Annotated in this window: 51 protein-coding genes and 3 tRNA genes; 28 read left to right on the top strand and 26 right to left on the bottom strand. The window is 69.3% G+C overall.

Going from position 1 to position 56869, the window contains the following annotated elements:
- Window positions 1-304: 304 nt before the first annotated feature.
- The 5 genes from KBX63_RS16675 to KBX63_RS16655 form a co-directional block, all read right to left on the bottom strand.
- On the bottom strand, window positions 305-1027 hold the full coding sequence (locus tag KBX63_RS16675; RefSeq protein WP_210912158.1) for a CDP-alcohol phosphatidyltransferase family protein: 723 nt from the start codon (window positions 1025-1027) through the stop codon (window positions 305-307).
- Complete coding sequence (locus KBX63_RS16670) at window positions 1002-2069, bottom strand: iron-containing alcohol dehydrogenase family protein (RefSeq protein WP_210912157.1); 1068 nt, start codon at window positions 2067-2069, stop codon at window positions 1002-1004. Before KBX63_RS16670 ends, KBX63_RS16675 begins: the two co-directional genes overlap by 26 nt.
- A complete protein-coding gene (locus tag KBX63_RS16665; RefSeq protein WP_210912156.1) occupies window positions 2057-2788 on the bottom strand; it encodes a sugar phosphate nucleotidyltransferase in 732 nt (243 codons plus the stop codon). The genes KBX63_RS16670 and KBX63_RS16665 overlap by 13 nt, the downstream gene beginning before the upstream one ends.
- Window positions 2789-2867: 79 nt before the next feature.
- Complete coding sequence (locus tag KBX63_RS16660; RefSeq protein WP_210912155.1) at window positions 2868-3635, bottom strand: hypothetical protein; 768 nt, start codon at window positions 3633-3635, stop codon at window positions 2868-2870.
- On the bottom strand, window positions 3632-4081 hold the full coding sequence (locus tag KBX63_RS16655; protein ID WP_307871734.1) for an NUDIX domain-containing protein: 450 nt from the start codon (window positions 4079-4081) through the stop codon (window positions 3632-3634). The genes KBX63_RS16660 and KBX63_RS16655 overlap by 4 nt, the downstream gene beginning before the upstream one ends.
- Before the next feature lie 114 nt (window positions 4082-4195).
- Here KBX63_RS16655 and KBX63_RS16650 point away from each other — a divergent pair, with 114 nt between their 5' ends.
- The 4 genes from KBX63_RS16650 (at window position 4196) to corA (ending at window position 7818) form a co-directional block, all read left to right on the top strand.
- Window positions 4196-4588, top strand: a complete 393-nt coding sequence (locus tag KBX63_RS16650; RefSeq protein WP_210912153.1) for a cyclic nucleotide-binding/CBS domain-containing protein — start codon at window positions 4196-4198, stop codon at window positions 4586-4588.
- Between the two features lie 101 nt (window positions 4589-4689).
- Entirely contained in the window at window positions 4690-5148 is a 459-nt protein-coding gene (locus KBX63_RS16645) for an ester cyclase (RefSeq protein ID WP_210912152.1), read from the top strand.
- A 106-nt stretch (window positions 5149-5254) separates the two neighbouring features.
- Complete coding sequence (locus tag KBX63_RS16640) at window positions 5255-6349, top strand: PLP-dependent aminotransferase family protein (protein ID WP_210912151.1); 1095 nt, start codon at window positions 5255-5257, stop codon at window positions 6347-6349.
- A gap of 320 nt (window positions 6350-6669) precedes the next feature.
- Entirely contained in the window at window positions 6670-7818 is a 1149-nt protein-coding gene (gene corA / locus KBX63_RS16635) for a magnesium/cobalt transporter CorA (protein WP_210912150.1), read from the top strand.
- A 69-nt stretch (window positions 7819-7887) separates the two neighbouring features.
- Here the strand turns inward: corA and KBX63_RS16630 are convergent, their stop codons facing one another.
- The gene (locus KBX63_RS16630) at window positions 7888-8655 is read right to left on the bottom strand and encodes a hypothetical protein (RefSeq protein ID WP_210912149.1); all 768 of its coding nucleotides are present in this window, start codon (window positions 8653-8655) and stop codon (window positions 7888-7890) included.
- 84 nt (window positions 8656-8739) lie between these two features.
- On the opposite strand from KBX63_RS16630, the gene KBX63_RS16625 reads away from it, so the two are divergent.
- Window positions 8740-9270 (top strand): peptidylprolyl isomerase, encoded by a 531-nt coding sequence (locus KBX63_RS16625; protein WP_210912148.1) that lies wholly within the window; start codon window positions 8740-8742, stop codon window positions 9268-9270.
- 100 nt (window positions 9271-9370) lie between these two features.
- On the top strand, window positions 9371-10285 hold the full coding sequence (locus tag KBX63_RS16620; RefSeq protein ID WP_210912147.1) for a rhomboid family intramembrane serine protease: 915 nt from the start codon (window positions 9371-9373) through the stop codon (window positions 10283-10285).
- Window positions 10286-10326: 41 nt separating this feature from the next.
- Here the strand turns inward: KBX63_RS16620 and KBX63_RS16615 are convergent, their stop codons facing one another.
- Window positions 10327-10755, bottom strand: coding sequence for a PH domain-containing protein (locus tag KBX63_RS16615; RefSeq protein WP_210912146.1), 429 nt, complete (start codon window positions 10753-10755; stop codon window positions 10327-10329).
- A 130-nt stretch (window positions 10756-10885) separates the two neighbouring features.
- Between KBX63_RS16615 and KBX63_RS16610 the strand changes: the two genes are divergently transcribed.
- From KBX63_RS16610 to KBX63_RS16580, 7 genes are all read left to right on the top strand, one after another.
- A complete protein-coding gene (locus KBX63_RS16610; RefSeq protein ID WP_210912145.1) occupies window positions 10886-12058 on the top strand; it encodes an acetyl-CoA C-acyltransferase in 1173 nt (390 codons plus the stop codon).
- A gap of 68 nt (window positions 12059-12126) precedes the next feature.
- The gene (locus tag KBX63_RS16605; RefSeq protein ID WP_210912144.1) at window positions 12127-13128 is read left to right on the top strand and encodes a phosphotransferase; all 1002 of its coding nucleotides are present in this window, start codon (window positions 12127-12129) and stop codon (window positions 13126-13128) included.
- A gap of 124 nt (window positions 13129-13252) precedes the next feature.
- Window positions 13253-14278 carry a DUF1906 domain-containing protein gene (locus KBX63_RS16600; protein ID WP_307871733.1) on the top strand — a complete coding sequence of 342 codons (1026 nt, stop codon included), beginning with the start codon at window positions 13253-13255 and terminating at the stop codon, window positions 14276-14278.
- A gap of 38 nt (window positions 14279-14316) precedes the next feature.
- Entirely contained in the window at window positions 14317-14829 is a 513-nt protein-coding gene (locus tag KBX63_RS16595) for a hypothetical protein (protein ID WP_210912275.1), read from the top strand.
- A gap of 103 nt (window positions 14830-14932) precedes the next feature.
- The gene (locus tag KBX63_RS16590) at window positions 14933-15625 is read left to right on the top strand and encodes a response regulator transcription factor (RefSeq protein ID WP_210912142.1); all 693 of its coding nucleotides are present in this window, start codon (window positions 14933-14935) and stop codon (window positions 15623-15625) included.
- Window positions 15626-15671: 46 nt separating this feature from the next.
- Window positions 15672-17102 (top strand): HAMP domain-containing sensor histidine kinase, encoded by a 1431-nt coding sequence (locus KBX63_RS16585; protein ID WP_247662534.1) that lies wholly within the window; start codon window positions 15672-15674, stop codon window positions 17100-17102.
- A gap of 56 nt (window positions 17103-17158) precedes the next feature.
- Window positions 17159-17776: a hypothetical protein gene (locus tag KBX63_RS16580; protein WP_210912140.1), complete on the top strand. Its 618-nt coding sequence runs from the start codon at window positions 17159-17161 to the stop codon at window positions 17774-17776.
- 67 nt (window positions 17777-17843) lie between these two features.
- On the opposite strand, the gene KBX63_RS16575 is transcribed toward KBX63_RS16580, so the two are convergent.
- Both KBX63_RS16575 and KBX63_RS16570 read right to left on the bottom strand, forming a co-directional pair.
- Entirely contained in the window at window positions 17844-19445 is a 1602-nt protein-coding gene (locus KBX63_RS16575; protein WP_210912139.1) for a ricin-type beta-trefoil lectin domain protein, read from the bottom strand.
- Between the two features lie 209 nt (window positions 19446-19654).
- The gene (locus KBX63_RS16570; protein WP_247662517.1) at window positions 19655-21877 is read right to left on the bottom strand and encodes a phospholipid carrier-dependent glycosyltransferase; all 2223 of its coding nucleotides are present in this window, start codon (window positions 21875-21877) and stop codon (window positions 19655-19657) included.
- Window positions 21878-22000: 123 nt separating this feature from the next.
- On the opposite strand from KBX63_RS16570, the gene KBX63_RS16565 reads away from it, so the two are divergent.
- Window positions 22001-22705, top strand: coding sequence for a glycosyltransferase family 2 protein (locus tag KBX63_RS16565; protein ID WP_210912273.1), 705 nt, complete (start codon window positions 22001-22003; stop codon window positions 22703-22705).
- Between the two features lie 4 nt (window positions 22706-22709).
- Here the strand turns inward: KBX63_RS16565 and KBX63_RS16560 are convergent, their stop codons facing one another.
- Complete coding sequence (locus KBX63_RS16560; protein WP_210912138.1) at window positions 22710-23612, bottom strand: transketolase family protein; 903 nt, start codon at window positions 23610-23612, stop codon at window positions 22710-22712.
- A 2-nt stretch (window positions 23613-23614) separates the two neighbouring features.
- Window positions 23615-24316 carry a transketolase gene (locus tag KBX63_RS16555; RefSeq protein WP_210912137.1) on the bottom strand — a complete coding sequence of 234 codons (702 nt, stop codon included), beginning with the start codon at window positions 24314-24316 and terminating at the stop codon, window positions 23615-23617.
- Between the two features lie 47 nt (window positions 24317-24363).
- Between KBX63_RS16555 and soxR the strand changes: the two genes are divergently transcribed.
- Entirely contained in the window at window positions 24364-24822 is a 459-nt protein-coding gene (soxR, locus tag KBX63_RS16550; RefSeq protein ID WP_210912136.1) for a redox-sensitive transcriptional activator SoxR, read from the top strand.
- A 30-nt stretch (window positions 24823-24852) separates the two neighbouring features.
- Here soxR and KBX63_RS16545 read toward each other — a convergent pair whose 3' ends face one another.
- Window positions 24853-25830, bottom strand: a complete 978-nt coding sequence (locus KBX63_RS16545) for an NAD(P)H-quinone oxidoreductase (protein WP_210912135.1) — start codon at window positions 25828-25830, stop codon at window positions 24853-24855.
- A 179-nt stretch (window positions 25831-26009) separates the two neighbouring features.
- Here KBX63_RS16545 and KBX63_RS16540 point away from each other — a divergent pair.
- A tRNA-Ser gene (locus KBX63_RS16540) sits at window positions 26010-26096 on the top strand.
- 192 nt (window positions 26097-26288) lie between these two features.
- Here the strand turns inward: KBX63_RS16540 and KBX63_RS16535 are convergent.
- The 4 genes from KBX63_RS16535 to KBX63_RS16520 form a co-directional block, all read right to left on the bottom strand.
- Window positions 26289-26564, bottom strand: a complete 276-nt coding sequence (locus tag KBX63_RS16535; protein ID WP_374102230.1) for a hypothetical protein — start codon at window positions 26562-26564, stop codon at window positions 26289-26291.
- Window positions 26565-27322: 758 nt separating this feature from the next.
- A complete protein-coding gene (locus tag KBX63_RS16530; RefSeq protein ID WP_307871731.1) occupies window positions 27323-28150 on the bottom strand; it encodes a DMT family transporter in 828 nt (275 codons plus the stop codon).
- A 300-nt stretch (window positions 28151-28450) separates the two neighbouring features.
- Entirely contained in the window at window positions 28451-29410 is a 960-nt protein-coding gene (locus KBX63_RS35240) for an IniB N-terminal domain-containing protein (protein WP_210912133.1), read from the bottom strand.
- Between the two features lie 63 nt (window positions 29411-29473).
- The gene (locus tag KBX63_RS16520; protein ID WP_307871741.1) at window positions 29474-30544 is read right to left on the bottom strand and encodes an IS110 family transposase; all 1071 of its coding nucleotides are present in this window, start codon (window positions 30542-30544) and stop codon (window positions 29474-29476) included.
- A 536-nt stretch (window positions 30545-31080) separates the two neighbouring features.
- On the opposite strand from KBX63_RS16520, the gene KBX63_RS16515 reads away from it, so the two are divergent.
- The gene (locus tag KBX63_RS16515) at window positions 31081-31989 is read left to right on the top strand and encodes a 2-hydroxyacid dehydrogenase (protein WP_247662530.1); all 909 of its coding nucleotides are present in this window, start codon (window positions 31081-31083) and stop codon (window positions 31987-31989) included.
- Here the strand turns inward: KBX63_RS16515 and KBX63_RS16510 are convergent.
- Window positions 31976-33223, bottom strand: coding sequence for a low temperature requirement protein A (locus KBX63_RS16510; protein ID WP_210912130.1), 1248 nt, complete (start codon window positions 33221-33223; stop codon window positions 31976-31978). The genes KBX63_RS16515 and KBX63_RS16510 overlap by 14 nt on opposite strands.
- Window positions 33224-33332: 109 nt before the next feature.
- Window positions 33333-33488, bottom strand: coding sequence for a hypothetical protein (locus tag KBX63_RS16505; RefSeq protein WP_210912129.1), 156 nt, complete (start codon window positions 33486-33488; stop codon window positions 33333-33335).
- A gap of 138 nt (window positions 33489-33626) precedes the next feature.
- Here KBX63_RS16505 and KBX63_RS16500 point away from each other — a divergent pair, with 138 nt between their 5' ends.
- The gene (locus tag KBX63_RS16500) at window positions 33627-34169 is read left to right on the top strand and encodes a YbhB/YbcL family Raf kinase inhibitor-like protein (RefSeq protein ID WP_210912128.1); all 543 of its coding nucleotides are present in this window, start codon (window positions 33627-33629) and stop codon (window positions 34167-34169) included.
- A 61-nt stretch (window positions 34170-34230) separates the two neighbouring features.
- On the opposite strand, the gene KBX63_RS16495 is transcribed toward KBX63_RS16500, so the two are convergent.
- Window positions 34231-34941 carry a class I SAM-dependent methyltransferase gene (locus KBX63_RS16495; RefSeq protein ID WP_210912127.1) on the bottom strand — a complete coding sequence of 237 codons (711 nt, stop codon included), beginning with the start codon at window positions 34939-34941 and terminating at the stop codon, window positions 34231-34233.
- Window positions 34942-35152: 211 nt separating this feature from the next.
- Between KBX63_RS16495 and KBX63_RS16490 the strand changes: the two genes are divergently transcribed.
- Window positions 35153-36982 (top strand): hypothetical protein, encoded by a 1830-nt coding sequence (locus tag KBX63_RS16490; protein ID WP_210912126.1) that lies wholly within the window; start codon window positions 35153-35155, stop codon window positions 36980-36982.
- Between the two features lie 7 nt (window positions 36983-36989).
- On the opposite strand, the gene KBX63_RS16485 is transcribed toward KBX63_RS16490, so the two are convergent.
- On the bottom strand, window positions 36990-37772 hold the full coding sequence (locus KBX63_RS16485) for an IucA/IucC family C-terminal-domain containing protein (protein WP_210912272.1): 783 nt from the start codon (window positions 37770-37772) through the stop codon (window positions 36990-36992).
- 330 nt (window positions 37773-38102) lie between these two features.
- On the opposite strand from KBX63_RS16485, the gene KBX63_RS16480 reads away from it, so the two are divergent.
- Entirely contained in the window at window positions 38103-39632 is a 1530-nt protein-coding gene (locus KBX63_RS16480; protein ID WP_210912125.1) for a peptide deformylase, read from the top strand.
- Between the two features lie 68 nt (window positions 39633-39700).
- Here the strand turns inward: KBX63_RS16480 and KBX63_RS16475 are convergent, their stop codons facing one another.
- Window positions 39701-40816 (bottom strand): globin domain-containing protein, encoded by a 1116-nt coding sequence (locus KBX63_RS16475; RefSeq protein WP_210912124.1) that lies wholly within the window; start codon window positions 40814-40816, stop codon window positions 39701-39703.
- Between the two features lie 146 nt (window positions 40817-40962).
- On the opposite strand from KBX63_RS16475, the gene KBX63_RS16470 reads away from it, so the two are divergent.
- Window positions 40963-41733, top strand: coding sequence for a CPBP family intramembrane glutamic endopeptidase (locus tag KBX63_RS16470; protein ID WP_210912123.1), 771 nt, complete (start codon window positions 40963-40965; stop codon window positions 41731-41733).
- Here KBX63_RS16470 and KBX63_RS35235 read toward each other — a convergent pair.
- Window positions 41720-43162: a hypothetical protein gene (locus KBX63_RS35235; RefSeq protein WP_247662514.1), complete on the bottom strand. Its 1443-nt coding sequence runs from the start codon at window positions 43160-43162 to the stop codon at window positions 41720-41722. The genes KBX63_RS16470 and KBX63_RS35235 overlap by 14 nt on opposite strands.
- Window positions 43163-43414: 252 nt before the next feature.
- Here KBX63_RS35235 and KBX63_RS16460 point away from each other — a divergent pair.
- Window positions 43415-43505 (top strand) — tRNA-Ser (locus KBX63_RS16460).
- 35 nt (window positions 43506-43540) lie between these two features.
- Window positions 43541-43613: transfer RNA gene (locus KBX63_RS16455), tRNA-Arg, on the top strand.
- Between the two features lie 1053 nt (window positions 43614-44666).
- Here KBX63_RS16455 and KBX63_RS16450 read toward each other — a convergent pair.
- The 3 genes from KBX63_RS16450 to KBX63_RS16440 form a co-directional block, all read right to left on the bottom strand.
- Window positions 44667-45617, bottom strand: coding sequence for a hypothetical protein (locus tag KBX63_RS16450; protein WP_210912122.1), 951 nt, complete (start codon window positions 45615-45617; stop codon window positions 44667-44669).
- Between the two features lie 252 nt (window positions 45618-45869).
- A complete protein-coding gene (locus KBX63_RS16445; RefSeq protein ID WP_210912121.1) occupies window positions 45870-46433 on the bottom strand; it encodes a hypothetical protein in 564 nt (187 codons plus the stop codon).
- Window positions 46434-46849: 416 nt separating this feature from the next.
- Window positions 46850-47092 (bottom strand): hypothetical protein, encoded by a 243-nt coding sequence (locus tag KBX63_RS16440; RefSeq protein WP_210912120.1) that lies wholly within the window; start codon window positions 47090-47092, stop codon window positions 46850-46852.
- A gap of 392 nt (window positions 47093-47484) precedes the next feature.
- On the opposite strand from KBX63_RS16440, the gene KBX63_RS16435 reads away from it, so the two are divergent.
- Window positions 47485-48228 carry a HEPN domain-containing protein gene (locus KBX63_RS16435; protein ID WP_210912119.1) on the top strand — a complete coding sequence of 248 codons (744 nt, stop codon included), beginning with the start codon at window positions 47485-47487 and terminating at the stop codon, window positions 48226-48228.
- A 1637-nt stretch (window positions 48229-49865) separates the two neighbouring features.
- On the opposite strand, the gene KBX63_RS16430 is transcribed toward KBX63_RS16435, so the two are convergent.
- Window positions 49866-50204: a hypothetical protein gene (locus KBX63_RS16430; protein WP_210912118.1), complete on the bottom strand. Its 339-nt coding sequence runs from the start codon at window positions 50202-50204 to the stop codon at window positions 49866-49868.
- A gap of 413 nt (window positions 50205-50617) precedes the next feature.
- Between KBX63_RS16430 and KBX63_RS16425 the strand changes: the two genes are divergently transcribed.
- From KBX63_RS16425 to KBX63_RS16410, 4 genes are all read left to right on the top strand, one after another.
- The gene (locus tag KBX63_RS16425) at window positions 50618-51316 is read left to right on the top strand and encodes a hypothetical protein (RefSeq protein WP_210912117.1); all 699 of its coding nucleotides are present in this window, start codon (window positions 50618-50620) and stop codon (window positions 51314-51316) included.
- A 416-nt stretch (window positions 51317-51732) separates the two neighbouring features.
- Complete coding sequence (locus tag KBX63_RS16420) at window positions 51733-52998, top strand: hypothetical protein (protein ID WP_210912116.1); 1266 nt, start codon at window positions 51733-51735, stop codon at window positions 52996-52998.
- A 162-nt stretch (window positions 52999-53160) separates the two neighbouring features.
- Window positions 53161-56061: a class I SAM-dependent DNA methyltransferase gene (locus KBX63_RS16415; protein ID WP_210912115.1), complete on the top strand. Its 2901-nt coding sequence runs from the start codon at window positions 53161-53163 to the stop codon at window positions 56059-56061.
- A gap of 73 nt (window positions 56062-56134) precedes the next feature.
- Window positions 56135-56716: a hypothetical protein gene (locus tag KBX63_RS16410; protein WP_210912114.1), complete on the top strand. Its 582-nt coding sequence runs from the start codon at window positions 56135-56137 to the stop codon at window positions 56714-56716.
- Window positions 56717-56869: the final 153 nt, after the last annotated feature.

Below are 56869 nucleotides of genomic sequence, written 5' to 3'. Positions count from 1 at the left end.
CGCCGCCCTGCACCGCGCCGCAAGCCGGGGCAAGATCGTGCTTGATCCTCCGGCGCGCGCGTTACGCCCGTCGGAGCGGCGCCGCCCCGGTAAGCGATATACCTCAGAGGCATAGATATGACTCCCTGGTATATCGCTGACCAGCGACACTGCCGGCGAGAGGGCTCCGAGGCCGCCACCCGCAGTTAATCCAGCAAGGCGCGCGCCCACCGCGCCGATCTTGCGGTTTCGGTTGCTGATATTAGTGGGATGCCCCATGTGTCCGGACGACAAGTGCGAGATCGCGGAGCAGGGACTGCCGGGGTCAGCGCAGGGAGGCGCGGGCCGAGAACGCGATGCTCGCCAGCAGGAAGCCGCCGTTGACGATGGTGAAGGCGACCATCACCCAGAGGACCAGCGCGGGGGCCACGGCGAGCACCAGGGCGGCCACGAAGACCACCGCGCCGTAGTCGCGGACCAGCTTCACCAGGCGCACCGGCAGCGAGGTCGAGGTGACCATGCTGGCCGCGTTCGGGCCGGCCTGCATCACCGAGGTGACCAGGTTGACCATCCAGGTGCCGGCGAAGGTCGCCACCAGCCAGGTCGGGGTCGACGGCTCCTGCGCCACCGCCGTGGCGGCGAGGGCTGCCACCAGGGCGATCTGCGCGGCCACGTCGCAGAGCACGTCGACGCGGGCGCCGGCCGCGCTGCCCTGGCCGGTCACCCGCGCCAGTTGCCCGTCCGCGCAGTCCAGGGAGTACGCCACCTGCCAGCCGACCAGGGCGAGCACGCCGACCACCCAGGCCGGCACGTCACCGGCCGCGACCGGGCCGGCGAGCGCCACCACGGTGACCGAGGTGGCCAACCCGAGCACCAGGTTGGTGATGGTCAACGCGGTCGGGCGCAGCCCCAGCCGCTGGGCGACCAGCGCGAAGGCGGCGCCCAGCCACTGGCTGATCGACTCGCTGAACAGGCCGCCGCCCCGGTTCACCCGGTGGAAGTCGGCGATGGTGGGACGGGGGTCAGCCAAGCTGGTCGCGGATTGCACCGGCGTAGTCTGCCAGCCGTCCCCGCGTCTCGGTAGGCGACAAGGCCAGGTGCTCGAGGATCGTGTACCGGTCCGGCCGGGTGCGCGGCGCGAACTGCACCGCCTCGACGAACTGGTCGTCGGTCAGCCTCAGATCGCCCGGAACGGTCGCGAGGCCGTGCCGGTGCAGGCAGCGGGCGAGCTGACCGAACCGCTCCGGGTCTCCCCGGAGGAAGGTGCAGAAGAGTGCGCCGAGCCCCACCTGCTCACCGTGTGAGCCGGTGCCGGGATAGAGCCGGTCGATGGCGTGGGAGACCTCGTGGTCTCCGCCGCTGGCCGGGCGGGTCGACCCGGCCACCGAACTCGCGATCCCGCCGAGGATCAGCGCCTCGGCGAGCGTGGTGAGGAACGCGTCGTCCGTGATCTTGCCGGGGTGATTGATGAGTGCCTCGGCGCCGGTTCGCGCCAGCGTCACGGCAAGGCCGTCGATGGGCTCACCGCGGACCTCGTGGGCCAGTTCCCAGTCCGCGCAGGCGCTCACGTTGCTGACCGCGTCGCCGATCCCGGCCTGGGTCTGACTGTCCGGCCCGTTCTCCACGAAGTCCAGGTCCACGATGACCGCGATCGGGATGTGCACCCCGTAGGAACCCTTGCCGCCCTCGTGATCGAGTGAGGCGGTGGGCGAGGCGATGCCGTCGTTGGCGAGGCTGGTCGCCACGGTCACCATCGGGATGCCGTACCGAGTGGCGGCGTACTTGGCGGTGTCGATGGTCTTCCCGCCGCCGATGCCGATCACCGCGTCGTACGAACGGGACCGGAGTCGGTCACCAAGCTCATTCGCGGCGTCGATGGTGCCGCCGGCGACGGTGAAGACGTCGGCCGACCCCAGACTGGGCCGGCACAGCTCGACGATCTTCTCGCCCTGGCCGGGGCCGACCACGACCGCGACGTCACCGCCAGCGGAGATCCGCCGGTCGGCCAGCAGCAGCCCCAGGTCGGCCACCGCGCCCCGCCGGACCTCGATCAGCAGCGGCGTGTTGACCGTACGGGCTAGTAGCGGCACGCGATCTCCCGCGCGCGGGCCAGGTCGGCGTGGTTGTCGACCTCGACCCACGGGACGTCACCGATCGGCGCCGCCCGCACCTCCCCGCCCCGGTCGGAGAACTCCTGGTAGCCGTCCTCGTAGTAGAGGTTCGGGTCGCGCCGCCAGGTCGCCTCCAGCGCGTCGGCGAGGGCGTCGGCGACCTGCGGCTCGATCAGCGTCGCGCCGATGTACTCCCCGTACGCCTCGCCCGCGTCCATCACCTTGGTGATCCGGGTGAGCTGACCGGCGGCGTCGAAGGTGGTCTTCATCTCCTCCTCGGCCAGCGGCTTGAGCGTGTCCACGGCGAGCAGGATGCCCGGCCCACGCTCGGCGAGCAGGGTCTTCTCCACGCTCACCGGGTGCACGGTGTCCCCGTTGACCAGCAGCACCCCGCGCGCGAAGTACTCCCGGGCCAGCCAGAGCGAGTAGGCGTTGTTCCACTCCTCGGCCTTGTCGTTGTGCACCAGGGTGAGCGTGACCCCGTACTGCTTCTCCAGGTCGGCCTGCCGCTCGCGGACCGCGTCCGCCGCGTAGCCGACCACGATCACGACCTCGGTGAGCCCGACCTCGGCCAGGTTGCCCAACGCGATGTCCAGGATCGTGGTGTCCCCGTCCACCGGCACCAACGCCTTGGGCAGAGTGTCGGTGTACGGGCGCAGCCGGCGCCCTGCCCCGGCCGCGAGCACCATCCCGATCATCCCGACATCCTTTCTCGTCCTGCTCCCCGTCACCGGTGGAGGATAGCCCCGGGCGGACGGGCCGCTCCGGCCAACCGGGTCAGCCGGGCAGCGCCGCCAGGTCGGCGAGCATGGTCAACCGCTCCTCCGCGCTGAGCACGGCGTACGGGCCGGCCGCCCGACGGTCGGTCTCCAGCTCGATGGCGAGCCGCTCCGGGCCGGCCGGGAGGGCGGCGATGCTCGTGGCGGTGTGCCCGGCGGCGGTCCAGGCGGCTGCGTGCGCGTCGGCCCGGTGGTAGCGCATCGTGCCGAGTCGGTTGAGCAGCAGCACGCCCGGCGGGGTGCCGTCCGGCTCGTACGGGGGCGCCATCGCGGCGAGTGCCGACCCGTCCCGGTCGTCCTCCTCCTCGGCGAGCACCAGGGCGTACGCCAGCAGCCGGCCGAGTGCCGCCACCAGCCGCGGCACCCGCTCGTCCTGCCCGGCCCACAGCTCCTCGGTGACCTCGGCGTGCACCTGGTACAGCTCGGTGAGGAAGGCGGCACCACGGTCAGTGGCGGAGAGCCCGCCGTCCGGGCGGCGATGGAGCATGCCGTGCGCCACGTGCTTGTCCACGCTCCGGTGGCAGACCACCGGGTCGCGGTACCGGGTGATCGCCGCGAACCCCGGCCCGTCGACCGTGCCGCCGGGCGCGGCCAGCCGGGTGCGCAGCTCCACCAGGAACCCGGTCGCGGCCGGCCCGCCGTACCGCTGGCTCAGCTCGGCGCCTCCACCGTTCCGGCCGGCCAGCATGCCGGCGATGAAGGCCCGGTCGACGGCCGGGGCGAGCAGACCGGCGATCCGGTGCGGCGCCAGCTCGACGGTGTTCACAGACCGATCGACCGCAGGACGGCGAAGCCCTCCTCCGCGATCCGCCGGATGAGCCCGTCGTTGACGTCGCGGTGCTCGTCCAGCAGGGTCACCTCGTGCTCGGCCAGCCAGCGGTACTCGGTGTGCTTGCCGGCCTCCAGCGTCGGGTGGTCCAGGTCGCCGTCCACCCGGACCAGGAAGTCGTACTCGATCCGGGCGAGACCGTCGTCGCCGATGTAGTGGTACTCACCGACCTGACCGAGGACGTGCGAGAGGGTCCAGCCGGTCTCCTCGGTGACCTCGCGGCGGAGCGCCTCGTCGACCCCCTCGCCCGGCTCCAGGTGGCCGCCGACGATGTCCCAGCAGTTGGGAAAGAGGCGTCGGTGCGGCGAGCGGCGCTGAAAGAAGATGCGGCCGTCGTGGTCGACGACCAGCGCGCCGGCGCAGCGCAGGGGCTCGGTGGACACGTTCCGACAGTAGCGAGCGTGCCGGTGCAACTGCGATGCCCGGTCTTGTCCAGGAAACATTCACGGACCACCATGTCGGTACCGGATGCCACCGTCCCAAAGGGGTGATGCGTGATGCAGGTACGGGAAGCGATGTCCAGCCAGGTCCTCGTCGTCGGTCCGGAGCACACGCTCCGCCAGGCGGCCCGGATGATGTCGGCCCGCGGTGTCGGGTCGGCGGTCGTGATCGATCCGGACTCCGAGGGGATCGGGATCATGACCGAACGTGACGTGTTGAAGGCCGTCGGCGCCGGCCTGGACTGCGACGTGGAACGCACCGGCGCTCACCTGACCTGGGACGTGGTCTACGCCGGCCCGGACTGGACGGTGGCCGAGGCGGCCGCCGCGATGGCCCGGGGCGGGTTCCGGCACCTGGTAGTGCTGGACGGCCGTGAGGTGGCCGGGGTGATCTCCGTTCGGGACATCATGCGGGTCTGGGCGGAGAGCCAGGTGGTCGCCGCGAGCTGACCGGACGCACCGGGTTTCCGCCGGGCAGGTGTGCCGGCCGGATCGACGGGTAGGGATTCCCTGCGGGCGCGGAGACGCCGCGGTCCGTGGGGGAGGGTCCGATGCGCGAGGCGGAGCGTCTGGTCGAGCAGCAGTACGCCATGCTCCTGCGTCGGGACGTGGCCCGGCAGCCGGATCTCTACGCCCCGGAGGCGTTCTACGCCATGCCGGGCGTCACGGTCCGCCCGATCGAGCTGCCCGCGCTGCTACGTACCTGGACCGGCGCCTTCCCGGACCTGCGGGTCGACCCGCTGGGCGCGGTGCGCACGGCCGGGGGCGCGGCGGTGGAGCTGCGCCTGAGCGGCACCCACGCCGGCACGCTGCACTCGCCCTTCGGCACCGTCTCGCCCACCGGCCGCACGGTGAGCTGGGAGGTGGCCGACGTGGTTCGGGCCCGCCGGGGACGGATCGTCGCCTGGCGGTCCTACTTCGACTGGAGCCAGCTCCTCGACGCCCTCGGCGTGCACCTGGAGGGACTTTCCCGGGCAGCGCAGCACGACTCGCTCGCCCTTCCGGTCTGATCTGACGCCGACCGGTGGAGTGGGGTCACCCGACCCGGTGGCTCAGGATGCGGACATCGCCGTGCCGTCCGCGCGTCCCCCGCCGCCGCCCGTACGCTCAACATCCATGACCGCCGAGCAGCTGATCTCCTTCGCCCGTGGGGCTCCCTCGCTGGACATCGTCGATGTCGAGGGGCTCAAGGCCGCCGCCGTCCGCGCCTTCGACGCCGACCCAGCCGGGGTCACGGCCTACGGCACCTCCGTCGGCTACGTTCCGCTGCGAAAGTGGATCGCCGAGAAGCACGGGGTCGAGGCCGATCAGGTGCTGGTCACCAACGGGTCGCTGCAGGCCGACGCGTTCCTCTTCGACCACCTGGTCCGCCCCGGCGACGCGGTGGTGGTGGAGCGGCCGACGTATGACCGGACGCTGCTCAACCTCCAGCGGATGGGCAGCGAGCTGCACGGCGTGTCGGTCCAGCCGGACGGCCTGGACACCGCCGAGCTGCGCAAGCTGCTGGAGTCCGGGGTTCGGCCCCGGCTGGCGCACGTCATTCCGAACTACCAGAACCCGGCCGGCATGACGCTCTCCCTGGAGAAGCGCCGGGAGCTGCTCGACCTGGCCGCCGAGTACGAGTTCACGATCTTCGAGGACGACCCGTACGCGGACATCCGGTTCCGCGGCGAGGCGCTGCCGTCGATGCTCTCGCTGGACACCCGCAACGTGGTGGTGCACGCGTCGAGCTTCACCAAGACGGTCTGCCCGGGCGTGCGGGTCGGCTACCTGGTCGGCCCGGCGGATCTGATCGCCGACATCGCGAGGAACGCGACCAGCCTCTACATCTCGCCCGGCATGGTGTCCCAGGCGATCGTGCACCAGTTCTGTATCTCGGGCGAGATCGACCGCTCGATCGAGACCGTCCGGGCGGCGCTGGGCGAGCGGGCCCGGGTGCTCGCCGAGTCGCTGCGCCGGCACCTGCCGCAGGCCCGGTTCGTGGAGCCCGACGGCGGTTACTTCCTCTGGGTGGACTTCCCGGACGACGTGCTGGTCGACCGGCTCGCCCCCGCGGCGGCCGAGCGTGGGGTCGCGGTGGTCAAGGGCAGCGACTTCATGCTGGACGGCGGGCAGCACGCCCTGCGCCTGGCCTTCTCGGCGGTCACCGCCGATCGGATCGACGAGGGTGTCCGCCGGCTCGCGGCGGCCGTCGAGGCCGTCCGCGGCTGAGCCTTCTGTCAGATTCCCGACAGAAGGACGATGCCGGCCGTCCCGGGACTCCCGCCCGGGCGGCCGGCGGCTCACAATGCTGCGAGCGTCACTCATCAGGTGTAGTGGAGATCACCGCCCGGTTCCCGGGCCGCCGCCACCACCGGTGACGCGTGCAGCACAACCCCCGCCCCCACGGGCGCCGGGTGGGCCGTGTCGTCCCCGCACCCCCCGATGCGGCCCGGCCCGCCCGGCGCCGCCCCACGCGACCGCCGTCACACCTGCCCTTCGTCGCCTCCGGCGTAGCCTCAAGCCGCAGCCGAGCGCGGGGAGGTGGCGCGATGACGGATCGGGCAGATCAGGGCGGGATGGCACCGTCGCACACCGGTCGTGTGCTGCGACCCCGGGCGTGGCCGTCCCCGGTCCGGGCGATGACCCGGATCCTCCACGCCGACGGCTCGCCGCCCGCGCCGACCCCGGCCGGCGCCGGGCGCAGCGGCGTCGTCGACTGCGCGCTCTACGTCGACGGCAAGCGGCAACCCGGCGACTGGACGTACGCGGACGCGCTGGCCGCGGCCCGCCGGGAGGAGCACGGCTTCGTCTGGCTGGGGCTGCACCAGCCCGAACTGATCGAGATGACCGCCATCGCGGAGACCTACGGGCTGCACGAGCTGGCCGTCGAGGACGCGGTGAAGGCCGAGCAGCGCCCCAAGTTGGAGCGGTTCAACGACGTCAGCTTCCTGGTGCTGCGTACCGCCCGGTACTGCGAGCACGCCGAGCTGACCGAGAACTCCGAGGTCGTCGAGACCGGCCAGGTGATGCTCTTCATCGGCCCGAACTTCCTGATCAGCGTCCGGCACGGCGACGCGAGCCGGCTCTCTCCGGTCCGTGCCGACCTGGAGACCAAGCAGGAGCTGCTGCTCCAGGGCCCGTGGTCCGTCGCGTACGCGATCACCGACCGGGTGGTCGACCTCTACCTGGAGGTCGCCGAGCAGCTCGAGGACGACCTCGACGTGCTGGAGGCCGAGGTCTTCGACCGCAACGGTCACGGGCGGATCCAGCGGATCTACCAGATGAAGCGGGAGCTGGTGGAGTTCAAGCGGGCCGTGGTGCCGTTGCAGCGGCCGCTGATGACGCTGACCTCGCAGGTCAATCGGGAGGTGCCGAAGGAGATCCGGCGCTACTTCCGGGACGTGCAGGACCACCTCAGCCGCACCGTCGAGCAGGTGAACTCCTACGACGACCTGCTGAACTCGATCCTCCAGGCGCGGCTGGCCCAGGTCACCGTCGACCAGAACAACGACATGCGCAAGATTGCGGCGTGGGCGGCCATCGCCGCGGTCTGGACCGCCATCGCGGGCATCTACGGGATGAACTTCGACAACATGCCCGAGTTGAAGATGACCTACGGCTATCCGGTCGTGCTCGCCCTGATGCTGGGCATCTCGCTCGGCCTCTACCGCTGGTTCCGCCGTAACGGCTGGCTCTGACCGGCCGCGCAGAAGCGCCGGCGGGCGCGGGGAACCCGCGTCGCCGGCGCTCAGTGCGCTGCCGCTGTGTCAGCGGCGGCCGTTGGTGCGGGCGGTGTTCTTGCCCAGCGCCTTGGTGAGGTCGTCGGCCGGGCGCCCGGAAGCGTCCTTGGCGCCCTCGGCGACCGAGGGGACCTTGTCGGTCGGGCGCACGCCGGTCGGCTTGGCCGCACCGGTGGTGCTGGCGCTGTCGCCGCCGGCCACCGCCGAACTGCCGGCGCCGGTCATCCCGGCCATGGTGGACCCGTCGCTCCCCTTGGGGGCGGAGGCGGTGCGCACCTCGATCGAATCCACCTCGTCGCGCATCGGCTCCAGGGTGCGGGTCGGGTCGTACTCGGCCCACTCCTGCTGCTCCCGGCGGCGGCGCAGGGCGACCGCGCCGGCCAGCCCGGCGATCGCACCCGCCGCGAGCAGGCCGGTCATCATCGAGCCGCGACGGCGCGGCTGCTTCTTCTTGCCGGTGATCCGCATGTTCTTCGACCTGGCCTTCCTGGTCAGCGGCTCTGCCTGCGCGGCGCCGTCACGGGCCGCCGCGGCCAGCGGTGCCAGCGTGGTGAGTGTCGTCCCCCAGCCGGTCGAGGCGCGGTCGCGCACGATCGCCGCGGCCGGCCCGACGTAGCCGCGGGCCATCTGGACCCGTGGACCGACCGTCGCACCCGCGCCCTTGGCGGCGTGGTTGGCTGCCTGCACCAGGTGGCTGATGCTCTGGTTCAGCTCGGCCTTGGCCAGCTGCCCCTCGGACTTACGCCGCCCGATTCCAAACACGGTCCCACCTCCTGGGAGTTGTTCCTTCGTCATCCTCCACCTTCGGATGCCTCCGCGATGCCAGATCGGGCACATGGGAGGATCCGCATGGAACTGACCAACGAGTGAGGAGTACCCGTGGCCGAGGCTGTCTACGCCACCTTGCACACCAACGCTGGCCCGATCCGGCTGGAGCTCTTCCCCAACCACGCGCCGAAGACGGTTCGCAACTTCGTCGACCTGGCCGAGGGCAACCGGGAGTACACCGACCCGCGCACCGGTCAGCCGGGCAGCGGTCCGTACTACGACGGCACCATCTCGCACCGGGTGATCAGCGGCTTCATGGTCCAGATGGGCGACCCGACCGGCACCGGTCGGGGCGGGCCGGGCTACAAGTTCGCCGACGAGTTCCACCCGGAGCTGCGCTTCGACCGGCCGTACCTGCTGGCGATGGCGAACGCCGGGCCGGGCACCAACGGTTCGCAGTTCTTCATCACCGTGTCCCCGACGCCGCACCTCAACAACCGGCACACCATTTTCGGCCAGGTGGCCGACGAGCAGTCGGTGAAGGTCGTGGACTCGATCGCGAGCACCCCGACCGGCCCGAGCGACCGTCCGCTGCAGGACGTCGTCATCGAGCGGGTCGAGATCGAGCGGTCCGCTGCCTGATCGACGGGCGAGGTACCTTTGCTCGCATGATTGAGCGCTCCGGAGCACCGCACCGGCTGGCGCCGGTGGACCGCGCGGTGGCGGACGGAGGGTCGGCCCGGTGAGCGAGTCTCCGCCGACCACCCCGGTCTGCTACCGGCACCCCGGCCGGGAGACCTACGTCCGGTGCTCCCGCTGCGACCGGCCGATCTGCCCGGACTGCATGCGGGAGGCGTCCGTCGGGCACCAGTGCCCGGAGTGCGTCAACGAGGGACGTCGCAGCGTCCGGCCGGCGCGTACCGCCTTCGGTGGCGGTACCGCCGGCCGGCACGGCTACGTCACCAAGGCGCTGATCGCGCTGAACGTGCTGCTCATGCTGCTCTCCATCGCCTCCGACCGTGGTGGGGACGCGGCGGTGGGCGGCTCCGGCTTCGGCGGCCTGATGGGCGGCAGCACGCCGCTGACCAACTGGGGTTCGGTGCTCGGCCTGGCCGTCTTCCCCGATGGCACGCTCGGTGGGGTCGCCGACGGCGAGTGGTACCGGCTGGTCACCGCGATGTTCCTGCACTACGGCGTGATCCACCTGCTGCTCAACATGTGGGCGCTGTGGGTGCTCGGCCGGTCGCTGGAGGCCAACCTCGGGCCGCTGCGCTTCGGCGCGCTCTACCTGATCGCCGGTCTCGGCGGCAACGTCGCCGCCTACCTGTTCAGCGCCCAGAACTCGGCCACCGCCGGTGCGTCCACCGCCGTCTTCGGCCTCTTCGCCGCACTGATCATCATCGAACGCAAACTGGGGCGGGACATCTCCCAGGTGATCCCGATCCTGGTGATCAACCTGGTGTTCACGCTGACCGTGCCCGGCATCTCGATCCCGGGGCACCTGGGTGGCCTGGTGGTCGGTGGGGCGATGGCCCTGGTGCTCGCGTACGCGCCACGCGGTCGGCGCACGATGGTGCAGGTCGCTGGCGGGTCGATCATCCTGCTGATACTGCTCGGCCTGGTCCTGTTCCGCACCGCGCAACTGCTCGCCGGCTGACCGGTCGGATCACTGGTGCCGCCGCCGCTGACGCCGGGCGATCAGGCAGGGCGGGCGGTCCGCAGCGCCTCGGCGACCTCGTCCGGGGAGGCCCCCAGGTCGTACCGACCGAACAGGTGCAGCGACTCCCCGGCGTCGATCTCCAGCAGTTCGGTGGTCAGACCGAGCCGGGGCCGACGGTCCACGGTGATCCGCTCGACCGTGGCCCACGGGAGCAGCCGGCGGCCGGCGAAACCCTGGGCGACGAGCACGCCGGCCGGGTCGAGGGCGAGTCGGACCGGCGCCAGCAGGTCGCGCAGCGCCCAGCCGACCAGACCGGCGACGACCAGCCCGATCAGTGTCAGCTGCACCGGGTCGCCTTCGGCGAGGAGCAGGCCGAGCGCCACCAGGACGACCGCGCCGGCCAGCTTCGCCAGCGGTACGCCCGCCGGCACCCGCCACTGCCGGACCGGGAAAGCTTCGGCATCCATCCGGCCAGCATGCCAGCGTTCACCGGGCGACCGCGCCCGGCACCCGTCAGGAGGCGGACCGGACCGGGGGCGGACGGCCGGTTCATGGACGACGTAGGATCGGGACATCCCAAGTTACCGGGGAGTAAACATGAGTGACGCGGTCATCGTCGGCGCGGTACGCACTCCGGTCGGGCGGCGCAAGGGCAGTCTCGCCGGCGTCCACCCGGTCGATCTTTCAGCGCACGTGCTGCGCGCTCTCGCCGAGCGCACCGGGCTCGACCCGGCGCAGGTCGACGACGTCTTCTGGGGCTGCGTGTCCCAGGTCGGCGAGCAGTCCTGGAACATCGCCCGCAACGGGGTGCTCGCCGCCGGGTGGCCCGAGACCGTGCCCGGCACCACGCTGGACCGGCAGTGCGGCTCGAGCCAACAGGCGCTGCACTTCGCCGCCGCGACGGTCCTCTCCGGCCAGGCCGATCTGGTGGTCGCCGGCGGGGTGGAGTCGATGACCCGCGTGCCGATGGGCTCCAGTGTGGCCGGCGGCATGCCGTTCAGCGACCAGCTGCGGGCCCGCTACCGGGGCGTGGAGGGCTTCGCCGACGACGCGGCGCTGCCGTTCAACCAGGGGGTCGGGGCCGAGCTGATCGCCCAGCGGTGGCGTTTCTCGCGTACCCAGCTCGACGAGTTCGCGCTGGCCAGCCACGAGAAGGCGGCCGCCGCGCAGGACGCTGGCGCGTTCGACCCGGAGCTGGCACCGGTGCCGCTTGCCGACGGCGGCAAGTTCGCCGCCGATGAGGGCATCCGCCGGGACACCTCGCTGGAGAAGCTCGGCGAGCTGGCCACCCCGTTCCGCGCCGACGGGGTGGTGACCGCGGGTTCCGCGTCCCAGATCTCCGACGGCGCGGCGGCCCTCGCGGTCACCACCGGCGAGTGGGCCAGCCGGCACGGGCTGCGCCCGCTGGCCCGGATCCACACCGCCGTGGTCGCCGCCGACGACCCGGTCACCATGCTCACCGCGCCCATCCCGGCTACCGCGAAGGCGCTGCGCCGCGCGGGGCTGGGCATCGAGGAGATCGGGGTGTACGAGGTGAACGAGGCGTTCGCCCCGGTGCCGCTGGCCTGGCTGGCGGAGACCGAGGCGGACCCGGAGCGGCTCAACCCGCGCGGCGGGGCGATCGCCCTCGGCCATCCGCTCGGTGGCTCCGGTGCCCGGATCATGACCACGATGCTCCAGCACATGCGGGACAACGGCATCCGCTACGGCCTGCAGACCATGTGCGAGGGCGGTGGCATGGCCAACGCCACCATCGTCGAGCTGCTCTGACTCCCGCCCCGGTCGTTCCGGGGAAAAGGCCTCGCCCCGCCCCGGCTGGGCCGCCTAGGGTGCGCACTGTGACGACGATCGCCGGTGAGCGCGCCCCCGACTGGTCCCGGGAGCAGTGGCAGGTGCGGGCCCGTTCCTGGGTGGACGCGCAGCTGAGCCAGGCCGGCCTGCGGGTGACCGGGCCTGTGCAGCCGCGGGAGCGCCCGTGGTCGCTGGTGTGGCGGGTGCCCGCCGACGGCGGGCCGGTCTGGTTCAAGGCCAACAACCCGGGCACGGTGCACGAGGCCGTCCTGATCGCGGCGCTGGCCGGGCTGGCGCCCGAGCGGGTGCTCACACCGATCGCGGTGGACCCGGCTCGCGGCTGGTCGCTGCTGCCTGACGGCGGAGAGTCGCTGCGGGACGTGCTGGGCCGCGACCCGGACCTGGCGCACTGGGAGCGGGCGCTGCCCGGGTATGCCACGCTCCAGCTGGCCAGCGCGCCCCGGGCCGACGAACTGATCGCCCTCGGCGTGCCGGACCACCGTCCCGAGGCGCTAGCCGGGCTGCTCGCGGAACTGCTCGACGATCGCGAGTCGCTGCGGATCGGCGACGAGGACGGGCTCAGCCCGGAGACGTACGAGCGGCTGCGGGCCGAGTTGCCGGCGTACGCCGAGCGGTGCCGCCGGCTCACCGACATCGGCATCCCGGCCACCGTGCAGCACGACGACCTGCACGACGGCAACGTCTTCGCCGGCCCGGACGGGTACCGCTACTTCGACTGGGGCGACGCCTCGGTGGCGCATCCGTTCGGCACGCTGCTGGTGACCCTGCGCTCGGTCCAGTACGCCACCGAGCTGTCGGCCGACGACGCCCGGCTGGCCCGGGTGCGCGACGCCTACCTGGAGGCGTGGACCGACCGGTACGACCGCCGTACCCTGGTCGAGGCCGCTGACCTGGCGGTGAGCCTGGGCGCGGTGAGCCGGTCGCTCTCCTGGCGGCGGGCCCTGGACACCGCCGACCCGGCCCGCGCCGAGTACGCCGAGGCGGTCCCCGGCTGGTTGGCGGAGCTGGTGAAATCCGACGCGGCCTGAGGCCGTGCCGGCCATCCCTGGCGGCCGTCCACGGGTCGCCGGCACCGGTCTGGACAGGCGGCGGGCCGAGCGGGCAGGATTTGGTGCTGGCCCCGCCCACCGTCCACATCAGATCGGGATGCACGTGACGATCAGCCCTCGTCGGTTCGACCCGCCTCGTGGCAGCTACCGGGTTCTCGCCGCGTTGGCGGTTGTGGTGTTCGCGGTGGGCGTCGGGCTGACCGGCACCGCTCGGCCGGCGCGGGCCGCTGCCGCGTACGACGGGCCACAGCCCGGGACGTTCACCGGGCTGGGGTTCGACACCTGCGCCGCTCCGTCGAACGCGGCCATGAAGGCGTGGCTGCAGTCGCCGTACCGGGCGGTCGGCATCTATATCGGTGGCGTCAACCGGGGCTGTGCCCAGCCCAACCTGACCCCGAGTTGGGTGGCGACCCAGCAAGCGGCCGGCTGGCGGCTCTTCCCGCTCTACGTCGGCCTCCAGGCGCCCTGCTCGACGTACCAGCGGAAGATCGACCCGGCTCGGGCCGCGGCTCAGGGCCGTGAGGCAGCCGACGACGCGGTCCGCAATGCCCGCGGCCTCGGTCTGTCCCCTGCCAGCATGATCACGCTCGACATGGAGAGCTACCCGGCCGGGAACCCTGCCTGCACCGCGGCGGTCAACTCCTTCGTGAGCGCGTGGACCACGCGCCTGCACCAGCTGCGGTTCCTCTCCGGCTTCTACACCAAGGTCACCTCGGCGGGCTTGGCGGACCAGGTGGCGGTCTACCAGCGGCCGGGGCATGCCCGCCCTGACATGATCGACTTCGCCCGCTGGGACGGCGTCCAGACGGTGTCGGACAGCGCCCTGCCGGCGTCGTACTGGATGCCCGGCCGTCGGATGAAGCAGTACCGAGGCGACCACCACGAGACCTGGGGCGGGGTGCGGATCAACATCGACAGCAACTACCTCGATCTTCGGCAGCCGCGGCTCCAGCCGAGTTGGTTGCTGCGTAGGGTCTTCCGGGACCTGCCCCGGATCCTCAACCGGCTCGGCGCGCTGCCGCCGGCCCGCTGCCGCCGGCCCGCTGACGCCGGTCGGCCGCCCGTCAGGGGCTCGATGTCGGACAGCCGGTGCGACACCGCGCGTGGAAGTTCCAAAAAACGGTCGTGACCCACGTCACTCCCCCGCCGGATGTCGTTGGGCAGGTCATGGACGTCTTCTCCCGAACGTTCCTTCCGGCCGCCGCCGAGGCTGGCCTGGCCGTGCAGACCCTGAGCCGGCACATGCCGGTCTTCCGGCGCTGTGTCGGCTCCGGTGACGCCACCATCCTGGTCACCCGCTGCAGCCGCCCGGACCTCCCGGTCGCCGGCGACTACCTGCTGCTGCTCACGCACCGTCGGTTGGTGGTGACCCAGCAGACCCGGCTGCTGCACCGGCTGCGTCTGCACCTCAACACCGAGCTGCGTGAGCTGAGCAATGTCACCTGGAGCCCCGACCCGCGGCTGCACTCGGTCGAGCTGGCCGCCACCGCCATCGACGGGATCCGCGAGCGGTTCCTGATCCGCACCACCCACCCGAAGCGGGTGTGGCAGCTCGACGCCCTGCTCAACCACGCCTTCCGGACCCGTCTGCGGACGCCCCGCGAGCGGATCGTCGCCACTATCGGCGAGGTGCCGGCCGCCGCGCGGCCCAGCGTGTTCCGCCCCGCCGTGGCGCGCTGACGCTCCACCGCCCCACCGCTCGCGGCGGCCTTCCGCCCCGCCTTTACCGAACTCGAACACGCGCCGAGCGCGCCGGGCGCACCGGGTCGGCGATCATTGGTCCGTGACCGTCGAACCGCCGCACCGCGGGCTCGTCCTCGTGGTCGAGGACGAGCCGGCCATCGCCGACCTGGTCCGGCTCTACCTCACCCGCGACGGGTTCGGCGTCCACCTGGAACGGGACGGCGAGGCCGGCCTGGCCGCCGCCCACCGGCTGCGTCCGGTGGCCTGCGTCCTGGACATCGCCCTGCCCGGGCTGCCCGGCACCGAGATCTGCCGCCGGCTGCGCGAGGGCGGCGACTGGACCCCGGTCATCTTCCTCACCGCCCGGGACGACGAGGTGGACCGGATCGTCGGCCTGGAGTTGGGCGCCGACGACTACGTCACCAAGCCGTTCAGCCCTCGGGAACTGGTCGCCCGGGTGCGCGCGGTGCTGCGCCGCTCCGCCGGCGGCCCGGAGGGTGCGGACCGGCCGCGCGTCGTCGGTCCGGTGACGCTCGACCCGGCCCGTCGGACGGTCACCGCCGCCGGCGCCCAGGTGCAGCTCACCTCCACCGAGTTCGACCTGCTGGCCCACCTGATGGCCCGGCCCGGGCGGGTCTTCACCCGGGAGGAGTTGTTGGCCGGCGTGTGGGGCTACGCCGCACACGCGGGCACCCGCACCGTCGACGTGCACGTCGCTCAGGTGCGGGCGAAGCTCGGCCCGGCCAGCGTGATCCGGACCCACCGGGGCGTGGGGTACGCGGCCGATGCCTGACCATCCCGGCCGGCAGCAGCCCACGGCGCGACCCGAGTCGCCGACCATGGCGCTGCCGGTGATCGGCGCCCAGCCCCCGACCGCACCCCGGCACAGCCGGTTCGGTCGGACGCTGACCACCCGGGCGGTGCTGGTCACCTGTGCCGTGGCGCTGGTGTCGGTGCTGGTCACCGCGATCGTCGCGGTGCCGCTGGCGATCCGGGGCGTGGAGCGACGCGATCAGGAGGCGCTCGCCGCGCAGGCCCGACTCGCCGCCGAGGTACTGCGGACCCGGCTGGACCGGGGTCGTACCGCCGACGAGGAGCGGCTCATCCAGCAACTGCGCGCCCAGGGCATCGACGCGTACCTGATCCGGCGGGGGGCGGTCGACCGGCCGGGCCTGCCACCCCGGGTGGTGCAGCGGATCGAGCAGGGCCGCAACGTGTCGGTCCGCCGCCCGGTCAACGGCCGGCGCGCACTGGTCGAGGGCCGGGCGCTGCCCGGCGGCAACGGGGTGGTGCTCTCGCGCGCCTCGACGACCGGGCTGTGGCGGCAGGTGCTGCTCAGCCTCTGGCTACCGCTGGTGGCCGGGCTCGCCGCCGGGGTTGTGGCCGGGCTGCTGCTGGCCCGCTGGCTGGCCCGGCCGATTCGCGTCGCGGCCACCGCCGCCGCCCGTCTGCGCGCCGGGGACCGCGCGGTCCGGGTGCCGGTCGAGCCGCCGGACGAGGTCGCCGACCTGGCCGAGGCGTTGAACGGGTTGGCCGCCGCACTGGCCACCAGCGAGGGCCGCCAGCGGGAGTTCCTGCTCTCCGTCTCGCACGAGCTGAGGACCCCGTTGACGGCGATCCGTGGGTACGCCGAGGCGCTGGCCGACGGCGTGATCGACGCGGACGGCACGGCTGGCACCGGCCGGACGGTGCTGGCCCAGGCCCAGCACCTGGACCGGTTGATCGGCGACCTGCTGGCGTTGGCCCGGCTGGAGGCCGCCGACTTCCCGCTGGAACCGGTGCCGGTGGACCTGGCCCGGCTGGCCGTCGACGCCGAGGCGACCTGGTCGGGCCGTTGCGCGGCGGTCGGAGTGCTGTTCCGGCTGGAGACGCCCAGCGGGCCGGTGTCGGTGTACACCGATCCGGGGCGGATCCGGCAGGTGGTGGACGGGCTGCTGGAGAACGCGCTGCGGGTCGTACCCCCGGGGGCGCCGGTGGTGCTCGCGGTCCGGGCGGCCGGCGCGGACCCGGCCGCCGGCGGCGTGCTGGAGGTCCGCGACGGCGGGCCCGGCTTCACCGACGACGACCTGGCGGTGGCGTTCGAGCGGGGTGCGCTGCACCAGCGTTACCGGGGGGTGCGCAAGGTGGGCAGCGGGCTGGGACTGGCACTGGCCGCCGGGCTGGTCCGCCGGCTGGGCGGGGAGATCGCCGCCGGTCACGCGCCGGAGGGCGGTGCCGCATTCACGGTCCGGCTGCCCGGTGATCCTTACCAGACCCGAACATCGGCCTGACGCTCCGCTCGTCGTCGGCGGGCAGGCTGGGGGCTCCACGGACGAGAGGGAAAGTCATGCCACGTTGGGGATTCGCCGCCGCCACCACGTCACTGCTCGCGGCGGTCGCGCTCGGCGTCAGCGGCTGCGGCGCGGCCGAGGTGGCCAGCCAACCCGCCCGGGAGGCCGCGGTCGAGGTCGCCGCGGCGATGGGTGTGGAGGGCCAGGCACTGGCCGCCATGGGCTTCGACGCCAACGACCTGGACGTGCAGACCGTTGCCGCGCCGGCCGCCCCGGCACCCGGCGGGTCGGCCACGCCCGGTGCGTCCCCCAGCGTCGAGGAGAAGGCCCGGCAGAAGCGCGGCGAGGAGTGGCGCACGCGCCGCCAGGCCCGGGTGCTGCTGCGTAAGAACACCCTGCACGGTGAGGCGGTGGTGCAGACCAAGGACGGCGGTACGAAGACCGTTGCCGTGCAGCGCGGCGAGGTGACCGCGATCGACGGTGACTCGATGACCGTGAAGTCCACCGACGGCTTCACCATGACGTGGACCTTCGGCGACGACCTGCGGGTCGTCGAGCGGCGCGCAACCGTGCAGTCGAGCGAGGTCAAGGTCGGCACGACGTTCGGCGTCGCCGGTGCGAAGGACGGCGACAAGGGCGTGGCCCGCCTCATCCTCATCCCCCACACCAAGTAGGCGCCCAGTGCAAGGAAGGGCCCCTTGTTAACGCCAGGCGTTAACAAGGGGCCCTTCCTTGCACTGGTCAGTAGACGCGGGAGCCGATGAAGTCGTCGTGACCGTAGCCGACCGGGTTGGCGGCGGTCCGGGGCTCGTACGACCACTGCTGCCGGCTGCTGGTGGAGCAGCCGGCCAACCGCAGCCGAGGGCTGCCCAGCCACGGGTTGTCGAACGCCACGCAGAGGTTGCTGGCGCCGGCCGGCTTGATCTGGTTGCCGGCGAAGACGAACTGCTGGGCGGGGGTGCCGTTGCAGTCGTAGATGTTGACCGCGGTCCCGGAGGTCAGCGACCCGTTGGCGATGTCGAGGCAACGGTCGTGGGAGAGCTCGGAGTGCAGCGACCGCCGGCCTGCGTCGTACCAGAAGCCCTGGTTACGCCCACCGTGGCAGGCGTACGGCTGCTGGATGGTGCCGTTGCGGGAGTCGTACCCCTTGCCGTCGACACAGGTGCGGGTGGCCAGGTTGCGCAGTTGCTTGAACTCCAGCAACCCCGGGTGGAGCACTCCGCTGCCGGTGCTGGCCGGGTCGACGCAGCTGGCCCGCTCCTGCCCGGAGTTCCAGAACTGGGTGATGCACTGGGCGAACATGCCGTGCCCGCGGGCGTTGGGGTGGAACGACTGCCGGGCGGCGTTCTCGTCCCAGATCCCCACCTCGATGTAGAGGCCGCGGACCGAGGTGTTGTCGGTGCATACCTCGTGGCCGTGGAAGAGCCGGCTGGCATCCAGGTAGCGGGTGCCGGTCTGGGTGGCCGCGGCGCGCAGCGCCGACTCGAACATCGGCACGGCCTTGTTCCGGGCGAACGCCGCGTCGGCCAGGTAGAGCAGGCAACCACCGGAGTACCAGCCGGGGAAGTTCGGGTTGTCCTCCACGTCCGGGCTGCCGGGGCTCGGGTACGACATGAGCACCAGTTCGTAGTCCGAGCGCAGGTAGCCGGCGCTGGTCATGGTCTGCCGGATGTCGGTGAGCGCGTCGACCACGGCCTGACGACTGCCGTCGGTGCGGATCGTCCACTGGTCGGTGTAGCGCGGGTAGCAGGGACCCTGGAAGAAGACCCGGCTGATCGCGCAGTCGGTGGCGACCGGGCCGAACTGGATCGTGCCGTCGCCGTTCGCGCCGACGACCACCCAGATCAGCTTCACGTGCGTGTTACGCGCCTTGATCCCCAGGTAGTCGCCCTGGTTCAGCTCGTTGTGCTGGGTCGGGCCGCCGGCGATCAGGTTCCACGGGGTGGCACCGGAGCAGGCCAGGTTGTACTGCGCGTCCGAGGAGATGCCGGTGCGGAACAGCGCCTGGTCGTACGAGCGGTCGCACCAGTTGCCGGGCTGGTGGGTGCCGGGGACGTAGTTGCCGACCCCCTCACCGGAGATCTCGCTGTCACCCATGGTGATCAGCGCGGTGCGGCGCTGGTCGATCGGGCGGATCGCCGGGCTGCCGTAGAGGGCGGTCGCCTCGGCGGCCCGGATGGCTTCCAGGTTGGCGGGGAGTGGTTGGACGGTCGGCCGGTCGGCTGCGGTGGCGGGGGCGGCCGGTCCGGCGAGCATCGGCAGGACGAGAGCGGCGACGGCGACGGCGACGGTGAGGGCCCGTCGTCGGGTCGCGCGTTCGGGCCTGGCGGGGGTAGCAGGCATCGACGCACTCCTTTCGGCTCAATCGCGGGACGTCGATTGAGTTACCAGACGGTAACGTGCCGATCAACGGATGTGAATGCGCTTCGGATCCTTGCGCGCGGGATGCAGAACCGCCCGGATCGGACGATCCGGGCGGCGTGCTCAGCGGTCGGGCTTCTGTCGGCGCGTCCGATGCCGTTCTCGCCCGGCGATCGGTGCGTTCCGTCGGGTCAGCGGCCGGGCGGCAGCGCGTAACCGACGTAGCCGCGGAACTCCAGTCGCCAGCCGGCCGGGACGAGCTTGGCGCACGCCGGCTGGCTGCCGGTGCAGACGATCGCGTTCACCGAGGTGGGGTCGGCCGGCGGGCGCTCCGGCAGCACCGACTGCAACGCCACCAGGTCCGGCGAGCGTCCGTCCGGCTGCCGGAGCAGCAGCCACCACGGGTACTCCCAGTCGTCGTTCTGCTGCACCAGCCCGATCCGGCGCGCACCGCTGTCGCGGACCGCCGCCGCGGCCCAGCGGAACTCGTCGGCCCACTGTGGGCGACGCAGGAACCGGGTGTCCCAGTCCGAGGTGGTGAAGACCGATCCGGTGCCGACGAGCCGGCGTGGGAAGCCGTACGACAGCGCGAGCACCCCGGCCAGCGCCGAGGTGGCCAGCACGGTGACCGCCGCCACCGTTGCCACCGACCGCCGCCCCCGGCCGGTCGTCCCGGCCCGGGCCGTGCCCGGCGTGCCGGCTGCCGGGTTGGAGTGGCGGCGGAGGACTGCGTCCAGCCAGAGCCCGGCCAGTGGTACGGCGAGCACCAGGGCGTAGAGCAGCAGCCGGTTGCCCCACGGTTGCCACTTGATCATCGAGGTGTGCAGCAGCACGGTGGCCAGCACCACCACCGCGTACCCGCGCAACGGCCCCGCCTGCTCCGGGCCGATCCGGCGCGGCCGGACGAGCGCGACCGCCATGCCGATCAGCGCCAGCGCCCCGGCGAGTGGAAACGCCACCCGGTCCTCGTCCGGGTACCAGGCGGGCTCCGGAAAGACCTCCCGGCCGAAGGTGATCGCCCGGTCCTGCGGGTCGACTCCCATCGCCTCCGCCCCGCCGATGATCATCTCGGCGCCCAGCCGGCGCAGTGGCGCCAGCGGCGTGTCGAACGCGGTGTGCCCGATTCGCAGCGCGTTGACCAGGATCGACGGCGGATCGTGTCGTTCCATCGGGATCGACTCGCGCAGCCGGGGTGGTCCCAGCGGATGCCCGAACTCGGCGGTCACCCGGGCCAGGAACGGTCCGACCACCACGGCCGCGACCAGCAGGATCAGCACCGAACCGCCGACAGTGCGGGGCACCCGGCCGGCCACCCGCGGCCGACGCACCCCACCGACCGCCGTCGCGCCGGCCGGTGTCCTGTCGGCGGTCAGGGCCAGCCGGAGCTGGGCCAACCCCCAGAGCACCAGCAGCGGGCCGACCGCGATCAGGCCGCTGGTCTTGGTCACCGCAGTCAGGCCGGTGGCCGCGCCGAGCGCGAGCAGGGTGCCCCAGCCGGTACGGCGGCGCAGCCCGTCCAGCACCAGGGTGGCCGCGCAGGCCACCCACGCCGCGCAGACCAGGTCGGTCTGCGTGCTCGTCGCCTGAAGCACCACCATCGGTGTGCTGGCCAGTACGAACGCAGTGATCAACTGGGCCCGCCGTCCGCCACCGAGCTGCGCGGTGATCCGCGCGGCCACCAGCAGGCAGCCCACCCCGGCCGCCCACTGCACCAGGTTGTGCAGCTGGTCCCCACCGGTGAGCAGGCGCAGGTGCAGCAGCAGATATTCGGCGCCGGGCGGGATGGTCACCTGCCGGTGGATGGCGGTGGCCCAGAAGTCGAGGTCGCCCTGGGCCACCCAGTGCTCGACCTTGGGCAGGTGGTACGTCTGCGAGTCGAAGTTGTTTGGCTCGGCCAGGATCGCGACCAGCAACTCCAGGAGGACCAGCCCGCCGACCGTGGCGGCGAGCAGCCGCTCGCCCCGACCCGCCGTACGCCAGGTGTCGACCGCCACGGCGAGCGTCTGACCAGCCCGTCGGGGCGCAGGGGCGCGCCCGGCTCGGCCGTCGGCGAGCGGGGCGGGCGTCTCCAGGCCGGCGCCGGCGGGCAGGGTGGCGCCGACCGGGACCGGCCGGGGTACCGCGGCGGGTGGCTGCGGGAGCCGGGTCACCTGGCGCCACCGCAGCCCTGCGGCCGTCGCGGCGGCGGTCAGGAAGAGCAGCCAGGCGGCGACGAACGCCGGTCGGGTGAGCGCGTGCAGCACGCCGAGCAACTCGACGACGAGCACCGCGTACGCGCCGGTGAGCACGGCAGCGCGTACCACCGCGAGCCGCAGCGGTGCCACCGCGTCGACCCCGCGCGGCCTCGTCGCGACGGTGAGCAGAAGCACCGCGGCGGCAGGAACCGCCGCGAGCAGGGAGCCGGCAGCCGACATGGCGGGAAGTAAACACCATCCGGCTGAAGCCGCCACGCTGACTGCCCGGCGGTGGCGCCCGGCGTTCGCCGATCAGCCAGGATAGGCTATGCCCGACGTATCGTCGCCACCGTGGAGATTTCCGTGAAGCTCTCGATCCTCATGCCGGTCTACAACGAGGAAGAACGCATCGCGGATGCCCTCAAACAGGCATTGGCAGTGGACTATCCCTGCGAGATCGAGCTTGTCGTGGTTGACGACGGCAGCCGGGACGGCACCGGCGAGGTCCTCGGTCGCGCCGACGACGCCCGCCTGCGGGTCATCACCCACCCGCGCAACGCCGGCAAGGGCGCGGCCATCAAGACGGCGGTGGACAGCGCCGAGGGCGACTACATGGTCATCCTCGACGCTGACCTCGAGTACGACCCACAGGACATCCCCAAGCTGCTCGACCCGGTGCTCGACGGGCGGGCCACGGTGGTCTACGGCAATCGCACCTTCGGCAGCCACAGCGCCTACAGCTTCTGGTACGTGATGGGCAACAAGGGCGTCACGATGGCGGCGAACGTGCTGTTCAACTCGTACATCGGCGACCTGGAGACCTGCTTCAAGCTGATGCCGGTGGCGCTCTACCGGTCGCTTGACGTGCGCTCGCGCGGCTTCGGCATGGAAGCCGAGGTGACCGGCAAGCTGCTGCGGCGGCGGATCCGTCCGTACGAGGTGCCGATCAGCTACCGGGCGCGTGGCCGGGAAGAGGGCAAGAAGATCACCTGGAAGGACGGCGTCGAGGCGATCTGGATCCTCGGCCGGGAACGCGCCCGCCGCCGCCCCACCACGCCGGCCCGCTGACCGCTCAGCGGCCGGCGGACAGCAGCGCCCCCGCCAGGAAGGCGTCGACCGAACGGCGCAGGCCGGCGCTGTCCAGCCCGTGCCACCGGTTGTGGTCCTCGGGCGAGCCGTAGCGGCGCAGATCCTTCCTCCCCACACCGAGGGCCAGCAGCCGATGTGGCCGGTCCACCAGCGCCGCCGACACCACGCGGCTGGACGTGCCGGCCAGGTACGGCTCCACCAGGATCACCTCGGTTCCCGCCAGTGCCCGCAGCCCCGCGGTGTCGAACGGTCGCGGCCGGTGGGTGTAGGCCACGGTGACCGGCAGGTCGGCGACCGCGTCCAGCGCCGCGTCCAGCACCGGTCCGACCGCCACCAGCAGCGGGGCCGCAGGCCCGGCATCACGCACCACCGCGAGCGAGCCGTCGCCGCCGTGTGGCCGGTCGTTCTGCAGTACCGAGAGCCGCAGGTACGCCGAGCCGTCGCCGGCCACCGCGTCCCGCAGCAGCGCGGGCACCTCGGCCGGGTGGCCGGGGACGTGCACCGTCCAGCCGTGCAGGGTGTCGATCAGTGACACGTCTGCCGGGGACAGGTGCGTCCGGCCGGCTGCCGCGCGGTCGTACGAGCCTCCGACGCCGACCAGCACCGCGGCCGCGTCCTGGTGGTCCAGGTCCAACTTGAGCTGCTCGTACGCCCGCTCGACCAGGAACGGCGCGTAGCTGTGCACGATCGGCCGCAGGCCGGTGAGGGCGAGCCCGCCGGCCACCCCGACCATCAGTTGTTCCCGGATGCCGACATTGAGCACCCGCTCCGGATGCCGCGCGGCGGCCGGGGCGAACGCGGCGGCGGAGATGTCGGCGAGCACCAGCGCCGTACGCGGATCCTCGGTCAGCAACTCGGTGGTGGTGTCGGTGAAGATGTCCCGCATTGTCACTCCTCCGTCTTGACGACCGCGACGACGACGTGCGGCCGGTCCTGGGGCTGGCCGGTGAGGGCGGTGTGCAGCGCGTCGTGGTCGTGCCCGTCGACGGTGGCGGCGGTCCAGCCGTTCACCGTGAACCGGGCCGCCGCGCCGCCCGGCCAGCCGTGGGTGGCCGAGTGGTTGTCGACGACCACGGCGGTCAGGCTGCCGAGGCCGGTGGCACCGGCGTACGCGATCGCCTCGTGGTTCGATCCCTCGTCCAGTTCGGCGTCGCCGAGCAGCACGTACACCCGGGGGGTGAGCAGGCCCTGGGCACGCAGCCCGAGCGCGGTGCCCACGCCCAGGCCGAGGCCGTGCCCGAGCGAGCCGGAGCCGATCTCCACCCCCGGCACCAGGGTGCGGTCCGGGTGGTCGCCGAGGCGGCTCGCCGGGCCGCCCTGGTCGTCGAGCCAGCCGGCGGGGAGGAAGCCCTTGGCGGCGAGCACCGCGTAGTAGCCGGCCACGGCGTGCCCCTTGGAGAGCAGGAACCGGTCCCGCTCGGGATCGTCGACGGTCTCCGGGGTGATCCGCAGGACGCGGTGGTAGAGCACCCAGAGCACATCGATGGTCGAGTACACGTTGGCCCCGAACTCCCGGCCGGCGCGTAGCCGCTCCAGTGGGCCGGCCACCGGCCCCGGCACCGGCGGCAGGGCCGCGTTGGCAGTCGTCATCTGGATAGCGTGTAAGTTGAAGGGCACTTCAACTCAAGGACCGGGTGATGCAGGACTCACTGACCATCGGCGAGCTGTCCGTCCGCTCGGGCGTGGCGCCGTCGGCGCTGCGCTACTACGAGCGGCTCGGTCTGATCCGCGCCGACCGCACCGGCGGCAACCAGCGCCGGTACGCCCGCGCCGAGCTGCGCCGCGTCGCCTTCATCCGGATCTCCCAGCAGGTCGGCGTCTCGCTGGACGAGATCCGCGCGGCGCTGGACTCGCTGCCCGAGGCGCGTACGCCCAGCCCACAGGAGTGGGCGCGGCTCTCCGCCAGCTGGCGGGGCCGGCTGGACGAGAGGATCCGGCTGCTCGCCAAGCTCCGCGACGACCTGGACGGCTGTATCGGCTGCGGCTGCCTGTCCCTCCAGCGCTGCGCGCTCTACAACCCCGGTGACGCCCTCGGCGGCGAGGGGCCCGGCGCCCGCCTGATGCTGCCCCGGCCGGCGGCCGACGCGTCCGCCTGACGCGCACACCACCCCGCCCGGTGACCGACGTCACCCGACGGTGAGCAGCACCTTGCCAATGTGATCGTTCGACTCGACCAGCCGGTGCGCCTCGGCCGCCTCGGTCATCGGCAGCCGCCGGTCCACCACCGGCCGGATCCTGCCAGCCTCGATCAACGGCCACACCTCGTCCCGTACGCCCCGGACGATCTCCGCCTTCTCGGTGAGCGGCCGGGCGCGCAGGGTCGTCGCCGAGATGCTGGCTCGCTTGGTCAGCAGGGCGCCGAGATCCAGTTCGGCCTTGCGGCCACCTTGCAGCCCGATCACCACCAGTCGGCCACCGGTGGCCAACGCGGCGACGTTGCGGCCCAGGTAGGACGCGCCCATGATGTCGAGGATGACGTCGACGCCGTGGCCGTCGGTGGCGCGCCGGACCTCCTCGACGAAGTCCTGCTCCCGGTAGTCGATCGTGTGCGCCGCGCCCAGTTCGCGCAGCCTGGAATGCTTGGCCGCACGAGCGGTCGCCAGGATCTCGGCGCCGAGGGCCACCCCGAACTGGATCGCGAAGGTGCCGATCCCGCTGCCGCCGCCGTGCACCAGCAGCGTGTCGCCCGGGCGGAGGCGGCCCACCGGGACCAGGTTCGACCAGACGGTGCAGGCCACCTCGGGCAGCGCTGCGGCGTCGACCACGTCGACGCCGGCCGGCACCGGCAGCAACTGCCCGGCGGGGACCGCGACCCGCTCGGCGTACCCACCGCCGGTCAGCAGCGCGCAGACCTGCTGGCCGACCGCCCACCCGGTCACCTCCGGACCGATCGCGCTGATCACCCCGGAGCACTCCAGCCCGGGGTGTTCGGGTGCGCCCGGCGGCGGAGGGTAGTGCCCCTGCCGTTGCAGCAGGTCCGCGCGGTTGACCCCGGCGGCCCGCACATCAACGATCACCTCGCCCGGGCCGGGCTCGGGATCGGGGACCTCAGCCCAGATCAGCGCGTCGGGTCCACCGGGCTGCGGAATGGTGATGGCTCGCATGGGCTCAGTCTTACCCGATGACACTGCGGGCCGCAGGCGCACCCGACGCGTCCCGGCAACCACTGTGGACGTTCGTGCGGATTTCGGCGTTGTGCCGCCCGGTCAGGGAGGGACGCCGGGCCGCGCGACCGGTGCCATGGCAGACTAGGCACGGCCGCGCACCCTCGGGTGGCGGCCCGGGAGGGTTCGCCTAGTGGCCGATGGCGCTGGTCTTGAAAACCGGTAAGGGGGCAACCTCTTCGTGGGTTCGAATCCCACACCCTCCGCTCCCCTGGACAGCGAAAGGGCCTCTGACCAGCGCGAACGCTGGTCAGAGGGCGTGTTTATGAATAGCGAACCGGTTTCACTTCGTCTCGCTCGGGGCCGCCGTGTCTCACTGGTCGTGTCGTTTACGTGTCGGCGCCCTCCGGCCCTTCGGCCGGCTTGGTGCCGTCCTCGGTGCCTAGCGCTCCCTCGATTCACCTGCGGGCGGCCTCGTCCTGTCCGTCGATGCACGAGGCGTAGACCTTGAGCAGCACGTGCACGCTGTGTCCGGCCCATTGGGCGACCTGGGTAGCCGGCACTCCGGCGTTGAGCCAGAGCGACATGGCGGCGTGCCGCAGGTCGTATGGCCGGTGTGCCAGCGGTGAGCGCTGCTGAGCCGGTGTCAGCGTGGCCCCGCGTGCCTGCCGCCAGGCTCGGAGATAGGTGCTTTTGGAAACCGGGGCCGGTCGCGCACCAGTGGCGTTGAACATCCGCCCGTTGGTGTCTTGGCAGTGCTCTCGGAGGTGACGCCGCAGGATGCGGACCAACTCGGGGCAGGCCGGCACGTCGCGGGTCCGCCTTCTGCGCCCGGTGCTTCAACTCTCGGTCTTCCAGCGATTGGCCACTGTCGCTCCAATCCTCGCCGACCTGTTGTGTGGAGCCGCTGAGGTGGAGCCAACCCCACCCGTTCTGGGGTAGCTCGCATTCGTCGACGCGTAGGTGGATTACCTCGGAGGGGCGGAGAGCGGCGAAGTACATGCAGGCGAAGAAGCCTTCCAAGTGGGGGTCGCGTTCCCGCACTGCCGGTAGGAGAGAACGGGCCTGTTCGGGATTCACAACCATTTTCCGGTCGGACTTGATCGGTGTTTTTCGGTGCTCGCCACTGGATGGAGTCCATCGGGTCTTGGGTTGTCAAGCGGTGCCCGTCATGCCAGGAGAGCACTGGGGCATCAGTCGTCATAGGTCATCAGGGCCAGACCGCTGGCCGGCACTCCGTGCCACATGCGTGCCAAAATTGCCCGCGTTGTCGCGCAACTGCCAGCACTCGCCCAGGTCAGGCATAGGGTGCGACCGTGGCTCGCACCCCCCTCCGGAGGTGCCGAGCTTCCGCCATGAGCCCGGCCGGATGCTTTTTGGATCATTTGACTTCGAATGCACACCCTCCGCCACCAACAGCAAACATGATCCTGACCTGCATAAGCGCCAAGCGCAATCTCAAACTCACACCGAGATACGCTCTACGTTTTGGCTATCTGGCTTTTCTTCGTGAAATGTAGACCCCCACGAGGCAAAGGGCACCTCCAACGAGGGTGAGTATGGGTGGCGTCTGATTGAGCAGTGCCCAACTCATGATTGCCGCAACTGGGGTGACTAGGTGTGTGGCAACGCTGAGCCGCCCGGCGGGGCTCCGCGCCAATGCGTATGCCCAGGTGGTGAAGCCTAGGGCTGTCGGTCCGACACCCAGGAAGATCAGCCATCCGACGGTTGTCGCTTTGGCGGCCTGTACCTCGTGTATCAGATCGGGTGCGAACGGCATGCATGCGGCTGCACCGACAAGGACGGTGAGCAATGTTACATTGAGAGCAGATGCTTGAGCTAATAGTGGTTTCTGTACTGTGGCGGCTATGGCATACGCTGCTGCGGCGCCGAGGCACATTAGGACTGCCAAGAGGTCGGTCCGAGCTTCGGTAGAAGTAGCGGCAGCGATAAGCAACATGCCTATGAGCGCCACAATTGTTCCGGTAACGAGTGTTCGCGGGAAGCCCTCGCCCAGCACGGCTCCTGCCAAGACCGCAATAAAAATCGGGCCGCTGCCAATGAGCATTGCAGCCGTGCCGGCATCAATGCGCTGTTCGGCCCAATTGAGTGCAAAGTTGTAGAAGGCGAACCAGGTTAGTCCCACTACAATCACTTTGAGCCACGCCCGGCGCGCTGGCCAAACGCCAGGGCGCCGGAGGAGAACGACGATTCCCAGAACCACACCCGCCGTGAATAGGCGCGCCAGAGCGAGCGGGCCGGCGGAGAATTCGACGCCGACATGCCTAATGGCGACGAATGCGGAACCCCATAGGAGCACAGAAGTAGTAATCGCCCAAGTTTGCAAGGAGCGCGACTCGCTAGATCTTCTGCGGTGACGCACTACAGATGCGTCTCGCCGCACCGAAGAGCCGGAGGCCACCCCAGATTTGGGACGATGAGCATAATCGCGAGTCGCGTTGGAAGCCGTGGCTTGGCCCTGCGCCCAATTCACATCACGCAGAATTATTCTCCAAATTCTATGACCACAGAGCTAACCCTTCCGGCCGGCCGCGAGTCGCGGCCGGCCGGGAGGGTGGGGTGGGGGGGGCTCGGCCGCCCCGCGGTGAGTTGTGTCCGGTCAGATCAGAGCGTTGCTGTCCATCAGGGGACTGTTGCCAACCGCCGAGGCGTCGTGGTGGGCTCCGGCATCGCCGTTCACGGTGCCCACCGTGCTGGAGAGGAGGCCGTCGACCTGGCCGGTCACGGCGCCTACCGGGGACGGCAGGTCGACCGGCACCATCCCGGCGTGCCCGTCGCCCAGGCCGAGCCCGCCCAGCGTGTCGTCTACGCCCAGCCCGCCCAAAGTGCTGTCCACGCCCAGCCCGCCGACGATATCGACCTGACCCTGGACGCCGGAAAGCGCGCCGCCCAGCAGGCCGTCACCGCCCAGTACCCCGCCCGGGTCGCCGATCGTGCAGGTCATGTCACCCACCAGCGGGTCGGCCACCACACCCACCACGCCCACCACGTCCGCGTCGAGAGTGTCCCCCAGGTCGAGCGCGCCGGTCAGGTCGGTGCTGACACCGTCCAAACCAGTCCCGGCGGTCACCTCGCCAAGCAGGGCGTAGTCGGCCACCAGCGGCATGACATCCTGCACATCGGCGGCGGTGACGTCGGTGAGCCCGGCGGCCTGCAGCGCGCCCTCCGGGTCGAGGTCGTAGGCCGCCCGCGCGTCGACGTCGACGAACAGGTTGAGCACGAAGTCATGCAGGCCATCGCACGGCGGCGTACCTACGGGCAGGATCGACGGCGGCTCCACGGGCTGGGTCGGCTGCGGCTCCACAGGCTGGGTCGGCTGCGGCTCCACGGGCTGGCTCGTATCCACGTGCAGACACTCCTCGATGTGAACAGTTTGTCCACTGTGTACACAAGTTTGGTTGAAAACCGGCTGGGGGGCATCGGGGACACCCCCGCAAATTCCACTGCTGCAATAGGGGCACACCGCGCGGTCCGTTAGGGGCACCCTGGGGGTCCGGTCGTGGGGATGCGTCGCGTTGAACCTCAGGCGGGCCGTTGGCTGCCGGTCATAATCGGCCACAGGGGTCTCGATAGTCGGAGTGATGAATAACCGGTTCCACGGCTAATACGCAGCCCGGGTTCGTTATGTAGGTGGTTGCTCTGGGGCTGGGATGGTTCGGGCTGGTGGTGTGTTTGCGCCCATGCGTTCGGGTGTGGCGCGAGGCCGTCGAAGACGATGGCGAGCGCGCGCCGGCAGCGAGAGAGCTGGAGGCAGCGTGCGGGGTGGGACGGTGGCGAGGTGTGGGTTGCCGTGGCGGGTGGTGCCTTTCCTGCGTTTGCCGGCTGATTCGTGGTTGCCGGGGCAGAGGCCGGCCCAGGAGGCGAGGTGGGCTGGGGTGGGGAAGCGGGTCATGTCCACCCCAATCTCGGAGATGATCGTTTGGGCGGCGAGGTCACCCACGCCGGGGATGGTTTTGAGCCGGTCCCGTTGCGCCGCGAACGGGGTGATGGCCTCGTCGATGCGGGCGTTGAGCTTGCTGATCATGTCGTTGAGGTGGTCGATGTGGGTTAGGTGCAGCCGGCAGAGCAGGCCATGGTGGTCGGCGAACCGGCCTGCGAGGGCGAGGGTCAGATCGGGGATCTTCTTGCGCAGCACACCTCTGGCCAGATCTGCCAACACCGCGGGGTCGCGTTCGCCGGCGATGAGCGCCTCGATCATCGCCCGGCCGGAGACACCTGTGGCGTCGGAGGCGACGGAATCGAGCTTGATGCCACCGTCTTCGAGGACCTTGTGCAAGCGTTGGGTCTCGCGGGTGCGTTCCTCGATCAGCTTCTTGCGGTAGCGGGTCAGTTCCCGGATCGCGGCGATGTCGGCCGGGGGGATGAAACTGCCGCGCAGTAGCCCGACCTCGCACAGCTCGGCCAGCCACACCGCGTCGGAGGCGTCGGTTTTGCGGCCCGGCACGTTCTTGACGTGGTGGGCGTTGCATAACAGGAGCTCAAGCCCGTCAGCTTCGGCGAGGGCGTGGAAGACCGGCCGCCAGTACACGCCGGTGGCTTCCATCGCCACGTGCGTGACCTGCTCGGCGATCAGCCAGCCGGTCATTTCCCGCAACGCGCTGTAGAACGTCGGGTACTTGCGTACCTGTTGGCGGCGCTGCCCGGCCTGCTCGCCCGGGATGCGGACCGCCACCGTGATCTGCTTCTTGTGCACGTCGATCGCCGCGACCCGCGGATAGACGATTTCCACGACGCCTCCGTGGTGGAGCCGAGCCGACAAGGTGTCGCCCGCGGGACCCGCGAAAGATCAAGAAACTCAGACACGCGCTCATAGCGGCAACCCGGGGTACCTACCGAGGCGGGTTCCAGCGTCACTCTTGTAAACGGGCTCGCAGGTGCCAAGCTCTGTCGACGTCGGCGGGCGACGCATCGAGTTTCACAAACCCGCGGGTGCCCCGCCAGGGGCATCTTCCTCTTGTAAGCGAGGCATCGGTGTCTCGCGCTGTGGCTGTCTGCCGATGTCGCCAAGCTCGTGCCGGATCCGTGTCGCAGGGTGGGCGGTGGCCCTCATAACAGCAGGTCACGAGCCTAAGCTGCATGGTCTTGAAAACCGGTAAGGGGGCAACCTCTTCGTGGGTTCGAATCCCACACCCTCCGCCCCTCGGAACAGATTGAACGCCCCCTGACCAGTGCAAACGCTGGTCGGGGGGTCTGGATGGCGAGCAGTCCCGCTCGGGGCGATCCAGCATGATGGTGGCCGTGCGCTACTTGATCTCTCACCCCGACGCGTTGGCCGAGCTTGGCGATCTGGACGTCGCGCTGTACGACGGCACTCGACCCGTGCCCGAGAATCTGGACGATGTCGAGTTCTACGCGGTTCCGTACGGGGTCATCGATCCGCGGTTCTGCGAGCCGATCGCCCGGATGCCCCGGCTCAAGGTGGTGCAGACCGCGACCGCCGGTTACGACCATGTCCTGCCGTACCTGCGGCCCGGCCTGACTCTGGCCAACGGCCGGGGCGTGCACGACGCGGCCACCGCCGAGCTGGCCGTTGCGCTCACCCTTGCGGCCCGGCGCCGGCTGCCGGAGTTCGTCCGGGCCGGGGGCGAGGGCCGCTGGGTCTCGGGTTGGTCGACCGGGCTGGCTGACGCCCGGGTGCTGATCGTCGGGTACGGCTCGATCGGCGCCGCGATCGAGCGCCGGCTCGCTGGGTTCGAGGTGGAGATCAACCGGGTGGCTCGAAGCCCCCGCCCCGGCGTACGGCCGGTTTCCGAACTTCCGGAGATGTTGCCACGAGCGGATGTCGTCATCCTGGCCACGCCGTTGACGCCGGAGACCGAGGGCCTGGTGAACAAGAATTTCCTCGCCAGGATGGCCGACGGCGCCCTGCTGGTGAACGTGTCGCGGGGACGGGTGGTGGACACCGAGGCGCTGCTCGCCGAGCTCAGCACGGGCCGGCTGCACGCTGCCCTGGACGTCACCGAACCCGAGCCGCTGCCCGCCGACCACTCGCTGTGGTCCGCACCGAACGTCCTGATCAGCCCGCACGTCGGCGGCCTGACTGCCGCGCTGGCGCCCCGGGCCCGCCGGCTGCTGGTCGACCAGGTCCGGCGGTACGCGGCGGGCGAGCCGCTCGCGAACGTCGTCATCCGGCCGTGACCTCCGGTTCCGACCGGGCACTGGACCCTCGCCCGCATCTGGCCACCGCCTCGTAGCTGACAAGAACGACGAGGAACGCGGTGAGCAGGCCGAGAGCGACCAGGCCGGGCAGGAACCGGCCGGCGGGAAGTAGCAGCAGCACCACAGCGGGAGCGAGGAATTGTCCCGGTGCCACGGACCGGACGCTGAGGCTCAGGAAGGTCGCCCGCCCCGCGAGGTACAGGGCGGTCCCGCCGAACAGTGCGACGGCCGGCGTCCAGCCCAGGCGCCCCTCGACGGTGTCGTGCGACTGATGGTGTGCCAGGTGGGCGAGCACCTGCTCGACCCCCAGTGCCAGGTAGATGGTGCCGGCGATCAGCGGAAAGTGGGCAACGGTGTAGGCGTTGGCGGCGACCTGACCCCGTCCCAGGCCGGATTTCCTCGTCAACGCCTTCCCTGCGGCCACCGCGTTCCGGGAGTAGAGCCAGTACAGGCAGACCGTGACGGTGAGCGTGAGGAGCGCGGCCACCAGGACCGGTCCATGGGTCATTCCCGCCCCGACCCCGGCGCCCACCGAGATCAGGGACTCACCGAGGGCGATGATCACCACGAGGCTGTGCCGCTCCGCGAAGTGGCCCGGGCTGCGGACGGGCCATCCGCTCAGCATGGAGGCGACCACCCCGCCGCCCATGTCGATTACGAGCGCTGCCGTCCAGAGCAGGATCTGCGCGGTGCCGCCGAAGACGGCACCAAGGACCAGTGGGACCCAGGACAGTGGGGTGGTGAGGGCGTACACGCGAATGGTCCGGAGCAGCCGTGGACTGCCCACCGCTGCCCAGTGGTAGAGGACCAGATGGATCACTCGCACCACGATGTAGGCCAGTACCAGGATCAGCCGGGGTCCCAACGCTCCCGGTCCGGATTCCCAGACGTCGGGGATGACGAGAGCGGCGAGGAAGACGGCTGCCATCCCGACGGTGACGCCGGCACGGATCGGCCCGACATCGATTCGGGCCTGGTTTCCCAGCCAGGAGTACACCAGCCAGGAGTTCCACAGCAGCAGGAGTACGAGGAAACCCTGCACCATGGTCACCGGCGCGGGCCGTGCGCTCATGAACTCGGTGACCCGGATGAAACCGAAGACGAACACCAGATCGAAGAAGATCTCGAAAAGGGTCGTTCGGTGCGTCTCCTTGGTCACCACCGGCCGCGACCGGAAGATCCGCCCCATCACCTCATCTTCATCGTTCGCCACGCCGGGCTCGCGGCATTCAGATAACCCGAGCGGTCGGCCGGAGTCCGGTGGCTGGCGTTTTGTTGCGGAGAGACACGGCCAGCGGTTGGTCCCGTACCCCTCGCCGCCGTCACTCCGGTGGGTCCGCGGCCCGCCGGCTCTCCCGGATCGTCTCGTCGGCCAGCCGCTCGATGGCGCGCCGGCGCTCCTCGGCGATGGCCCGCTCGTCCCGGCGGCGCAGCGCGGTGAAGACGGCTGCTGCGAAGTCCCGCCAGATCCCGGCCACGAGGTCCCCCTGTGGAGCGTTGCCCCGGACTCAACGGTAGCGCCGTTGACCCGGCACTACCGCTTCTGGTCGTCGGAGAGGCCGCGAAGGGGTAAGAAGGGGCAGGAATCTCCGCGAACACCGGAAGGACGCGTCCCGATGACCTTGGAACGACCGATCGCCCCGGACCCGTACGAGCTGCTGCCGACGGTGCCCTCGTTCACCCTGACCAGTGACGATGTGCAGAACGGCGAGCCGATGGATGCCCGGCACGCGCACGGCAGCACCGGCGGTGACAACGTCTCCCCGCAGTTGGCCTGGTCGGACTTCCCCGCCGAGACGAAGAGCTTCACCGTGACCTGCTACGACCCCGACGCGCCGACCGGCAGCGGCTTCTGGCACTGGGTGCTGGTGAACGTGCCGGTCGACGTCACCCAGCTGCCCAGTGGCGCGGGTGGCGCGGCGGGCGCGGACCTCGGTGGAGCGTTCTCGGTCCGCAACGACTACGGCGAGCAGGGCTACGGTGGCGCGGCTCCGCCTCCCGGTGACCGCCCACACCGGTACGTCTTCGCGGTGCACGCGCTGGACGTCGACCGCCTCGACCTGACCCCTGACGCCAGCCCCGCCTACGTCGGCTTCAACCTCACGTTCCACACCCTCGCCCGAGCGGTGATCCGCCCGACCTGCCAGATCAAGGAATGATCCCTGCCCCGCGATCTTGCACTTGCTTCAGGAAGGTAAGTGCAAGATCGCGGGGGTGGGGTCAGGACGGGACGCGGGCCACGGCGAAGACGGACTGGCCGAACGGGGGGCGGATGCGCTGTTCGGCGGCCTTGGTGGCGGGGAGGACCACCGTGTCGTACACCTTCACCATCGGGCCCTCCTTCGGCATCAGCCGGAAGACCTTGGTGGCCATGAAGTAGCCGAGCAGGCCCAGCGCGTTGGCGTAGTGGATCTTCTCCACGGTCAGGCCGGCGTCGGTCATCGCCGCTCCGAGCGTCCTCTTCGTGTAGCGGCGGACGTGCCCGGTGGCGATGTCGGCCGGGCTCATGGCGAACTGGAATGCCGGCACGATGATGATCACGGCACCGCCGGGGCGGACCAGGTCGCGCATGCTGCGCAGCGCGCCCACGTGGTCCTCGATGTGCTCCAGCACGTTGTACGAGACCGCGGCGCTGTAGTCGCCCCGATCGTTGTGCGGCAGCAGCATCTGCCGGACATCGATGTTCGGCTGGTCGGCGAGGCGCTCCTTGAGCTGCACCAGCCGGTCCGGATCGGCCTCGGTGGCGGTGAACCGGGGGAGCCGCCGCGACCATTCCAGCGCGTAGTCACCGAGACCGCTGCCGATCTCGATCGGGTCGTCACCGAGGTGCGGCACCGCCAGTTCGACGAACCAGCGACGGTGGTTGACAGCGGTCGCCAGGCCTTCCAGCACCTCGGACTGGACGCGCTGATCCCCAGTGATTTCTGCCATGCGTCGATTCCTCACGATATGAACTCGACCCGTGCCTGGACCGACAGAGTGAATCATCCGCTCGGATGGCAGAAGAATCGGGGCAGCGGGGTGGCCGAATTGCGGTCGGGGGTGGGCACGTGATCGGCGGTCGGCGAACCCGGCACATAGTACGGCAGTACCCCGAAACATGTCACGGCAGTGCCATACGCTGACTACCCTATGAATTGTCATGACTACTCCTGAATCGGACGCGCCCGGAGACGGCCCGGCCGCCGCGTCGGCGGTGGAGGGAGCCGGCGATCGCGTCCGCGCGCCCCGCAACGGCAAGTGGGCCGACCTGGCCGCCGTGCTGAGCTTCGTGGTGCTCGGCTTCTGGGTCACCGGGCGGCTCTGGCTGGAGCCGGGCAGCGCTGTGCGGGACAACCGCTCCGATCAGTCGCAGTTCGAATGGATGATGGCGCACGGTGCGCGGGTCGTCACGCATTTCGCCTATCCGTTCCATTCGGACCGGATGAACGTGCCGGACGGCGTCAATCTCATGGCGAATACGTCCGTATTATCCATTTCGCTGCCAATGACACCGGTCACCGTGCTCCTCGGGCCGCGCGCGGCATTCCTGCTCTTTCTCACCGCTGGAATGATTGCCACCGCCACTGCCTGGTACTTCTTGCTCTCCCGGGTCCTGCTCGGAGCCCGCGGACCGGCGTGGCTGGGCGCTGGCTTCTGCGCGTTCGCGCCGGCGATGGTGTCGCACGCCAACGCGCATCCGAACATCGTGTCGCAGTTCGTCGTCCCACTGATCATCTGGCGCACGCTGCGGCTGGGCGAGCCGGGCCGCTGGCTGCGCAACGGCGTGCTCCTCGCGTTGGTGATCGTCTGGCAGGCCTTCCTCAACCTGGAGATCCTGCTGATGACCGCGATCGGGCTCGGCGTGATCGTCGGAGCGCTCGCCCTCGGCCGCCGGGACCTGCGGTCGCGGGCGCGGCCCTTCCTCGCCGGTCTGGCCATCGCCGCCGGGGTCGCCGGGCTGCTGCTGGCGTACCCGCTCTACGTCCAGTTCTTCGGGCCAGGGGCCTACTCCGGGCTCTCCCGCCTGATCCGCGGCTATTCCAGCGACCTCGCCTCGTTCGTCGCGTACTCCCGGGAATCGCTCGCCGGCAGCCCACGCACGGCGGCGAACCTGGCCAAGAACCCGACCGAGGAGAACAGCTTCTTCGGCTGGCCGCTGCTGGTACTGGTGATCGCCCTGGTCTGGTGGCTGCGCCGCTCGGTCGTCGTGCTCGGGCTGGCCGCCCTCGGGCTGCTCTTCGCGGTGCTCTCACTGGGCCGGGTGATCCGGTTCGCCGGCCGGGACACCGGCGTGCCGGGGCCCTGGGCGGTGCTGGAGAACCTGCCGATCCTGCACTCGGTGGTGCCGACCCGATGGGCGTTGGCGATCACCCCCATCATCGGGCTGCTGCTCGCCTACGGCGCCGAGCGGGCGCGCGAGCTGGCCCGCTCGCAGCCGGCCGCCCGCCGGCAGATCCGCTTCGTCACGGCCACCGTGCTCACGATGGCCCTGCTGCCGATCCTGCCCACCCCGCTGCCCGTGGCCCGCCTCGACCCGGTCCCCGCCTTCGTGACCAGCGGGGCCTGGCGGCCGTACGTGGCCGGCGGGCGCAGCGTGGTGACCCTGCCGCTGCCGGACACCAACTACGCCGAGCCGCTGCGCTGGTCCGCGGCGACCCGACTGGACATGCCGCTGGCCCGCGGCTACTTCCTCGGCCCGGACACCCGCCGGAACGCCGAAAAGCCGCGGATCGCGCTGTTCACCGCACCGCCCCGCCCCACCAGCAGCTTCTTCGGCACCATCCGGCGCACCGGAGCCGTGCCGCCGATCACCCCGCAGAGCCGGGTGAAGGCAGTCGACGACCTGCGCTACTGGCGGGCCGGCGTGGTCATCCTCGGGCCGCACGAGCACGAGGCGGCACTTCGGCGGGGGATGACCGAGCTGACCGGGATCGAGCCGATCTTCACCGGCGGAGTGTGGGTCTGGGACGTGCGGCGGTTGACCGACTGAGCCCGGCTCAGGCCTGGCGGACGCAGCAGCCCTGGCAGACCTTCGGGCTGGGCAGGGTGAAGGCGAGGCAACAGGTGCGCCGCTGCACGCTCGGCTCACCGGTCGGCCCCGGCACCAACTCGACCAGGTCCGTCAGGTCGAGTGCGCCGAGCAGGGTGTCGATCGTCTGCACCGTCGAGCCGGGCAGCCCGTCAGCGGCCCGCAGGATGCCGTGCGAGATGCCGGAGGCGACCGAGCCGAGCAGCGTCCGCGTGCCGACCCGGACCTCCGTCTGGATCGCCGCGATGAGCGGGGCCAGGTGGGCGTCGAGGAGCGAGGCGCGCAGCGCGGCCAGCAGCTCCGCCTCGCCGGCGACGACCCGCACCCCCGGGTGACCGGCCAGCGCCAGCGGGTCGCTCGGCAGCACCGCCACGGTGGTGCTGCGGCGCAGACCCAGGGTGAGCAACGGCCGGTGGTCCTCAAAGTGGATCAGCACGTCGGACGGGTCGAGCAGCGGCACCCGCCGGGCCGAGGCCCAGCCGAGCACGACCGGCAGTGCCGTCCAGTAGCTGTACGACTTCCAGGCCAGCGCGGCGCAGGCGTGCGGGGTGCCGCCCCAGCGCAGTGTGGCGGCGCGGAGCAGATCCGGCAGCCGGCTGCCGTCGATCAGGGTGGTCGCGGGCGCCCAGCCGAACTCGTCGTCGACCAGCAGGCCCGGCGCGAGCCCCGGAAGATCGTCGGTGCCGAACATGGCACGCAGCGCCGCGGTGACGGGGGCGAGCGGCGTGGCGGTCACGTCCCGCCTCGGCATCACCGCTGTCACCGTGTCATCCCCCGTCCGCGTGACCGAGGAGCTGACCTCGGCGGACGACCCTGCCGTCCTGAGCTAAGGCTAGCCTAACCACACGCGCAGGTCTAAGGGAAGCCTCACCTGAGCCGTATCGGGAGGTCAGGGTCACTCCACTCCCAGCGGGAGCAGCGCTCCACGCCCCGGCGTACTACCCGGCCACGGCCCCGGAAAACACCGGCCCGCGATCGACGATCATCGGTGACTTGTCAAGCGGTGTGTCGGCAAGGTGCCAGATGCGTGTGCGTTTCGGCACGGAACGTGAAACTGATACTCCCGGCCACGAGGAAGCCGATGACGACCTCACCCCTCGAACGGGCTGCCGACTCCTTCGCGGCCGAGCTCGCCCGGCAACGGACCGGGCGGGGGCTGTCCAAGAAGCAACTGGCCGTCCTGATGGGCTTCGACCCGTCCTACGTCAGCCACGTCGAGGGGCGCCGGCACCGCCCGACCGAGGACTTCGCCCGCCGCGCCGAGGCCGTCCTGGAGGCCAGTGGCGCGATCTGGCAGCGCTTCCGGGAGTACGACGAGCTACGGCACGCCCGCTCCGGTCAACAGCACCGCGAGTCGCACCTGCCCGGCCAGTGGCTGCCACCCGGCACCGGCCTCGTCGTGGAGCGGGAGCTGGGCACCCTCACCCACACCGACGACGGCTACCGGTGCGTCATCCACCGCGAGCTCTACAACGCCGGCACCGAGCCGATCAACCGCTACCTGGTCCGGGTCGCCGTCGACCGCTACCCGAACGACCCCGGTCGCTCCAACCGGCACCACCGCGAACACCCGCTCACCTTCGCCGAGCTGCAACTACAGGCCCGCCGGGACGACGGCGGCGGTGACTCGGAGCCGATGCACTGGCGGGCCAAACACGACCGGGACGCGTTCAAGGAGATCTGGCTGCTCTTCGAGAACGGCGAGCGGCGCTTCCCGCTCTACCCCGGCGACCGGGCCACCATCGAGTACGCGTACTCCGTCGGGCAGGAGAAGTGGGGTCCCTGGTTCCAACGAGCCGTGCGGCTGCCCACCCGACAGCTCGCCGTCCGCCTGGACCTGCCGGCGGCGCTCGACCCGCAGGTCTGGGGCGTGGAGACCTCGCTCTCGGCGGAGGAGGGCCCGCTGCGGACGGCGCCGCAGCGCCGCGATGAGGGCGGCCGGGCGATCTTCGACTGGCAGACCGACGACCCACCGCTGAACGCCCGCTACCGGATGCAGTGGCGTTTCCGGGCCCGCCCCGACACCGACCCGGACATCGGCCCCGGCGGGGCCCGGGTCCGGCCCAGCGACCGGATGCGTGGGCTCGGCATCGTCCAGCGCGGCGCTGACCTGCTGCGTCAGCCCAGCCGCCCGTTCGACCTGCCCGCTGAGGAGCAGGTGGCCCGGGAGGTGGTCGACCGGCTCAACACGGCCCTGGCCCGGCTCGACGAACTGCATCCGTTCAGCAAGGGGGTCGGCATCGCCGCCCCGCAGCTCGGCATCGGCCGGGCGGCGGCCGTGGTGCGGCCACCCGACCGGTCGGCGGAGCCGGTCCTGCTGCTCAACCCCCGGGTGGTCGACGCCGACCCGGACACCGACGAGCAGTACGAGGGCTGCCTCTCCTTCTTCGACCACCGAGGCCTGGTGCCCCGACCGCTGCGCCTGGACGTGGAGCACGCCCAGTGGGACGGCAGCCGGATCATCACCTCGTTCGAGTTCGGCATGGCCCGGCTGGTCGCGCACGAGATCGACCACCTGGAGGGCCGGCTCTACGTGGACCGGATGGCGCCCGGCGTGCCGCTGGTGCCGGTGGAGGAGTACCGGGAGACCGGGCACCCCTGGCGCTACTGAACAGGGCGGGACCGGGGCGCGTGCCCCAGGGGGCAGGGGCACGCGCCCCGGTGTGGGGGGAGGAACGCCTAGAGGTCACCGAAGGTGTCGTAGCGGATGTGCGGCGGCGGCACCTCGTCCGCGGCCAGCACCCGCAGCGTGGACCGGACCATCCGGGCCGACCCGGAGACGTAGCAGTCGTGCGTGGTCCACGGGCCGTACCGCGCCACCACGTCCGGGATGTCGCCCAGTTCACCGTCGAAGTCCGGGTCCTCGCTGCACGCCGCGGTGACCGACAGCCACGGATGTACGGCGACCAACTCCTGCAACCCGGCCAGGCCGTACAGATCCGCCGCCTGCCGGGCGCCGTAGAAGACGTGCACCCACCGGGTCCGGTTGTAGCTGGCCAACTCCTCCACCAGCGCCTTGATCGGCGCCAGCCCCACCCCGCCGGCCACGCAGAGGATGTCCCGCTCAGAGGACCGGTCCAGGGTCATCGACCCCATCGGCGCCGCCAGCCGGAGCAGGTCACCCGGCCGCACCCGGCGGACCAGCGCACCGGACACCCAGCCGGCCCCGGGCGACCGCACGTGGAACTCCAGCACATTGTCGTCGTTCGGGGCGTTCGCCACCGAGTACGTCCGCCACACCCGGGGATGGTGGCGAGGCACCTCCAGGCTGACGTACTGGCCGGCCCGCCAGGGCAGCGGATGCTGCAACGCCCGGCAGGTCAGCACGGCGGTGTCCGGGCCGTACCGCTCGTGGGTCAGCACCTCCGCGTGCCAGTACGGCGGGTTGTCGTCGTTCGCCGCCCCGGCGATCATCTTCGCCGAGCTGGCCGCGTACGCGTCCCGCCACGCCTGGTCGTACTCCAGGTTCCAGCCGTCGCCGGCGGTGCTGCGCAGCGCGTCCAGCAGCGCGACGCCCATCGTCGCGTAGTGCTGCTCGTCGACGTGGTACTTGCGGTGGTCGCGGCCCAGCGCCCGGAGGAACTCGTCGAAGCTCTCCGGGTCGTCGACCGTGTGGATCGCCGTGATGATCGCTTCCAGCAGGCGGTCGCCCTGGCCGGTCATCTGCACCGGGAAGAGCTGCCGCAGGGCGGGGTCGAGCAGGAAGAGCCGGGCGTAGAAGTGGCTGCTCAGCCGGTCCCGGTCCTCCTCGACCAGGGTCCAGCTCTCTTTCAGCAACCGCGCGACGTTGTCCACGGGGGCGCTCCTTCTCCAGACGACAGCGGATCGGGCGCTCATAGAATCTCCACGGAGCGTGCTCACCGATCGCACAGAATGTGCGATCGGTTCATGCCGGCCGGTCGGCCGTGCCACCGGCGCCGCCCGTCGGGCAGAGTGGTGCGGTGACCGTTGAGCTGACCCGCCCGGTGTCCCGCCGGCTGCTGGGGACCGAGACGCTGCTGGTCCTCGGCCTCTCCCTCGGCCAGTCCGCGGTGTACGCGGTGGTCTCGATCGTCGCGAAGCTGACCGCCGACGGTCCGCTCTCCAAGCAGACCGCCTCGCTGAACACCTCCGCGTCAGCGAGACCCTGGCTGGACCTGACGTACCAACTGCTCGGCATCGTCTTCGCGCTGCTGCCGGTGCTGCTCGCCGTACACCTGCTCAGCCGCGACCCGGGCGACCCGGCGCGGACCCTCGGCCTGGACACCCGGCGACCCGGTCAGGACCTGGCGCGCGGCGCAGGCCTGGCCGCGCTGATCGGCCTGCCCGGCCTGGCCCTGTTCTGGGTGGCGGCCCAGCTCGGCATCAACGCCACGCTGGTGCCGGCCTCGCTGCCGCCGGTCTGGTGGGCGGTGCCGGTGCTGATCCTCGCCGCCGTGCAGAACGCCGTGTTGGAGGAGGTGATCGTGGTCGGCTACCTGGTCACCCGGCTGCGTCAGCTCCAGTGGCGGCTCGGCGCGATCATCGCCGCCAGCGCGCTGCTGCGCGGCTCGTACCACCTGTACCAGGGCTTCGGCGCGTTCGTCGGCAACGCGGTGATGGGCGTCGTGTTCAGCTACTTCTACCTGCGTACCCGGCGGGTGATGCCGCTGGTCATCGCGCACACCCTGCTCGACGTGGTCGCCTTCGTCGGCTACGCGCTGCTTCCCCGGGACTGGTTCAGCTGGCTCTGACCGGCCGTCGCGCCGCCCCGTCGGCCGACGACGGCCGGTAGGCGGCCACCGCCCGCGCCGCGAGCCGGTCGGCCGCCGCCGAGTCGCCCAGTGCCGCGGCGAGCACCGCCGCGCCCGGCAGCAGCCGGGACACCAGCCGCAGCGCCAGCCACCCGCCGGCCTGCGCCGTGAGCGGCGCGGCCAGCCGCCACGCGGCCTCCGCCGCCCGCGGCCACGTCCCCTCGACCGGGTCGTCCGCCGTCCCGGCGGCCGCCAACGCGGCGCGTGCGCTCTCCGGATCCGGGTGCACCTGGGTGAGCACCAGCAGCTCGACCGCCCGGTCGGGATGCGCGGGATCCCGGCCGTACGCCGCCGCCAGGTGCAGCACCAGGTTCGAATGGGTCCAGAGCACCGAGGCCAGCTCGGCCAGCGGCGCGAAGAGCCCGGCCAGCGCGGCGGCCGCTCCGCCCGCGCCCGCCGAGCGGACGAACCGCCGGGTGGCCAGCCGGGCCAGGCCGTCCGCCGGGGCGCCCGGGTACCGGGCCCGCATCCGCTCGGCCCAGTCGGCCGCGCCGGGGCCGAGCGCCCGCACCGCGGCGAGAGCCAGCAACTCCGGCGCGAAGCCCGGGTGGTCGCGCAGCTCCGCGGTGATTGCCCGCAACTCCGATTCCGGGGTACGCACCGAAGCCGGCGCAGAGTGGCGCTCGGCGGGCCCTGCCTCCTCGACTGATACCGCGTCCCGACCTTGTGTGGGCTGGACGTCCGGGGTGGGGTGGTCGGCCACGACCGCGGGCACCGGCTGCCCGGCCGGGGCCTGCTCCGCTGACTGTTGCGGTGCGGGGACGGCCTGCTTCGGAGCCGCGCTCTTCCGCGCGCTTGCCGCCCGCTTGGCCGGGGTCGCGGTGCGCTTGGCCGGGGTGGCCGCCGCAGCGGTCGAGCGCGCGGCGCGCTTGGTCGGCGCGGCGGCTGGAGTGGCCGCGGCCACGTCGGCTGCTGGCGATGTCGCGGGCGTCACCTCCCCGGCCGAGGTGCCGGCTGCCTTCCGGGGGGCGACCTTGCGGGCCGGGGTGGCGCGGCTGGACCGGGCCTTCGGCGTCCGAGGCGGCGGACCGGCCGGTTGCTGCGGGCTGCCCTCGGGTGCTCGCTCATCCGCCTGAGTCGTCGAGCTGCCGCCCGGGTCGGTCGGCGCGGCACCGGCTGGCTGGTCGGCCTCCCCGGAACTGTCCGCTGGGCTCGCCTGGCCTACGCCCGCCGCCGGGCCGGCCTCCCTGGCGCCCGCCGTGCCGCCGCTCGCGCCGGTGGGCGCGGGGACCGGTTGGCCGGGCAGGGGGCGGTCCGGTTCCGGTGGCTGGAAGAGCACCGCCGGGGCGGGCCTGGCTCGTCGAGGGCGCTGGGTGCCGGGCGTGGCCGGCGCCGCTGCCGGGTCGGGCGCCGGTGCCGCCCTCTCCACGGACTGCTCGGCGGCCGTCGGCGGAGTGAAGGTTGGCCGTGGAGGGCGCCGGCGCGTGCGGTCAGCAGGCTCTCGGCGGGTCGGCTCGGCGGGCGGCTGCTCCTGCATATCGATGGAGCGTAGTCCCGATCACGCCGGCGCACAGCGTGGGAACACGGGGTCGGCGGCCTCGGTGGGCGTACGTCGGAAGTCGCTTTGCTCCCGGTGGGTGGCGACCTGTATCCTCGGGCGCGGTGGTCTACGGGCCACCAGGGAGACTTCGCCTAGTCTGGTCTATGGCGCCGCACTGCTAATGCGGTTGGGGTCTTAAAGCCCCTCCCGGGTTCGAATCCCGGAGTCTCCGCGCGAAAGCTGGGTGTGTACACTGGCTGAGCACCTGCGCCCGTAGCTCAATGGATAGAGCATCTGACTACGGATCAGAAGGTTAGGGGTTCGAGTCCCTTCGGGCGCACAAGATCAAAAGGCGCCTGACCTGCTAAACCAGAGGTCAGGCGCCTTTGCCGTTCGTCACCGGTGAACGCATTGGTGCTCCAATGGTGCTCGTACGACGAGCGTGTCCTACGTCCGAGCCTGTCCGTCCCCGTCCGCTTGGATTAGGCTTGGTCGATCTTCATGCCGCAATGCTCTGCGTGTAGGCGGGGGCGAGCTGTCCACCGCGCTCGTGCAGGGCGCCGTTACATTCACGGCGGGCAGCAACGAGACGTGGAGTTGACGCCGCGCGATGCAAGGCGAGCTTGCCCGCTCAGCTGCGACGGACTGTAAATCCGTCGCGAAAGCTTCAGAGGTTCGAATTCTCTACCCGTCACCAGGTGCGAAGACGGCCCCTGACCAGCAGAAATGCGGGTCGGGGGCCGATCTTCTATGGTCCCGCTGCGTCCAGCCGTTACCCGCCGTCGCTCACAGTCCGGGGGCGTATCGGGGGGCGGATCGGGACGCCTGGTTCATGGGCCGAGAAATCGGACAACAGAGCCGCTGCGCCGGTGCGGCACGCTGTCGGTCGCGGGTCCGACCGGTCTGCCGGCCCGGACGTCTCGCTTACAAGGCGCTTTCGACGAGAGTCGTAGCGTCCGCTCACGTCTGCGGGGTTCGAGCCCGAGGCGACATCCGTCCGCTCTGGTCCGGCCTCGGCCGCCACCGTTGATGTCAACGATTGATGTCAAGTTGCCTCTGCTGCCGGCGCTCGGCTGGCTGAGGGCCGGTTCGTGCATTTTCGCTGGAAGTAAGAGTCCCGGCTTTCTGACGTCCCACCCTGCCCACGGCAGGGCTTCTGGCCTGCCGAAACGCCTTCCGTCGGTTTCCGGCATCTTCCGCCGTTACTCGCGCTCGGTTGTGCCGGATCTGTGCCATGTGATCATGGGGACAGTCAGCGTCCCACCCGCCGTCCCGACACACCGATAGACGCCGCCAGGCTCTGTAGTTGCAAGCCGGGCCTGGGCCACAAGTCCTGTCCGAAGGAGGACCCTGGCCGGGGTGAGCACAGTCGATCGCCGACCCCGGCCGCCCATCACAACGCCGCGTTGATCTGGTCGAGACCCTGCTGTGCGAGCTCGCGGACCTCTTCCCGCGCCGCATCAAGCGCGAGGGGCATGAGGAAACCCTTGAGGGCAGCGAGCACGCGGCGGACTCGCCGTGGTTCTGGGTTCGGCTGCTGCATTTCGGCCAGCGCCTCGTTCGCAGCCGCCTCGATATCCTGCTGGTCGTCGGGATCTAGGTCGAAGGCCGGAAGCTGCTTGAGGATCGTGGCGATCGCTTCGGCAAGCGGCTCGAACCCGGGCGCAACCGCCTGGTTGGTCTGGCTCTGCGTCACGTCGCGGTTGCCCCATGCCCACTGCCCACCGTGAGTGTTCCCTTGGATCACCGGTCCGTGATAGTTCGTCGGCCCATAGCCGCGCTGGTCCCGCAGGTATTGCGACACGTTGCTCTCCCAGTCGGTGACGCAGTCGATGCCCTGGCTCGTGATCTCGGCTCGGACCGGGCCGCGGAGCTGGTCGACACTGACGCCTTCGATTAGCCGCTTGTCGGAGAGGTACTCAGCCGCGTCCTGGATCTCGACGTCGGAGAAGCGGGTGCCTTCCCAGAGCGCCTCGTCGTCCTGGCCGAAGTCGCCGGTGATCGGCATGTGAACCTGAGCGATGCGCTGCCGGTAGAACCATCGCAGAAGGCGAGTCCGGCACGCCCCCGCGCGCAGCGCGGGGTCGGCGCGCCGACGACGACGCTCCAGGACGTCGGCGATCCCGTACGACGTGAGCAGAGCGCACGGGTTACCCATCCCCGATGCTTTGTCGTTCAGGAGCCCCTGGTCCCGGCAGAACCGAAGCAGCGTGTACGCACCGTCCCGATTCAGGCCCACACTTTCGGCGAACTCCATGATTGGGATGTTTTCGGTGACGCTTCCATGCGCCTTCTCGTAAACCCAATCCACGAGTTGATCACGAAATGCGACAGCGTCGGTCATGGCTGATCTTCCTAACGCTCGGCGACAGGCCGTCGGAGACGGTACGGGGGACCACCGACAAGTCATCGGTTCATGTTCGGGGCCGACCCACATCGATGCTCGCGCTGCCTCCCCTGCTGCCTCACCTACAGCTTCGTGCCGCAGGTCAGTCCTCTGCCCAAGACGGGTGGTGAGGCGCAAGGGACAAGCCGACGCTCAATTGCGGGGCAGGGGCGGCACAAGCCGTTGGATCACCGATGACCCGGTGTCGGACTATCCGATCACACCAAGTGACCAGTACGTGGGCGACGGGGTCCAGACTTCGACATTGATGACGAGGCGCACCTCCGCAGGGTCTCCCGGCATCAGCCACCGGGCCGTATCGACATCGACTCTAGTTACCAGGCGGTCGTCGCCCAGCAAGCAGTGAAGTGGGCTCTCATCCTCGCTCGGATGCCAGTCCGCCGGGATCTCCTGAGGGTGTTGGGGGCGCTGAAGTGCGTCGAACAAAGTCTTAAGCCGGTTGTCGATGTCACCACCGTGGGTCATGAGGCCACCAGGGGAATCACGCCGCAGCATGAGAATGTGCAGCCTGGCCCGTAGGTGGTAGACGTCGTTGACGAGGGCAGCGAACGTGTGGCTGCCTACCGTGCTGACCATTCGCCCGGCCCCGCCGCCCGTTGCTTCCGTGTCGATCGCCTCTGATCGTGTGGCCAGGGGTGGCAGCTGCCAGAGGGCTTTGAGTTGCGGATGCAAGGAGCGCCGGATGTCGTGCTTGACGGCAGCGGAGCTCCTGGAGCCACGGAGGATGCCGTCATACGTCAGGGTGAAGAACATGGGGCTCCCGCCGCTGAGGGGTGAGATGTCTCGAACTCTATGTGTTGCAAGGTGGCCGTCCACTTGCTCCTTTTCCTGTTCGGGCCGCTAGGCGCAGCCCTGACGCGTCGATTACAAGCTCTGTACGTCGCGTCCGCACGGGTTCCGGCAAACGGCTGCAGGCTCGGAGCTTCGTCCGTGCCGGCGCTCGTGGGCGTGCCGCCGTCCGGCGGCCTTGCTGTCAGCGTTGCTGTCGACACCGCATCCGCCGGCTATCGAGCCGACCCCAGGCACGCTTTCCAAGTCTGCTCGGCCCCGTACGCGCTTGATCGGGCCGGTTCGCCACCTAGGCCAACTCGACCGGCCGTTCGTCTACAGTCGCCGCCGTACGCTAACGAACGAGACGACAAGTGAGACGAAGGCAGGACGGCGCCCGATCATCCCGATCTAAAGGTCGCCCGGGGCGCCCAGACGTAAACCCACGGCGGGCCGGTGCCGGCCACGGGCTCTAGCTCGTAGACGCCGGCCATGTCGGCATCGAGTAACTCGCCACCGAACTCCACCCAAAGCCAGTTCTGGTCGATCATGTTGGGCGGGACGCCGTCCTCGTCGACGGGCACCAGCAAGGACCGGCCGTCGACCGGACCTCCAACACACGGCACGTCGACCTTCTCCCACATGCCCCGATCATCAGACGGCCGTCCTGATGACCAGGCAATTTCGCCCGTTCCCGCCTGGTGCTCGCCCTGCCAGCACCTACCGATGCCGTGCGGGTGTGGCTGACACAGCCGACCGGGAGCTGTGCAGCTGGCGCCTCGAGACGCGGGACGCTGCGTGGTCAACTCAAGTGAAACTTCTGGACGGAGGTCTCACACATGGGGGCGGGATCTAGACACGAACTGTCTTGATCGGGTTGGCTACTGCTGTGGCTGAACTGGTGGTTTGGCGGGCGAAACTGTGGCGGGACGACGTCCGCCTCCTGCTGTTGCTCGACGCTGCGGCAGAACCCTCGACGACGGAGCCTGCCAGCAGGTGCCGTCGGCATCCTGCCTTCGCTGGCGGTTGATGGCCGATGACCAGTGATGTGACGAGTGAGACTCGCCGTGAGTTTGAGGTCAAGTTTCTCAGCGCTGCGGAGTCCAGTTTCGAACTCGAAGCCAGCCCTCAGATTGATCGACTACTGAAGATCCATGAGGAGATCGGAGGATCGGGTCGCGGCCGTCGTCACAACCTGGAAGTGTTAAACAAGTCTGCGATTGTGCTGACCTGCGCCTTCTGGGAGGCTTTCGTTGAGGACCTCGCCGCAGAGGTCCTGGAACATTTTGCAAGAGAGGCAAGTTCTGCCGAGTTGCTCCCGCTTGAACTTCGAAAGAGTGTCGCGAAGGAACTAGCATCTGCGAAGCACGAGCTGTCCTCGTGGGAGTTGGCCGGCGATGGGTGGCGGGCGATCCTTCGGGCCCGCGCCGCAAAAATCAAGGACGGCGAGGATCGGACGCTAAGCACGCCGAACTCTAGGAATGTAGAGACCTTCTTCTGCAACCAGGCTGGCATTTCTAGCCTTACAAGTTGTTGGTACTGGCCTAAGGCAACGGTTCTGAAGAACAGAGAGCGCCTCGATGAATTTGTTAAGCTGCGGAACGCCATCGCTCACCGAGGTGGGCCAACGGACGCGACAGTACTGAAGAAGGACGCGAGAGATGGGCTGAACTTGGTCAACCGCCTGGCAAAACTCTCAATCAGCTACGTGAACAAGAAGGTAGCGGATCTGGTCGGGGTAGACCTCGTGCCGCCTCCCATGAAGTTCCCGCTGATTTAGCTGGCTGACTCTCTGCTGACTGCGCCCACGATAGCCGTGGCCTCGTAACGGCACGAGAGCGACGCTTGTCCCAGCGACACACGGTAGTTCGCTGACTTTCTGCTGTCTCCTGTGCGGCGGTTAGAGTTCTCTATCCGTGTCGTCGTCGCCATCTCTGTCGTAGTAGATCCATGGCAATGAGGCGTGGACGACGGAGATCCGAGTGCCTAGTGGCGCCTTACGACTGAACCACGCGAGTTGGTTCTCCGGTACGAGGACGAGTAGTCCGTTCAGGCGCAGCCATTGAGAGTTGTTGTCGGGCCGGGGGCCGGCTATGCCATAGAGGCGGCCGTTTACGTACACCGGATGACCATTGGCCCAACGCGGTCCTCGATCGCCTACCTCAACATCGCCGGTTGCATGGGCTAGGTGCCGGGATAGATGATCCAAGAATTCTGGCGGGGGCTCTGTATACGGCACGTCCATGTTGTCTTTCTGCGGTCCGACCACGCGCTGTTTCGCCTGCCCCTTCGATTGGTAGCTAGCGCCGTCCGAGGCTACGGAGGTTGAAGCGGCTCGTATGTACGCCGGCGACGTCCATATCTTCTGCCATCGACGGGAGGAATCAGGAAGGGAGAGGCTACGCAATGGGGTGTGAGCCACGACCCGTCTAGCGAGCGTCCAGCCGACGAAATTCTGCAAGCTCTGGCCGGGCACTGTCTCCCAAGTCTCGGTGAAACGCAGGAGTCCAGCACGCACCATCCATGGCGTGGTCCGACTGGCCGGAGGGTCGACCGCGATCGAGGGAACCACGCCGAGCCAGGGGCGGTCTTCGACGGTGACCCAGCAAACCTGAACGTGATCGGCGACCAGGCGCTCAGTGCGTGCTGCGATGTGCTCGATAGTGATCGGTGATAGTTGGGCCTCCCATGCCAAGCGCGTAGAACCGTCCGGCGATGTCGCCAGGACATCCGCACGCCACCGCCGGTGTGCTCCTGCCACCTCCAATTCCGCCTGCCACCCTGCGGCCCGCACCGCCGTCGCCAGTTCCAGTTTGAGTAGGCGATGTTCCAAGGTTTCCCAGGCCAACGTGCAAGTAGGCCCGGCTGGGTCATGGGCGAAGAACCTAAATCCTCCGGTAGAAACCTTGGCGTGCATGGTGTGAGCACACTCCGGGCAGGCCAGCGGGACTCGCGGCCGGACCCGGTGGACTTCAGCCCAATCCCAAGCACAGCCGAGCTCGCTGTGGGTCGCATCCAGCAGGCCTCGGTCTGGATGCACGGCAATCAATCCCATCGCGCGCCGCGGGGACTCCAGTGACAGACGGGGTACTGGGACACCGGCGGCCTCCCCTCTGGAGACGAGAATGCCGGCCCTAAGGGCGGTCCCGGCACACAAGTGTGCTTGCCCCTGGCACACAAGGGTGCTGCCCCTGCCCGACGTCTCGTTTACAAGGCGTCTTGGGCAAGAGTCGCAGAGTCCGCTGACGTCCGTTGGCTCCGGCCCGTACGCGAGATCAGTACGAGGCAGTCCGCCCTAGGCCGCGACCGTTGATGTCAGGTGTTGATGTCAAGCGGCCGCCGCAGGTCCGCTGCTCGCGGCCGGCCGGAGAGACCCGCCGCCGGCTGCGACGATGGCGGATCGAGGTGTAGCTGCGATCATGCCACCAGCAGCATCCTGGCGCGCTCCGTGAGCAATGGGAACAGCCGCTGTCGCCAAGCGTCGAGATCGACCCTCCCACCGGACATGCCGCCGTGGGCGTATTGCTCCCGGTACACCGACGACGCCGGTTCGGTGACTAGGTCAAGACCCACGAGCTCACCGAACGCTGAGTGCAGAAGGGCGACCACCTCGTCGAGCGATGTCGGAATGTCCTTACCAGATAGGTGCTCCCGAAGGGCTGCCCATACGTAGGGGTCACCACGCAGGCCCCAGGTTGCCGGCTCGGGGTAGAAAAGGTCGGCCATCTTCACAACCGCTGCATCGTCGTGCGCCACGGTGACAGTCTCGTGCAGCTGCCGTCTTGTGCGAAACTGGGGAACGGGCCAGCCGCGGACACCGGCCGCAATGAGGCAGGGGCGCCACTGATGGCAGTACGACGACCCCCGTCGGGGGGATGCGGTCCCAGGCCGTCGGTTCGTGCCAGCGGGTGAGGTACTGCGTCAACGAGCAGGCAGTGGCCCTCGTCCGTTGATGTTCCGGGCTGACCCGCATCAAGGTTCGCGCTGCCTTCTTGCTGCCTCGCCACCTGACGTCTCGCTTACAGGCTCTGTCTGTCTCGTCCCGCGTCGTCCCTGCACCTCGGCCAACTCGTTCGATTGACCGTGGTCGCGCCTCGACGCGTCCTCGCCCGGACCCGTGTCGTACAACCGACATCGCTGTAGGCGGTGGAGCCCGGCAAGATGCCCTGGTGAAGATGCCTGCTTTGAGAATCTGGCACCTACTCGTCGGCTGTATCACTCTGAGCAGCGCCGGTCTCGTCCTCAGCATGTTTGCCGTCATCGGCCACCGAGCCATCAACTGGGGATCATTTCCAGACTGGCTCGGTGGTATAGGCACGACAACGGCTGCAATCCTGTTCGCAGTGGGCTGGCAGCGGGAGGCCTGGCTTCGCCGGCAGGATCACGAGCGGCAGGCTGTCATGGCTATCCGGCAGCTGTTGCTGGACGTTGAGCATCTGTACGACGTCGAGCGAGACAAGGATGGTTCCCTCACGTCCGACGGTCGCAATCAGGAGTTTCGTCTCCTTCGGGAGATCCAGGCGCACACGGCGGCCGCGCCAACGCCGCTACGTGAGCGGCTGTACCAGCTCACGAGGTTCTACAGCAGCGGCGCCATCAACAACTTCGAAGGCGACCGCGACTGGCTCATCGCCCGCAACTGCAATCGGTACGGTCTTGCTCTTGTCGCGGCCTACGTGCAAGGTAGCCCCTCTCCCGCACCGCCCGTCTTCGTCGCCGCCTATGAGGCGGCCCTGGCTGAACAAGAGGCAATCTACGAGCAGATCGACCGCGAGGAGCGTGAGAAGCGGGAGCGGCGCAGGCGAAGCTCCGGCACCGATGCGGCGAAGGAACCTGGCGAAGAGGATCCGCCGGGCGATCAGACCTGACGTGCAGTTGCGCCCGTCCTGAGCCTGACGACTCGCTTACAAGCTCTGTGCACCGCGTCCGCACACATCCGGGAACGGCTGCAAGCTCGGAGCGTAGTCAGTGCCGGCTCTCCTCGGCGTGTCGCCGTCCATCGCAGTTGCTCTCAGCGTTGCTGTCGACAACCACTTCGCCGGCCACCGAGGCGACGCCGCTGGGGGATGCCGCTGGGGGATGCGACGGTGCGTCGGACGGTGCTAAAGCGGGTCGTCCGGGAGGTATCTCCACCGGTACGCTGCCAGCGCTCCACCTGCTCGGCGGGCAACGCAAGGGACGGATAGATCTGATGCTAGACCTAGAGACCCAGGTACACCGCGTGTGGAACCCGGATGTCCGCAGCCTGGTCGATGACGCCTGGAGGTGCTACAACGCTGGCGCTGTGCGAGCAAGCATCGCCTCCACCTGGACCGCCGTCTGCGCCGACCTCACCGAGAAGATCATCAGGCTGGCCGACGAGGGAGATGCTGAGGCTGCAGCCTTCCGTACGAAGGTAGAGAAGGCGCGAGCTGACGGACTTGCCCCGGCAGGTGTGAACTCCATGCAAGAGGTGGAGCGCGATGTTCTCGATCAGGCGGTCAAGCTCGAACTGATCGACACCATCACGAAGCGAGAGTTAGACCGGCTACGTCAGGACCGGCACCTTTGCGTGCACCCGTCCCTGCGCCGGCTAGGGGAGGTGTACGAGCCTCGATCAGAGGTCGCGCGCGCCCACCTGGCCATCGCACTGGACTCGCTACTCACTCAGCCACCGACTCAGGGTCGCAAGGTGGTCGACGAATTCGCGGTACATGTTTGCGACCCCCTGTTCTCGGCCAGCAAGGGCCACATCCTTGCAACGTTCTTCGATCGGGTGCGACCTGCTGCGCGCCGCCGAATCGTCGACCTCGCTGGGAAGCATGCCCTGCTTGAGCTACCAGGCCTTCCTACGGTCAGCAATGTGGTTCTTGCCGGCCGCATGGCGGATTGCCTTCAGGCGTTCGCTAGCCGAGACCGCCTTCTGGTCCGCGACTTGCTGAGCAAGTCAGTGGATCGCCTCCGTGTATCGGATGGGGAACTCCTTCTACGCACGGCAGCACGCCTCGGCGACTTCGACGTCTTCTGGGAACTCGTCGATGCCCCTCTGTCCGCGCGCCTTGATGACCTGGTGAAAGACATGAGCTCTGCGGCCACATGGGACGGCCTGACGCCAGACAAGGCCGAAGTACTCGCCTTGGCCCGTAGCGCAGAGGCACGTGAGCGCATCCCCAGCTTGCAGCGGGAGTTCGAGCGACTAAGCGTCATGGGCAAAGCAACGGTCATGGCGCGCCATATCAACCCCTACTTTGTCCCGTGGGTACCGAGCCTACTTCGCGAGGCCGGCTCTTTCCGCCAAGCTGAAGGTCTTACGCGCCTCGCTGTCGTGCCGTACGGACCCCTGATGACCGAGGATGACCTACGCGATGCTCTAAAGGAGTGGGCTTCGAACGGTGAGTGTCGAAGCGCGACAGGCATGGTCCAGTTGGCTGTAGACCTCTACCAGGCAACGGTGCAGCTACGACCGGCCGACAGGCCGCTGTGGGAGCGATTCCTCGGAGAGGTTCGGGACGGCGAGACCCCGGACTCGCACTACTGGTACTCCGGCCTTGAGGCCGCAATGGCGGCGTAACGCCGCTCGTCCGCCCCACTGCACCTTGGGGCAGGTTCGCTAGAAGATCTCCAGTGCTTCGCACGTGGCCCGCTCCAGCCCACCGAACCAGTCAACGTGCTTGGCTACAGTGGCCGGTTGGCCGTAGGGTGATGCCATGATCCGGCGTGCAGGAGTTACATCGTGCCGCTGAACGCCGGACTTCCGGACTCCCTGGTCACCGCCCTCGAGGAACTGGACTACCTGGGCCACGATGGTCTGCTCACTACGGGCACTGACCATGTGCAGGGCCCGCGAGACTACGTCTGGCGTGACCTGCATAACAAGGTCGGTCTTGATGCTGCCTTCTTTCACGATGGAGTACCCCTCGTAGGCTTCACGACCTACGAGCGAGGTCCAGGGCTATTCGCCCTACGTCGACGCCTGTGGAATTATGGTCGAATCCCACTCTTGATATCTGCGGGAGCGACTGACATCACCGCTTTTAACGCGGTCGACATTCCATCGCTCGAGCGCGACGACACCTCAGGTCTCGTCGGACATCAGCGACGAAGCGGAACTGCACGGAGACTTCTCGATGTCTTCGGCCGGCTCCAGATTCAGGCCGGGACCTTTGCGCAGCAACATGCTAGGTCGTTTGCGCGCGCCTCCCGAGTAAGCAAGGCGCTTCTATCGAACCTGCATTATTTGCGCATGACTATCGCGGGCGACGATCCGCGTCGCCGAATGGCAGTCGACCAGGTCATAGGCGGCTGTCTTGTCACAAGCTACCTGGCGCATCGGGGCATCCTCGACCAACGCCATTTCGCCGACCTGTCCGGGAGGATCAGCCTCCAAGAAGCCCTTAATGATGGCAGGCAGACAACGCGTGCCCTCTTCGAGGGTTTGGCTGAGCACTTCAACGGAGATGTCTTTGGACCTGTGCCCGAGGCGTTACAGACAGTCAGTCGCAGCGACCTCAGGATGGTTTCATCTTTTCTCAATGGGGACCACCTGCCTACGGGCCAGCAGTCCTTGTATCCGTATGACTTCTCCGTATTGCCGTCTGACCTCGTAAGTAGCATTTATGAGCAGCTCCTCGAAGACAACCGACGGACCCACGGCGCGTACTATACGCCAAAGTTCTTAGTGGACTTGGTCCTCGACGAGGTACTGCCTTGGGCCGGACCCAATCAGCCAAGGCTCATTGACTTGGCCTGCGGCAGCGGCGCCTTCATGACTGAGGCGTTCCGGAGACTTGCCTATCGCGAGCGGCGGGCACAAGGTAGCCAGCTGGCATATTCTGAGCTCACGCAACTGCTAAAGAACCACATATTCGGCGTCGAGCGAAACCCGGACGCTGCCCGTGTCGCAGCTTTCGGTCTATATCTGGCGCTCCTCGAGGAACTCGATCCTCCTACTGTCTGGGACGAAGTAGTACTACCTAAGCTACTTAACGATAACATCGTCGTCGCCGACGCTTTCGAGGAGCATCATCTATCGGGCGAGCGGTTCGACGCTGTCGTTAGCAACCCCCCTTGGCGCAGTAAGTTGACCGCCGGGGCGGCCAGATTCGTCAGACAGCGTCAACTCCCGATTGCCGATCAGCAGATGGCCCAGGCTTTTCTGTGGCTCGCAAAGGAATCTCTCGCGCCGTCCGGCAAACTGGGCCTAGTAATGCCGGCCAAGCCTCTGCTCCACAATCGCAGCGGGCGGGCCACAGACTTCCGGTATCAAGTGTTTTCGCAACTTAATGTGACCGCCGTTATAGATCTGTCCGCCGTCAGGCGTAGCGTCTTCGCAACCGCAATAGCTCCGTCCGCTGTCATAGTTGCCGAGGCAATGTCGGAACTCGAAGACGGATCAGTCGCTGACATCTCTCCAGAGATCCTTCACATAGCTGCTCATCCGCGGCCCATGAACACGACTTTGGACGCCCTGCAAATCATTCCTGAAGAGGTACGAACTCTCAGTCGGCGGCAAGCTCAAGTACGTTCAGACATTTGGAAAGTCCTGCTATGGGGAGGTTACCGAGACCTTCAGCTGATCGACTGGCTGAAGGCATCTTTTCCCTCCGTTCAGGAGTTGGTTACGAAGAACGGCTGGATTGCCGGCCAGGGCTATCAGCCCAACGGCGGCGACCGAAATGACGCCGCGCATCTCCTAGGCATGCCTGACCTCGATGCGAGCTTCGTGCTTCCTGTGCGAATTGCCGAGCGACCAGTCGAGACCTTCCAGAGACCGTACCTTCATCGGACTCGAGACGAACGCCTGTTCAGGGGTCCACATGTCTTGATCCGTACGACCTTCGTGAACGGCCGACTTGCAGCAGTCTTGGTAGACGAGGATGTCGTATTCCGGCATGGCGTTATGGGATTCGCCGGCCCTCTCGTCGACCGGCCGCTACTAGCCATGCTGGCCGCGACCACGGTTTCCTCTCTCGGCCACTACTTCCACTTCATGACTAGTGCTGCTTGGGGTGTAGAGAGAGATTTTGTCGAGCTAAACGAACACCTTAGTTTACCCCTCGCAACCCCAACCGCAGCCCAGTACGAAGAGCTAAGCGACATCTTCCGCAGGGCGGAAGGAGGCATGACCGACCAGCTGCTGCGCCGACTGGACGAGATTGTCTTCGCGGCCTATAAGCTGACGACGGCAGAGCGGGCGCGGGTTATGGAACGCCTTCAGTTCGGTCTAGGTAGATTCCGCCGCCCGACGGCCTACTTTGGTTCTGTGCATGAGCGAGAGCTAGACGCTTACCAGGATCAACTCTGCGGCGTCCTCTCAGGTTTCTTCAGCGACATGCGCGTGACAAGCCTCCATGAAGCGAGGAACTCATATCGGGCGGTTGCTGTAACAATCCGTCCAATGGGTGACGAGCGTGGGTCCCCGCAGTCGACGTACCCAATTGATATCGAAGGAATACTTCGGTCGAACCCGATCGATGACTCGCTTAGCACCGCTGTGGTCGCTCAGCCGGCTGGCTTTTTCGTCGACGACGATACTGTCTATATCGTCAAGACTTCCGACCGTGACCGTTGGTCGATCGATGCTGCGTTAGACGACGCTGACCGGATCATCACCGCGTTGGCATTTGGGAGCTGATGTGCTGGAGAGGCTCGGGGCAAAAGTGATGGGCGCGGCAGCTTCCAACCTTCGGCTCCGAGCAGCCGCCAACATGAAGAGCAGCCTGCGCGATTTGCTGGTCGAAGCACTGCGTCTCTGGGGCCAAGAAGCCTTTTTCCGCTACAGCGACTCCGAAGTAGCCTGTACTGTCAGGGTTTACCATTGGTCGGTCCACGTTATTCGCAACAATCCGCGATGGGCCATATACCGAATGCAGTATGACGGCCCGCAGCCTACGAGGGAAATGTGTGAGGGCGTTGAGGACCCGGCTCGGGCCTCTCGGCCCGACCTGAATATTTCGGTCGGGCAAGATGTTGTTGTTCATGTGGAGGCCAAGCGCCTTAAGGCAAGCGGCGGCTTACCGAGGAAGTACGTGACAGAAGGCATGCGTCGGTTCGTCGATGGACGGTACGAGACGACTTCTTGTGGGCTGGGTGGGATGCTTGGCTACATTCTCGAGGATGATCCCATCCAGGTCATTGACCTCGTAAATAAGACCATTGTCGCGGAACCCGACTTCGGCCCTACGGCTGTGCTTCGCTCGCGGGGCCGGCAGGCACCCGAAATTCTCGAGCACACCAGTGACCATGCGGGCTTTGAGTTGCACCATTTCACTCTAGATCTCCGCTCGTGACGTCGACTAAAACCGCCACGGCTACCCCATCCCGATGCTCCTATGGAGGTCAAGGGGTGAGGGCGGCGAAGTCGGCGCGTAGGGCCGTGTAGACGTCGCGGACGATGTAGCGCTTGAGGCAGCGCAGGATCTCCTGCTTGCTGAGGCCTTCTG

Origin of the sequence: Micromonospora sp. U21, assembly GCF_018070045.1 — a bacterium.
Lineage (GTDB): Bacteria > Actinomycetota > Actinomycetes > Mycobacteriales > Micromonosporaceae > Micromonospora.
This window is presented reverse-complemented; position numbering and strand designations above follow the sequence as displayed.

Coding starts and splice junctions, on each gene's coding strand:
- KBX63_RS16650 (WP_210912153.1), top strand. CDS start 4,196: ATGCAGGTACGGGAAGCGATGTCCAGCCAGGTCCTCGTCGTCGGTCCG.
- KBX63_RS16580 (WP_210912140.1), top strand. CDS start 17,159: ATGCCACGTTGGGGATTCGCCGCCGCCACCACGTCACTGCTCGCGGCG.
- KBX63_RS16575 (WP_210912139.1), bottom strand. CDS start 19,445: ATGCCTGCTACCCCCGCCAGGCCCGAACGCGCGACCCGACGACGGGCC.
- KBX63_RS16535 (WP_374102230.1), bottom strand. CDS start 26,564: ATGTTCAACGCCACTGGTGCGCGACCGGCCCCGGTTTCCAAAAGCACC.
- KBX63_RS16495 (WP_210912127.1), bottom strand. CDS start 34,941: ATGGCAGAAATCACTGGGGATCAGCGCGTCCAGTCCGAGGTGCTGGAA.
- KBX63_RS16610 (WP_210912145.1), top strand. CDS start 10,886: ATGAGTGACGCGGTCATCGTCGGCGCGGTACGCACTCCGGTCGGGCGG.
- KBX63_RS16585 (WP_247662534.1), top strand. CDS start 15,672: ATGGCGCTGCCGGTGATCGGCGCCCAGCCCCCGACCGCACCCCGGCAC.
- KBX63_RS16500 (WP_210912128.1), top strand. CDS start 33,627: ATGACCTTGGAACGACCGATCGCCCCGGACCCGTACGAGCTGCTGCCG.
- KBX63_RS16515 (WP_247662530.1), top strand. CDS start 31,081: ATGGTGGCCGTGCGCTACTTGATCTCTCACCCCGACGCGTTGGCCGAG.
- soxR (WP_210912136.1), top strand. CDS start 24,364: ATGCAGGACTCACTGACCATCGGCGAGCTGTCCGTCCGCTCGGGCGTG.
- KBX63_RS16615 (WP_210912146.1), bottom strand. CDS start 10,755: ATGGATGCCGAAGCTTTCCCGGTCCGGCAGTGGCGGGTGCCGGCGGGC.
- KBX63_RS16445 (WP_210912121.1), bottom strand. CDS start 46,433: ATGTTCTTCACCCTGACGTATGACGGCATCCTCCGTGGCTCCAGGAGC.
- corA (WP_210912150.1), top strand. CDS start 6,670: ATGACGGATCGGGCAGATCAGGGCGGGATGGCACCGTCGCACACCGGT.
- KBX63_RS16555 (WP_210912137.1), bottom strand. CDS start 24,316: ATGACGACTGCCAACGCGGCCCTGCCGCCGGTGCCGGGGCCGGTGGCC.
- KBX63_RS16560 (WP_210912138.1), bottom strand. CDS start 23,612: ATGCGGGACATCTTCACCGACACCACCACCGAGTTGCTGACCGAGGAT.
- KBX63_RS16480 (WP_210912125.1), top strand. CDS start 38,103: ATGACGACCTCACCCCTCGAACGGGCTGCCGACTCCTTCGCGGCCGAG.
- KBX63_RS16645 (WP_210912152.1), top strand. CDS start 4,690: ATGCGCGAGGCGGAGCGTCTGGTCGAGCAGCAGTACGCCATGCTCCTG.
- KBX63_RS16665 (WP_210912156.1), bottom strand. CDS start 2,788: ATGATCGGGATGGTGCTCGCGGCCGGGGCAGGGCGCCGGCTGCGCCCG.
- KBX63_RS16595 (WP_210912275.1), top strand. CDS start 14,317: ATGGACGTCTTCTCCCGAACGTTCCTTCCGGCCGCCGCCGAGGCTGGC.
- KBX63_RS16485 (WP_210912272.1), bottom strand. CDS start 37,772: ATGCCGAGGCGGGACGTGACCGCCACGCCGCTCGCCCCCGTCACCGCG.
- KBX63_RS16435 (WP_210912119.1), top strand. CDS start 47,485: ATGACCAGTGATGTGACGAGTGAGACTCGCCGTGAGTTTGAGGTCAAG.
- KBX63_RS16570 (WP_247662517.1), bottom strand. CDS start 21,877: ATGTCGGCTGCCGGCTCCCTGCTCGCGGCGGTTCCTGCCGCCGCGGTG.
- KBX63_RS16450 (WP_210912122.1), bottom strand. CDS start 45,617: ATGACCGACGCTGTCGCATTTCGTGATCAACTCGTGGATTGGGTTTAC.
- KBX63_RS16410 (WP_210912114.1), top strand. CDS start 56,135: ATGAAGAGCAGCCTGCGCGATTTGCTGGTCGAAGCACTGCGTCTCTGG.
- KBX63_RS16440 (WP_210912120.1), bottom strand. CDS start 47,092: ATGTGGGAGAAGGTCGACGTGCCGTGTGTTGGAGGTCCGGTCGACGGC.
- KBX63_RS16630 (WP_210912149.1), bottom strand. CDS start 8,655: ATGACGAAGGAACAACTCCCAGGAGGTGGGACCGTGTTTGGAATCGGG.
- KBX63_RS16640 (WP_210912151.1), top strand. CDS start 5,255: ATGACCGCCGAGCAGCTGATCTCCTTCGCCCGTGGGGCTCCCTCGCTG.
- KBX63_RS16545 (WP_210912135.1), bottom strand. CDS start 25,830: ATGCGAGCCATCACCATTCCGCAGCCCGGTGGACCCGACGCGCTGATC.
- KBX63_RS16490 (WP_210912126.1), top strand. CDS start 35,153: ATGACTACTCCTGAATCGGACGCGCCCGGAGACGGCCCGGCCGCCGCG.